The organism is Coriobacteriia bacterium, assembly GCA_013336165.1.
GTDB lineage: Bacteria > Actinomycetota > Coriobacteriia > Anaerosomatales > JAAXUF01 > JAAXUF01.
On sequence record JAAXUF010000014.1, the window covers coordinates 1 to 40,830 of the forward strand.

The window sequence follows — 40,830 nt, forward strand, 5'->3', positions numbered from 1 at the left end:
CCGAGTCCGAAATGACGGTTGCCGGGATGAACGGCCCGTTCGCGCCTCCGTTGGCAGCCGCTGCCGCCGATGCGGCTGCTGCTGAGGCGGCCGCAGCGGCTGCCTTTGCTGCCTCCTGCTGCCGCACCAGTGTGGCGATCTCGCTGTTGAGCGACTTCATGTACGCCTGCTGCTTCGCCATGGAGGTCTCGATCTGTACTCGGCCGGCATCCGCCTGGCGTTGCAGATCGCTCAACGTTTGAGCCTGTGCTTCCTGCTGCCCTTTGAGATAGGCGATCTCTGCGCGCGTCTTGCGCACGTCGGCAAGAACCAGGGTGTCACGTTCTTGCATGTCCACCAAGAAGGAGATCCTTGAGACCAGATCCGATATGGACTTACTCCCCAGGACGACTTCAAGCGTGCTGAGCCCACCGGACTTGTACATCTGAACGGCCCGCGAGCCCAGCTGTTCGAGACGCATCTGAGCCGAAGCGTCCAACTCGGCGAGCTTGTTGTTCGAGGCCACAATATCCTGACGGGCGGCATCCACCTGCGCATTGATCTTCGCCAGCTCCGCCAGCTGGTTGCCGAGATCCACGCGCATCGCTTCGAGCTGGACCTGGGCGTCGGCTGCCTGCGCCTGCTTCTCGGCGATACTCGAGGCCAGAGAGGCAGGCGCAGCCCAGACAAGTGACGGCATCAACGCAGAGGCAAGCAGAATCGCTGCCATGCAAAGAGCCGCTAGACGGTGTGAGTGCATGCGCCTGATATGAGACTCCTGCGTGCGTGGCGGGCGAGACCGTGCCCCACCATTCTACGCTACTGCGTTTCGTCAATCACTTGGAGACCGACACCGCCCCGGTTCTGGCGTCGACATCGTACTCGCCCACCGTTGACTCATCAATCGAATCCGGGTTGAAGATGACCTTCCACACCATCGGCGATATGGTCGAAGTGTCGTCCGCAGACAGGTACGACACAAACCCCATCACGTACGGGGTGTTCGCGTTGCCGGACTTGAACTGAGCCAGGGCGTTCTTGTACGCCGTGTCGCTGTTGATCTTCCACTCGCTGGTAGACGGTATAGCGGCCCACTCCGTCGCAGTCAGAGAAGCTTCACCATACTCGTACGAATACGGCTGACCATTCTCAACGAAGACGAGGTAGGTCATACCACTCGACGGAGAGCCGAATACATACGCCCACACGGGTGTCGACGTTGTGGTGACCACGTCCGCAGTCTGGACGACCAGCAGTTTGGCATCCGGCGCCATCGTAGAAAGCGTCGACTGAGCGATAGACAGAGAGCCCAACGCGGTCGACGTGTCCACCGTGGCCTTCTTGCTGCACCCTACGATCGCGGCGGCAAGAGCCAGCACGAACACCACCACTAGGGCTGACTTCATGAACCTGATCACTCGTGCCTCGGGCATACGTGCACCCCTTTCGTCGCGAAAACTACTGGCCCCCATGGTACGTCACCTTGCCGCCATGCGCGTACGCTCAAAGATGTATTTGGCGCTGCGCCACAGGACGTATGGCCGGCAACGCGGGGAGAGTATGCCCAACAAGCACCTCCCCCACCTACATTGTATAATTCCGTGCGCCTATTTCTCCGGCAAGAAGAGGAGCTCTTCAGATGGCTCGAACAAATCGTCTCTTCCGTGCGACCGTGGCCGCGCTCCTCATGGCCGCTTTCGCCCTCACGGGTTGTTCCGCGAACTCCACGACCACACAACCCGGGTCCGCCGTAACCCCCGCTGCCATCAAAATCGGCACGCTGGCAACGTCCGACTCCCTACCGCTCTGGGTAGCCGAGCAGAAGGGCTATTTCACGTCTCAGGGGCTCCCCAAGGTTGAAATCGTCGTCTTCCAGAGTGCTCAAGAGCGCGAGGCGGCATTCGCCTCCGGCGCGATCCAGGCGTCGATGACAGACATCATGAGCGCGGCCAATCTGCAGGCCGGCGGAATCCCTGTGAAGCTCCCGACCGTGATGCTCGGCGCCAATCCCAGCCAGGGGCGGTTCGCGGTTGTCGCGGCCCCAAACTCAGGCATCAAGTCGATGGCCGACCTCAAGGGCGTGGCTGTGGGCACCGCATCTTCCACGATCACGGAGTACGTCCTCGACGAGTTGATGTCTCAGGTCGGCATCTCGCAGAGCGACGTCAAGGCCGAGCAGGTCCCGAAAGTCCCCGTGCGCTTCCAACTCATGATGGCCGGCCAGCTCAAGGCGGCTGTGCTTCCTGAACCGTTCATCACACTCGCGCTCCAGCAGGGAGCAACAATCGTGTCGGGTGGCGACGACACCAAGTCCAAGACCAACCTGTCCGCAAGCGTCCTAGCCGTCAACGCCAAGTTCATCGGCACCCCGGAAGGCTCGGCTTCGGTTGATGCGCTTCTGAGAGCGTGGAACCTCGCCGTCGCCGACATCAACGCCAACCCGGACTCGTTCCGTCAGCTGTTGGTCGACAAGGCGCAGCTTCCGGCATCGCTTGCCACCAGCTACAAGGTGGACACGTACCCGATGGCTGCGCCCCCCTCGGCAGCCGACATCCAGGGCGTGCTGGACTGGATGAAAGCCAGGGGCTACCTGAAGGCCGACGTCAAGCCGCAGGATCTTCTCGGCAAGTAAGCGCTACGGAAGCAGCATGCTGAGGGCGAAGAGGACGCTGAAGATGAGCGCGATCTGGCCGGTGGAGGCTAGGGCGGCGTTGAGCGCCCTGCCCGGGCGCGTGTAGACGATGCGCGCCGTTCGGATCGCCAACGGCGCCGAGAACCACGTGGCGAGGGCGGCCAGCGGAAGCATCCGCACCGCGACGAGCGCGGCCACAAGCGCATAGGCGACCACAAGGCAGACTGCGTACTCGACCTTGGCCGCAGGCGCGCCGACGCGCACGGCGATCGTGCGTTTGTTGGCGACGCGGTCCTGTTCGATGTCGCGCAGGTTGTTCACGATGATGATGGCCGTGACGATCAGGCCCGGCGGCACCGCCATCAGCCACACCAGCGGCGTGGTGGAGCCGGTCTGAACCCAATAGGTGCCCACCACCGCGGCCAGGCCGAAGAACACAAAGACGAACACCTCGCCCAACCCGTGATAGCCCAGCGGATACGGGCCGCCCGTGTAGGCGATCGCCGAGACGATCGCGGCCAGGCCGATCACCAGCGTCACCCAGCCGCGCACGTACGTGAGGTAGAGCCCGGCCGCAAATGCGAGGACCAGTACGACCTTCATGCCGCGCTTGACCTGATCGCGCCGCAGGAGGCCCGCCTGCGTCACCCTCAGCGGGCCGAGGCGCTCGGCGGTGTCGGCGCCGCGCTCGTCGTCGTAGACGTCGTTAGCGAGGTTGCTGGCGATCTGCAGCAGCACCGCAACCACCAGCGCGGCAAGCGCGGGCCCGAGCGCGAAACCGCCGTCGCGCCACGCCAGTACCGTGCCCACGATAACGCCGGAAGCTGCTGCCGGCAGCGTCTTGGGCCTGATGGCGAGCCACCACGTGCGCAGCGGACCCGGCACCTCGGCTTCTGAGGAGGTGTCGGCACTTTCAGGCGGGGTCATGGCGCCTTCTTCGCGAGATCGAATGTGACGCCGAATACTGTAGCGCAGATGCACTGCAAACGCGCTCTACCTCGCCATCTCCCTCAACTTCGCTATGCGGACGGCCGGATCCGGATGAGTGTCGAACAACCGCGCAAGCCATCCGCGCGTATGCCCACTCTCGTCATGCAGCGGGTTGGCGATCCACAAGTGCGACGTCGCCTTGTTCACGCGACGCATCGGAATGGGATCGGCAGTGATCTTGGCAAGCGCGTCGGCAAGCCCATCGGGGTTGCGTGTGAGCAGGACGCCGCTCGCGTCGGCCAAGAGTTCGCGCCTCCGCGAAACCGCCAGCTGGATGAGCATGGCGAACAGCGGCGAGAGCAGCGCGAGCACAATGCCCACGAGCATCAGGATCGCCCCGGCCTGACCACCGCCCTGGTCGCCGCCCCGCCTGCGCCCGCCGCCAAACCAGAACGTGTAGCGCAGGAAGAAGTCCGCCAGCAGCACCACAAAACCCACCAGCACCACGACCACGCTTGAGAGCCGGATGTCGTAGTTCTCGACATGCGCCAGCTCGTGCGCGAGCACGCCTTCAAGTTCAGCCCTGTCCAGCTTGCCGAGCAACCCGGTCGTGACGGCCACCGCCGCATGCGCGGGATCCCGACCGGTGGCAAACGCATTGGGCGATGGGTCATCGATGATGTAGACACGGGGCGTAGGCAGTCCGCCGGTGATCGACAGGTTCTCGACGAGGAGGTAGAGCTCGGGCGCCGCGGCCTTGTCGACCTCACGCGCACCCGATACCGCCAGCGCGAGCTTGTCGCTCCACCAGTACGAGGCAAACGACTGGACGATCGCCACCAATATGGCAAGTGGCAGCAACCATGGGAGATCCAGCGCCACGCCAAACACGTAGCCGAGCGCGATGACCAGCGCGACGAAGATCGTCATGACCACGACAGTCCGCCGCTTGTTCGATGAGATCTCGGTATAGGTGGTCGCCATTGCTAGAAGTTGACCTGGACGTTCTGGGTCTCGGTCGGGGTGGCCTCGATGAACTCAAATGCAGAGAAGCCCAGAGGGGCCGCAAGCAGGTTGGTGGGAAACACCTGGATCGCCGTGTTGAAGTCCCGCACGTTGGAGTTGTAGAAGCGCTGCGCGGCCATGATCTTATCCTGTGTGTCGGTCAGCTCGACCTGCAGTGAGAGGAAGTTCTGGTTGGCCTTCAGGTCAGGGTAGGCTTCCGCGACGGCGAAGAGGGACTTCAGCGTCTCGGTGAGCTGGTTGCTTGCAGCGATCTTCTCTCCCGTGGTGCCGGTCATGAGGCCGGCGCGTTCGGCGGTGACCTTCTCAAAGAGCTCCCGCTCGTGTGTCGCGTAACCCTTCACGGTGTTGACGAGGTTGGGAATGAGGTCGTAGCGACGTTTGAGCTGGACGTCGATGTCGCTCAAGGCCTCGAACACGCGGTTCCTGCGGGTGATCAGCCCGTTATAGACCGCTACGAGCGCGATCACGATCACAACGACGATGGCCAGCACGATCCAGAGTCCGGTCATGACAGTTCCTCCTGATAACGAGTTGGCATGCAGAGTGGATATATTCCCCACCGCGAGACCGGCGGAACAACAGACCCGCGTGACGCACGCGCCGCAGTGTGCGCATACTTCTCCGCATGAACACCACGATCACGCCTTCAGGCGCAATCCACATCACCGGCGACACTTGGTATCTGCCCGGACTCACCAACGCTGGCCTGATCGGCGGCTTGGGTATCGACACGGCGGCCGATGAAGCGGCGTACGAGGGCATCGCACTCGACCGGCTCGTGATAACGCACGGCCACACCGACCATTTCGCTTGCGCGGCCGAGCTGCGTGCGCGCGGGGCCGCCGTCCACGTCGCGCGCGACGACGCCGCGCTCGTCGAGAACCCCGAGGTCAACATCCGCGGCATGTTCTCGTGGGCCAAACCGACCGACGCACTCGTGACACGTCTGTTCCGCGGTGATCCCTGCCCTGTGGACGGCTACATCGAGAGCCTCAGCGACGCGCGCGTAACCGCGATCCGGCTGCCTGGCCACACCCTCGGCCACACGGGATTCCTCACCGCCGACAACGTGCTCTTCACCGGCGACGCGCTCTACATCACGGAGTTGTGGGAGCGTCACCGCCTCCCGTACTGCATCGATCCCACGCTGGTTGCCGAGTCCCTCGAGCGCATCCGCGAAACGGACGCCGACTGGCTCCTACCTGCGCATGGCCGCCCGGTCGCGCACGAGGAGGCCGCATCGCACATCGACCATCATCTCGCCGAGCTAGCCGAGATCGAGGCGCTCTTGCTGGACCGGCTCGTGTGCGAGCAGACCACCGAGGAGGCGGTCGCGCTCGTCTCGGCTGCACGCGACCTAGGCGACAACTCGGCGCAGTACTGGCTCGCGGTCACCACCGTGAAGGGCTTCTTGGGAAGCCTACTCACGCAAGGGCAGATCGAGTTCTTCGTGCGCGATCACGCCGGCTGGTGGCGGACGGTCCGGTAGGCGCGAGCGCGGGCGCGGGGTCAGGCTTCTCGCGTCGACACGCACAAGCCACACAGGAGGCAGTCTGACGCCCGTTGGTGCCGATTTTGCAGTGTCAGAGACTGCGAGCGGTGCCAAGTGGAGTACTGTTGGGCAACGCACGACTGGGCGACGAGGGGCTCATGTACAGGATCAACGACAGGCTCGCCGAATGGCTTCTGCGCTTCCTGAATGAATTCAGGCGGTTCTACCACCGCGCGGAGATCAGATTCGCCGAGAGGCTGCCAGCCAGCGGCGGAGCTCTGATCGTCAGCAACCACGGGCGCATGGACGTCGAATACCTGCTGCTTGCCGGGATGGTCTGCCGGTCTTCGGGGCGCGTGGCACGCATCATGGTCCATCACATCTGGTACCGGTACCCGATCATCCCCCGCATTTTGGCGCTGGTCGGAGCGGTTCGCGGTACGCGGGAGAACGCGGTGCGTCACCTCAGCGCCGGCGAAATGGTGCTCACGTACCCGGGTGGGGTCACCGAGATCCTGAGCAGCCGACACGGCCATGAGCACATTGACTGGCAGAATCGAACCGGCTTTGCCCACGTCGCGATAGCGACCGGCGTGCCGGTGATCCCGATCGTTGGCGTGGGCGTCAACGACGGGCTTCACTTCCTGACCAGCGGCCGGCTGTTTGGAAAGTTCTGGTTCCAGAAGATACTGCGAATCGGACCCGCGCACGCCGAGCACAGAGACCCGTTGGCGATCGGCCTACTACCAATCCCCCTGCCGTTCTCAATCGCGATTCACTTCCCACTTCCAGTCAAAGTGCGCTACTTTGTTGGCGAGCCCATCTACCCCGTCAGCGCCGAGGGGACGCCGGAAGACGAGGACTCGTTTGCGCAGCATGTCGAGGATGCGATGCGGGCACTTATCGAGGAGTACGGTCGGCCTCAGACCGACGTCTCGCCCGCGTGCAGAATCGCCAACCTTACGCTTCCCGCCACTCAGCGGTAGCATGCAATCAACACAATCACTCAAGGAGGAACCATGACCGACGAAGACGCCACAACACCGGAGCCAAACGCTCCCGACCACCAATTCACGCTCTCCTCTTACGAACCCGTCACGATCACTCTGCCTGTGATCGACGTGCCTGACTCTGCCGTTGACGAACAGCTCCTGAAGATCGCGGAGGGGTACGCGTCATACGAGAAGATCGAGGATCGGGAAATTCGACCGACAGACGCGCTCTTGCTGGCCGTCTCGGCGACCGAGAACGGCGAGCCATTCCCGGGACTTACCACGGATGGCCGTGTGGTCCAGCTGGGACAGAACCTCATGCCCGACGAGTTCGAGCAGCAGGTTGCCTCCATGAGCGTCGGCGAAACCAAAACGTTCGACTTTGAGGGTCCCACGTACGAGACTGGCGAAGACGGAATGCCGATCATGAGCAAGGTCACCGCGACCGTAACCGTCCTTGAGATTCAGCAGCCAATTATCCCGGCCATCACCGACATCTGGGTCTCCGCGAATATCCCAGGGGCCAAGACCGTCCCCGAGTTTCGCGAGATGCTAAAGAAGCAAATGGCCTCACAGATGGCACCTAAGGTTGAGGAATACAAGTACTTCCAGTGCGCCTCTGCACTCGCACAGCGCCTTGAGGGGCGCATTCCCGACGACCTCTTCGAGAAGGGCATGGCCGCGGCCAATGCGAGTTTCGAGGCGGCATTGGCTCAGCAGAAGATGACCAAGCAGGAGTTCCTCGAGAAGCAGGGCATGGACCAGAACCAGTTCGATATTCAGCTGCTCATGCAGGCTCGGCAGATGATTGCTCAGCAGGAAGCACTAGGTGCGCTGGCGGATCACCTCAAAATCGAGGTAACTGACGAGGACATCAACGCCGTGTTCGGCGGCAAGACAGCCGAGCAGAACGCGGCCGCACGCAAAGCATGCGAAGAAGCCGGCCAGCTTGATGACGCACGCAAGGCTGCCCAAGGCGGCAAGGCGCTCAAGTGGCTGGTCGATACCGCCAAGATCGAGTACAAGTAGTCGCTCACCAAATAGATCCCCGAAATGTGCGAGGCCGGCTCCGTTTTCGGAACCGGCCTCGGTGTTTCCCCAGCGCAGGTCATAGCCACCCGAGGCCGTTCAGACTGCCAAGATGATAGCCGAGCACCATGGCGTAGATCGCGAGCGTGATAGGCGCGAGTACTAGAACCGCTCGGTACCGCCGGCCCCTCCAGATGCCGTAGGAGACGACGATCATGACGGCCACCTTGAACCAGGCCGCAAGCAGCGGACTGGCGCCGAGGATGCTTCCAAGAACCGGGTTGCCCTCCTTGGCGATGCCGAGCCACAGCGAAAACGCCGTGAGGAGCCCGTCAGCCAGCGACATGACATTGAGCAGCACGAGCAGGCCGACAAGCACCCACCGGCTGTCGCGCAGGGCGGCAAAGAGCGGATCCGACTTTCGGCGGTCGAAGCCACTGCGGCGGTTGAAGAACCGGTAATGCCGAGCAACGCGCCGGTCTTTTCCACTCCGGTGTTCCGGACGTATCTCCACAGCGTGCGCCTCTCAACAAAGGACAGGGTACGTGTGCGACGTGACTTCCGTAACGATACGCCATCGCGCGGTGGCCTGCTCTGAACACCCCGCCCGCCACCTTCGACAGAAATACTCTCGCCGACGTGAATCCTATTCGGCATACTTGAGCCGATGCCGCGATACACTCGCGGTGCCCATGGAAGAGGAACGTGCTGAATGCCCGATGAAGAACCCCTGCTGCTGGGGATTGACGCCGGCTCGACGACCATCAAGCTGGTTTTGCTCGATCCGCTCGGAAACGTCATCAGAACGAGCTACCAGAAGCACGCATTAAACATCAAAGAGACCGTCGCGCAGGCGGTCCACAACATGCTCTACATCGAGGGCGACAGACGAGTTTCGGTCGCCGTGACCGGATCTGCCGGCATGCTGCTCTCTGAGATACTGGGATTCCCTCACATCCAGGAAGTAGTCGCAACCAAACTCACGGTCGAGAAGATCTACCCGCAGGCTGACGTTGTCATCGAACTCGGCGGCGAGGACGCTATGATCGTCTACCTGACCGATGGCGTCGAGCAGCGCATGAATTCATCGTGTGCGGGCGGCACCGGCGGGTTTCTGGATCTGCTTTCAGGCACCATCGGCATCCGCCGCCGCGACTTCTCGGCCAAGACGTTGGGTTCGATAACGACCTACCCCATCGCGTCGCGTTGCGCGGTGTTTGCTCGCACGGACGTACGTGGCCTGCTCAATCAGGGAGCCCGCAAGCAAGACATCGTTCTCTCAATGTACAAGGCGATCGTCACCCAGACCATATCCGGCTTGGCGTGCGGCCGTCCCATCAAAGGCACCGTCGTGTACCTTGGTGGGCCGTTCTTCTACAACCCGCTGCTCGCCAAGTACTACGAAAAGGGCCTCGGGCTTACTCGGGAGCAAACCATCGTTCCCAAGGAACCCCACACGTTCGTCGCACGCGGCGTGGCGTGGCATTCCAGAGGCAAGAACACCTTCATGCTCTCGGAGATTGAGAACATGGTGAAGAGCACTCCGGTCGCGTTCGAGGAGAGCGCCGAGTACCTCTCACCGCTGCTGGACTACGGCATGACCAAGGACCGGTTCGTCTCGGAGCACAAGAACTGCCTGGCAAAACGCAGGCAGTTCCGCGAGCTGATGAAGGACATCAGCACCAAGTCCCGTGACCTGTATCTGGGAATCGATGCAGGATCGACCACCGTCAAGGTCGTACTGGTGGACGAGGACGGATACATCGTCGCCTCCGAGTACCAGCGCCATCGCGGCGAATTCATCGCCAAGACCATAGAGTTGCTGGGCAAGGTGTTCCACTCAATCCCAAATCCGAAGTACAGCAGCTGCGAGATGCACATCAGGCGCTGCGTGGTCACCGGGTACGGCGAGCACGCCCTGCTCGTCGCGATCGGCGCGGATGAGGGCGTCGTGGAAACCAGCGCGCATCTGCGCGCGAGCCAGGAGCTTGTCGGCGACGTCGACTCGATCCTGGACATCGGTGGGCAGGACATCAAGTACATCCGCATTGTCGACGGGGCGGTCGACGACATCGTCATCAACGAGGCCTGCTCATCCGGTTGTGGCGCGCTGATCGAGAGCTTTGCGAAGCAGTTCCAGCGCTCCCGCTACCTGTTCTCCGACGACGGCTTGGCAGCACGGCACCCCGTCGATCTGGGAACCCGCTGCACGGTGTTCATGACGTCGCGCGTTCGCCACGCCCAGAAGGAGGGTATCCCGCGTGAGGACATCTCGGCAGGGTTGGCGTACTCGGTCGTGCGCAATGCTCTGTACAAGGTCATCGGCTTCTCGAACCTCGACAAGCTCGGCGACCGCGTCATGGTCCAGGGTGGCTGCTTCACCTCCGATGCCGTCTTGGCCGCCTTCGAGCGAATCACCGGCAGGCAGGCGCTGCGCCCCGACATCTCCGGTCTGATGGGTGCATACGGTTGCGCGCTGATCGCGCGCGACTCCTACGTGCGCAATCCCGTTCCTTCGACGGTGATCTCGTCGAAGAGGCTGGGGAGTTTCGAGACCCGGCAGAAGACCGCGGTCTGTAAAGGCTGCACGAACCAGTGCCGCCTGACCATCTGCCACTTCAGCAACGGCGGCGACAGGCCGCGCCAGTTCATCACGGGTAACCGCTGCGAGAAGCCGATCAGCGGGCAGGCTGCGGCGGCCAAGCTGCCCAACACCTTCAAGCTCGAGCAGGACCTGCTCGCGGACTACCGCAAAGGCAGCGTCGCGCCGGCCCCGGCCAAGACCGTCGGCCTCACCTGCGCGCGCGAGCTCTTCGAGACGCTGCCGTTCTGGACGACCTTCATCGCCAGCCTCGGCTACAACGTGGTCGTCTCCGACTTCTCATCCACCGACCAGTTCCGCAAGGGCATCTCGGCAATCCCCGCCGAGGGCGCCTGCTACCCGTCAAAGCTCCTGTTCGGCCAGATCGCCGAGGTAATCGAGCGCGGCGCCGAGATGGTCTTCCTGCCGCAGATCGACGCCGGGTTCAAGTTGCGGACCGAGGCCGAGTTCTCCTGCCCGGTCGCGTCGCGCTACGGCGACGTCGTCCGCAACAACCCGGTCGACGAGACGACGCCGGTCATCTCGCCCGACCTGGTGGGCATGAACGTCGACCGTGACAGGCAGGCGATCTGCGACGCGCTCCTTGGGAGCCTGTGCGCCCTCGGAGACGAGGTCTCTGCCGAGAGCATCGGGCGCGCGTTCGACGCTGCCGTGGCCGAGCAGCGGGCCTTCGAGGGCAGACTGCACGCCGCTGCCGACGAGGCGCTGGGCTACATGGAGGACAACGACGCCAGCGGCGCACTGCTGGCCTGCCACTCCTACCATGTTGACCCTGGCTTGAGCCACGGCATCGACGAGCTGCTGTGCAGCCTCGGGTTCGTCGTCTTCTCGCCGCTCTCCCTGTCCCACAAGATCCCGCGGACCGTGCACGAGGACGCCTGCGCGCGCGGGTGGCACCAGCCGGCGTTCCTGTACGACATGTGCGACTACGTCGTCTCCAAGCCGCTCATGGAGCTCATACACCTGTACTCGTTCGGGTGTGGCGTCGACTCCCTCGCGATCGACACAGCGAGCGAGATCTTGCGTTCGAACGGCAAGCTCTACACCGGGCTGAAGCTCGACGAGATGGCCAACCTCGCGACGATCAGGATCCGCCTCCGCTCGCTTCGCGCTGCCATCGACCGCCGCCGGCAACGCAGCTGCCGCGTGATCCCCAAGGAGCTCGCCGAGCAGACCGCGGGGCCAGTCCGGGCGCTGAGCCGATACATCGTCCCCGGCACCGCCCCCGCCCACATGGCGAAGGCGGCCGCGGCCCTGAAGTCGTTCGGATACGACCTGACGCTACTGCCCGAGGTCACCGCGACGAGCGCCGACACGGGCCTGCGGTACTGCAACAACGACCTGTGCTACTCGACGGTCTCCCTCGTCGGCAATGTCATCGAGCACCTCGGCGAGATCGAAGACATCGAGAACACGGGCATCCTCGTCGCGCAGACCTGCTACTTGTGCCGCGGCATGGAAAACGAGATCGTCCTGCGCGACGGCCTCGCCAAGACCGAAGGCGCCACACTGCCTATCGTCGCGTTCCCCTCCACGCGCGCCGGCCTCGATCTGTCGCCTGAGGCGCTGAAGGCCGTGCGAGATGCGTTCGCCGAAGCCGACGTAGAGCTCAGGGAAGCGGTCAACCGACGCGCCGACGAGGCAGGCTGCCAGATCCCCATCGGCGTGCTGGGCAACTTCAACCTGCTCTACACCCCATCGCTCAACAACCACATCTTCGACGTGCTCATCTCGGAAGGTGCGCGCCCGGTGTTCCCGGACTCCAACGACGTCCTGCCGACAAACGCTCCCCTGCTTGCGCTGGTCGACCAACTGTACGAGCAGGGCGTGCGCGACATCATCTACCTGCAGGCGTTTGGCTGCCTGACCGGCAACATCTACGGGAGCGGCGCCGCGAAGGTCGTCAAGAAGAAGTACCCGGAGATGACGCTAACCTTCATCGACTACGATCCGGGCGTATCCGAGACCAACCAGATCAACCGCATCAAGCTCGCGCTCGCTATCGCACGCGAGCGCTATGGCCTGAGTTGAGGCCGGATGACGGCGATACCCTGTTCGGACACCATAAGGACGCCTGGTACTCGCCGGAGACAGCCGCCTATGCAACCCTCACGCGGATCCACTCGGACGGCGAAGCTTCGGCTCTGGCTCAGGCAAGTCCTGAGCGGTGAGTTGAACAAGCTGCGACAGCCAATCCCGATCATCGAGCCGATCAATGAGGAAGTAGTGCTTCGCGCCAGTGTAGGGAGGCGCCTCGACGGGTTCGCCTAGGAACGCGCGGCCGCCTGGTGTTGGCTTGACGAAGAGCTGATCGTCGCACACGAGGGCGACCACCTTGTCGTCACAGTAGATCGCGAACTCGCCAAACATTTTTCGGTAGCGGATCGCGCCGGCATCGCGCATCTGGTCACACACGTAATCGACGAAGCTCAATTCTGACGACAATGACTCCTCCAATCACCCGAGGCTGCGGACGCCTGAGTATCTAACTGCATGTACTTCGAAACACCGGAAATTACCCGTGACGCGCTCGCCGACCCGGAAGCTAGGCAAGCCGCAGAGAATCGGGTGCGAGCTGGATGCACCAAGGCTCAACCCACGCGCGCCAAGTACTGTGACGGCTCCAAATTGCACGCAACATCAAGAGCGCCACTGACCGCGAAGAGGCGGGGGTCTGTGCGAAAGTCGAAGACCCTGTAGAGCTGATAGTTGGACGACTTCTGTCTAGAGACATTCAACTCGTTGGGAGAGAGAAAGAAAGGTGTCAGCTTCCCGTAGCCGGTGGTCTTCACTTCGATGAGCAGCTCTGAGCCGCCGCTGTCAAACGAACGCACGTCGTAGCCTAGGCCGTCGCCCACGGTCAGTGAGACATGTTCGACTCTGTCAACAAAACGATCCGCACCGGCTCGCAGTAGTCTCGCCCTCTCGAAGTTCACAACGAACTCCTCGCCCGCAAGACCAAGTGAGCTGTTCCGTGCTTCTCTCTCCAAATAGTTCGTACCACGCCGAACGCGCCAGGCGACCGCATGCTCACGAACGACTGGGGCAGCCGGGGTAGAAGGCATGGGGGCATCAACAAGTCGAGCGAGTATGTCTGAAACTGAGGGAACCTGGGCCACGGCTGTCGTTGATGCCTGAACTGATGCCTCAAGTTCCCCGTCAGCGGACAGTCTCTCGACAACGGCATCTACCAGCGCCCGCTGATAGTTGTACAGCGGCTTGTATCCGCGCAGGTATGGATGATCCAACTCGACGAGCACGGCGCTGATGTTTGAGTGCTTCCGTTCAACTGAACCGTCCGTGCGCTGATCCAACATGGTTAGCAGGGCCCGGCGATGTACAGACTTGTTGAACGCTTCGCCTCGCAACTCCTTCTGGAGCATGGCGAAGTAGTCCGCTACCACCGCCTCGACTTCAACCTGTGACCAGTCTCTCGACACCAGCTTCATCCCCTCGAAGGTCAGACAACACTCCTGCAGTCTAGGGAAGCGGACGCCAGACTCCTCAGCAGTGTATCGCGTATCCCCAGGCCCGAGAATCCCGTAGACAATCGGTTGACACGGGCCCCGCAAACAAAACAGGCCCGATCGCTTTCGCGTCTCGGACCTGCATATTCTTTGGTCGCGGGGGCCGGATTTGAACCGACGACCTTCGGGTTATGAGCCCGACGAGCTACCAGACTGCTCCACCCCGCAATAATGCCGCGCCAAACGCGGACTGCCTTTATATCATACCCCGCTCGCACTCGTCCACAGATTCCGCAAAACTCAGGGCGCACCTCAGAGACTCCTTGAACTGGCCTCTGCATTTCGCGAAGCGACATCCGATCTAGTTCCACCAGCCCATTTGGTTCAGCCACTGGATCGCCTGAGTCCTGTCCATGAACTGACTGACGGGATTTCCCACCTGATCGACCACGTCGGACTGCAGGTAGAGCTCGGCGTTGTACGCGTTTTGCAGCTGGGCGTTGATCTGGGCTGCCTGCGCCGCCGTGAGCCGCTCCTTGCTCGCCGAGGCGAACAGTGCCTCCGCCGCCGATCGGGCGGTCGTACGGGCCTTCACGATGCGCGCGACATCGGCCGCGCCTCCGTAGGTAATCTGCCCCGTTCCAATCGGGATCGTCTGCGGCTGCGATATCAGCCTCATGCCGCCCGAATACTCCCCGGGTACGTCCGTGACGTATGCGGGCGATGTCGTCTCAAGGAAGAGGTAACCCAACGCGCCGTACGCCACGCCCGGCCCCTTCACGCCCACCGCCATATGCTTCTCCGTCGCAAAATCGAGCAGGGCGACCGCGTATCCCTCGTGGGCCAGAAGCGCAGCCAGGAGCACGGACTTGTCCGAACACACACCCTTGCCCTCAACGATCGTCTCAACAGGGAACAACGGTGCCGAGCCCCCCGCATCAGCCTTCGCGTTGTCATAAGGAATCGACTGGACGTACTTGGCGATCAACTCAAGATACTGGTCGCTGGAAAGCCCGGCCTTCGCCGAGATGGCACGCAACTGCTCGCATGCGGAGTCGATGACGGGTTGGCCTTCGGGATCCGTCGCGAAAAACCGATAGTAGGCATCCACCCACTGGACGTGAGTCTCGCCGGAAAGCAGGCTCATCGAGCGCTCTGCTTTCTTCGCCCCCCAGTAGATGGCTCCGTCGACATTCGGCGTCACGGAGTACTTGGCGCCGTTGAACATGAACGTCTGAGTCGGCACGGTGATCTGACTGCCGGACGTCGGAACGATTCGCGGGTAGGTTCCCAGCCGAACAGCTGAAGCCGTGGTGTTCTCGGCTGGCGATGCGGAACGTGTCAAGGTGCCGACAACGTCGACGATCTGCGTGGCCACCGACTTCGCATTGGATGCGACAGATTCGAGTTCCCTCAAGAACCCGCCGGAGAACACACCTACGGCAAGCGCGACCACGAGCAGCCCGGCGACCAGCACGCCGGCGGATTTCGCCGACAATCGGTCTGACCAGCGCTTACCGCTATCGCTCATGTGTTTGTCTGGGTCGAGCACTCTCCAACGCTCCGATCCACGTGTTTTCGAACATGCTTCGCGTGAAAGATATCAGCGAAAACCGCGCCGCCTTCGAAGGCCTAGCGGTACTGTGTCCCACCCGAGGCGATGCCGTCCGTGGTGACGCCCGGCACTGCATAGACCGTGACGTGCGGGTAGTATCCGCCCGCGGCGTTATTGACGAAGGGGAAGAACACGATGAACTGGCCAGTGCCGCCCGGTTTCGCGTTGGGCGCGACATCCTTGATGGCGGCTTGTGCTGCGGCGACGGCGGCTTCCTGGTTCTTTGAGGCCGCCGAAACTGCGGTATTGTATCCGTCGTTTGCGCTCTTCACATACATCGGACCGGTCTTACCGGTAAACGGAACCGCGACCCCGTTGAGCACCCAGACCTGATAGAACGAGCTCCCGTCGATCAGGTACACGCTGTAGCCCGCAAGGAACGGATCGCCCGCGGCGGACTCCGTACCGTTCGGGTTGCCTGCCGCCCATTTGCGGCCTTGCGGCGTCGCTGCCGAGACGAGAGCGTTCTTCTCGGCGGTGGTCTCGGCGGTCATCGCCTTGACGCTGCCGCCCTTCGCGGCATCAGCCGATCCGGAGGACGTATTTGCGGGTTGGGTAGCGCCGGACGTCTCAGACTTGGATGCGCAGCCGGCTGTCACCGTCGTCGCCAATGCGAGCGCAAGCAGAGCCACGATCTTCCTATTTGCCACTTGAAGCCCCTTCTCCCGTAGGTTGGCCCGATTGTAACTCTCAAGCTGGGGTTCCAGCCACCGCCGCCTCAACGGCGTCGAGCGCCTCGTCGAGCGTCTCTGTCGCAGACAGGCCGAAGTCTCCCATGATGCCGGCGCGCTCGAGCTTCTCGGCGACGGAGGCGTTCGCGCCACACAGGATCACGGTGACGCCGCGAGCATGAAACCTCTCGGCGGCCTCGCGCAACGCGACGATCGACGACAGGTCGACGAACGGCACGCGGGAGAGGTCAAGAACGATGGCATTCGGATCGGTCTTCGTGTGCGCCAACGCGCCCTCGAACTCCTCGACCGCACCAAAGAAGAAGGGGCCATCGATGCTGTAGACCAGCACGCCGTGCGGCACGCGGCGCGATCTTCCCTCGGCGAGTTCACCGCCCTCGAGAGTGCGAACCTCAACCGCCGAGATCATCCGGCGGAACAGGTTGAGCAGCGCCAGAACGACGCCGACCTCCACGGCCAGCGACAGGTCGGCGAATACCGCCAGCACGAAGGTGACGAGCATGACGCCCACATCGGATTTAGGGGCGCGGCGCACCGTGCGCACAAGGCGCCCGAGATCGCTCATGTTGTACGCGACGACCCACAGCACCGCCGCCAGCGTCGCAAGCGGCACGTAGGCGGCAAGCGGCGCAAGCGCCACCAGCACCAAAGCGAGCACGGCAGCGTGAGCGATGCCCGCGAGCGGGCTGTTGCCGCCGTGCCGCACGTTGGTTGCGGTGCGCGCGAGGGCCCCTGTCGCCGCAAACCCGCCGAAGAGCCCCGAGCCCATGTTGGCGAGCCCCTGGCCGATGAGCTCCTGGTTCGCATCGTGTTTCTGCCCCGTCATGCCATCGGCGACCGTCGCCGAGAGCAACGACTCGATGCCGCCGAGAAGCGCCACCGCGAACGCCGGCTGCAGCAGCTGCGTCACCGTGGAGAGCGTGGTATGCGGGATCGTCAGAGGAGGAAGGCCCCGCGGAATGCCGCCAAACGCAGAGCCGATCGTCGCCACGCCGTCCGGATGCACCAGCGCGACAAAACCGGTCCCCACCACGAGGGCAACCAGTGGTCCGGGTATCTCTCCCACCACCGGAATCTTCGGCCACAGGGCCACGATGACGACACCGGCAACCGCGAGCGCAGTCGTGGCCGGATGCAGCTGTGGCAGCACCGCGATGAGACGGGCGAGATGCTCAAGGAACGTTCCGTTCGCAACCTGTGGCAGACCGAAGAAGTTCTGCCACTGGCCGACCCACATCACGACGGCAATTCCGGCCGTGAATCCGAGGATGACCGACTCGGGGATTACGCGAATCACCCCGCCGAGACGTGCAAGGCCGAAGAGAAGCAGCATCGCGCCGGCGAGCATCGTCACGATCTGCAATCCGGAGTAGCCGTACTTCGCGGTGATACCGACGAGCAGAACCACGAAGGCACCTGTAGGCCCGGCAATCTGGACGCGGCTGCCGCCAAACAGGGTCACGATCACTCCGGCTATGAGCGCCGTGTAGAGGCCCTGCTCGGGTTTCGCGCCGGACGCGATCGCAAACCCCATAGCCAGCGGCATAGCGACAATGCCCACGATGACGCCGGCAAGCACGTTTTGCATGATATTGCCGCGTCGGAAGAGTCCGGCGCGCCACGCTTCAATGAACGAAGGCACGTTGTTCCAAGGATCGCTGCAGTGGGATGGCCTGCAATCGTACCAGAGTGCGAGGCCCGCTACGGCTGCGGTCGGTCACGGGTTGGTTACGAATGCGTCACCGACAACGGGTACTCGTCTACTTCAGCGAAGCGGCGAAGGTGCTTATACTCTCGCCCCTGCCAACCCATATCCGCTTGAGCTTGTAGGGCTCTATGCTCTTCGCGAAGCCGAACTGTATGCTCGTTGCCCCGAGGTACCCGGCGGCGCGCACAGCAGTCTCTACCCTGGTGTCAAACTTCCCATACGGATAACAGAAGAAGTTGACGGGCACGCCGAACATCTCCTGTAGCCGCCGCCGGGACTCGGCGACCTCGCGCGTGAGTTGCTCCGAAGAAACCTTGGTCAGATCGACATGATGGATTGTATGGGCGTCTATCTCCCATCCGGCCTCGACGAGCGCCCTGACCTGAGCCACGTCCATGCTCGTAGTCCCCGGGGTCTCCCCTGCAATGAGGGCGAGACACGCCGGCCAGCCCATGCTCTTCAGGAGCGGCGCTGCGATGGTGAAATCTGACTCGAACCCGTCGTCGATCGAGATCACGATGGGATTCTCCGGCAGAGTGCCCTGCCCGGACCAGCAGTCGTACACCTGCTGAAGCGTCACAGCATGATATCCGGCGGACTGCAGATAGCGGAGCTGCGCAACGAACTCCTCAGTGCGCACATAGATTTCCGGCGCCATCTCATTGGAGGGCGGCGTGCCAAACGCATGGTAATAAAGGATAGGCACGGCGATCGCAGCGGAAGGGCCGATGCTCGAGGATGGAGGAACCGCCTCGAAAGCCGCGACCGGAGCGGGCATTTCCGCAACGGGCAGAATTGGGGCGGAGGGCGGTTCGACAATGGCCGATGCTTCGGTGGAATTCAAAGGTTCATCGGCAGGCTCAAGCACGAGCGTCGCTGCTTCGGGCGCCTTGCGCGCAGGTATGCCGCTATCGGAAAACACCCCTTGGCATCCCGCCACCATCAGGACAACAACGACGCCCGCCAGCAACACCGCAAGCTCGATTTCGTGCCGAGAGATCCGTTTCACCGGCCCTCTTCTCGGTTCGCACCACCCACACAAGAACCTTGCTACTTCAGAGAGGCCGCAAACGCGCTTATGCTCTCTCCTCTGGTAACTCTTACCCTTTTCAGAGTATAAGGATCTGCGCTTTTCGCAAGGCCGGGTTGTGTCGTTGTCGCGCCGAGATACCCGGCGGCGCGCACTGCGGCAACCGTAGCGGCGTTGTACTTGCCTGCGGGATAGCAGAAGAAGTTGACCGGCACGCCGAACATCTCCTGAAGCCGTCGGCGTGACTCAGCGGTCTCGCGCGCAAGTTGTGCCGCGGAGACCGTGGTCAGATCGGGATGGCGAATCGTGTGCGAGTCGATCTCCCAGCCGGCGGCGATCATAGCCCGAACCTCGGCCAGGTCCATGCTCGTGGTACCCGTCGTTTCACCTGCGATGAGGTTGAGGACGCCGGGCCAGCCCATGCTCTTCATGAGAGGCGCGGCGATCGAGAAGTCCGACGCGAACCCGTCGTCAACCGAGATCACCACGGGCTTGGCCGGCAACATCCCACTCCCGTACCAGCAGTCGTAGACCTGTTGAAGCGTGACCGCCTGATAGCCGTTGGACTGAAGATAGCGAAGCTGCGCGACGAACTCGTCAGCGCGCACGTAGATGTCGGGATACGATTCATTCGCCGGGGGTGTGCCAAACCCGTGGTACATGAGAATGGGGACTGAGATCGCCGGCGAAGGGCCGATACTCAACACGGATGGCAAGTTCTCAAGCGAGGCAATGGGTGCGGGCATCGTCGCGATCGGAAGGGCGGGAGCAATCGGAGCGGGAGTCGGCTTGATCGCCGAGGACGTCTCGGATGAGTTGACCGGTTCCACAGCAGAAGACTCCGGTGTGGCTTGCGCGTTGCGTGCCACGTCCCTGTGGGAGAACGTTCCCAGACAACCAGCGGTAATGAGCGCTGCAAACACGACAAGCAGCAGCGCCGCGAATTGAACCTTTCGCCGAGTTGCCTGCCTGGCAGAGTTCTTCCTGTATGAAGCGCGCCTCGCCATCAATACGTTCCGATCACGCCGAGGTTTATCGAAGGGACGCCGCGAAAGTGGTCATGGTCATCCCGCCGGAAACATACACTCGCGTGAGTCTATATGGATCCGCGCTCTTCGCAATACCCTTGTTGCACGTTGTTGCCCCAAGGTATCCCGCAGCGCGCACGGCCGCGACCGTGGTCGCGTCGTACTTTCCTGAGGGATAGCAGAAGAAATTGACCGGCACGCCGAATTGCTCCTGGAGCAGGCGCCGCGACTCAGTCAGTTCATGAGTAAGTTGACTCGCAGAGATCTTGTTCAGGTCAGGGTGAGTCACAGAGTGCGAGTCGATCTCCCAGCCGTCAGCGATCAAAGCACGGATCTTGGAGGCCTCCATGCGGGTTGCACCCGGCTTGTCGCCGGTAATCATATTGAGCACAGCGGGCCAGCCCATGCTTTTCAAGAGCGGCGCAGCGAACATAAACGCGGAGTCGTTTCCGTCGTCTATCGAAATGACCACCGGCTTCGACGGGAGAGTCCCCTTCCCGTACCAGCAGTCGTAGACCTGCTGCAGCGTGACGGCGTGGTAGCCATTGGACTGAAGGTAGCGAAGCTGGGCGACGAAGTCGTTTTGGCGGGTGAACAGCTCAGAATCAGATGCTTTCTGAGGCGTACCGAACTCGTGGTACATGAGGATCGGCACACCGATCGATGCCGACGGACCGACACTCGATGTCAAAGGAACGCTTGAGAAGGCGGCAAACGGCGCGGGCATTACCGCAACCGGAGCGACAGGCGCCTCGGCGGGCGCCTCTTTCGACGATTTGTGAGAATCCATGCCTGAGCTTGATAGGGACTGGGGGTCTTCCGCCTTCTGCGAAGAAGAGCCGAGCACGCGCAGACAACCGGCTGTCACGAGGACGGCGCCGACTGCCAGCAGCAGGACAACAACCTGCATTCTTTTGCGACTCAACGACTTCATGAAACCCTTCTCTGCAAGAACCGTTCCGACATGTGGTCCATACGAAATTCGCCGAAACAACACACTTCCCGTGCAATCTATCATGATAGCGAAATTTGGCGTCACTCAACAGAAGCAAAGGACACGGCTCTCCATGCGAAAGGCATCCCCTTTGCTTGATGCAAAGAGCCCAGCCACTGCACCGCGGTCAATTCCGTTGTAGACTTGGCCAAAGGACGACTGAAGGAACCACTCTCGGAGGAATCATGAAGCTCTTCGAACCGCAGGTACTGATCATCATTCTCGTCATCGCCCTCCTCATCTTCGGCCCCAAGCAGCTTCCGGCGCTCGGCAAGATGTTCGGCAAGACAGCCAAGGAGTTCCGCGAAGGCGTCGCCGACATGACTGAGGACGTCAAAGCAACGCAAGAATCCGTCGAGAACGTGGCGAAACCCGCAGAGAGCGCAGTCTCTGCACCTGCAGAAGCCGCCGATGCGTCCACGGCAGCTGAACCCGAGGCTCCCGCGAAGGTGTAGTCCGGCAGTACCTCAGGCGCCGCTGTCGGAATCCTATCCGCGCTGGACGGCCAACGCCTCCCCGACTCCGTTCACAACATCACGCACGAACCACGCGGCCTCGACGATCAGCCGAGAATCCGCAAGATCGAGCGTGTCGCGCTCGGTGTGCGCATAGTTGGCCATGAAGCTTGCTATCTCACTCGACGCGAGCGCGATAGCCGGGCGCCCATACAGGCCGAGAATCGAGTGATCGCCCTGGAACCACTGCGGCCCCTCGGCGAAGTGAGGGCTACCCGCGATCAGACGGCGCACTGTCTCGGCGATGTCGGGCGGACAGCCGTAGAGCGACACATGGTTGAGCGAATCTCGCATGCCGAGATCGTCGACGTTGATCCCGAGGATGATGTCGTCGAACCGGCCGTCATTCTCCTCGACCCACAGGATCTCGCCGGGGTTGGCGTAGTTGTCCTCGCCATTGAACGGCATGATCTCGATCGTTGGCCCGGAGCGGTGACGGTCGGCCGCGAGCAACTCCGCAACGCCGAGCAACACCGCAACGCCACTTGCATTGTCCAGCGCACCGGGTGAGCCTTCACGGCTGTCGATGTGGGCAGAGACCACAATGCGGCCCGGCAAGTCTCCCGGCAGCGTTGCGACCACGTGCTCGGCGCTCGCCAGAATGCGGCCGGAGTCAAGACACAGCGATACGACGGAGGCGGATTCCGACACGCACGCCAGAAGGCGCCCACCTTCGGTATCTGTCATGTAGGCGTTCGGGACGTCGAGGTCGCCGTCTTCAAAGAGCGGGAACGGGTACTGGCCGCCCACCATCTGCGGGTCTCGGCCGGTCGCGGCGATCACGGCGGCGGGTGCGTACCGCTCAAGCGCACGGATAATGCGCTGGTGGCTCGCTGGGTTGTAGAACCGGAAGTTCTTGGGCATGACCTGACTTCGCGCGATCTCGCCGTGGAGAAGGACAATCGCTCCTCGGATCGCATCGGACTCGAGCCCCTCCACGCAGGTCACCGCCACCAGCGGAGCGGTTACGTCGCACGGAAGCGAGTACGGTCCAACGCGCACATCGAAACGCTCGTCACCCGCGGCCAATACCGCATCGTGGCGCTCCCACTCGATGCAGGCGAAGGTGCTGCGTCGAACCTCGAAGCCCAAGCGCGCGACCGTCTCGGCGAAGAACGCCGTCGCAGCCAAGTTACCGGGGCCGCCGACATGCCGGTCCGGATACGCCGTCAGTTCGCTAAGGTACCCGGCGATGTGCTCGGCCAGCGGTTCGCTCACGCTTCTTCGCCTTCCTCCTTGGGATTCGCCGCGCCCTTCCCATGCCTCGTCATCTGCCACAGGAATGCGGAAAGCGCCAGAACCACCGCAGCGATCGCCAGCCCGGGATGCAGGAGCTCGGCGGGATTCTCGGTCTTGATCACGATGCCGAGAAACAGCACTGCAAGCACCACGATCACAACGCCGACCAGCTTCTCCTTGAGGTCATCGAGATCGTGGATCTCAAGCCACTTGGGCAGGACCAGCCGATCGTCTATGAAGAGTTCGTAGAAGCCCATCGCAATGATGTAGAGCACGGTCGAGAGCAGGAACACGTCGGCCAGCGAGATAAACTCGAGTACGGCCTCTTTCTCGGCAAGTTCACCGCGAACAATCTCGATGATCACGCGCACGGTATCGACCGCGCCGACCGCTATGAGCGTGACGGCTCCCAAGAACAGCGCGACCACGGGCACGCCGATCAGATACCGCGACCAACCCAGCACCCTGCGCACCACTGATGTCTCCCGTTCCGCCATGTTCTCGCAGCCTTTCGCTCGTACCGCTTCGCGGCGCCATATAACGCTCATGATACCGTCATCACGCCGCGGCGGGGCGTTCATCGCCTCCCCGCTGCACATTCACACGGTATTCACCCCGCGAGGTCATCTTCTTGTTGTAGGCAAAACCAAACCTGATCTAGAAGGAGGCACACCATGAACAAGAAACGCATCTTCGCAGCGATTGCAGGAGTCGCCGTGGCCGGGCTCGTGTTCGGCACCGCCGTCTCAGGCTTCGCTGCACCGGCTCCCGCTGCGAACCAGCCCGTCGCCGGAGCAACGGCGGTCGCACCAAGCGCAAACCTGGCCATGCACATGGGCTCGGCAATGCGCGATGCAGGCGGACGGATTCTCGACATCGTCGCGAAGCTGACCGGTAAGAGCACGGACGCCATCGTCGCCGACCGCCAGGCCGGCAAGACAATGGCACAGATCGCCGAGGCAAACGGCGTTGACTCTTCGGTCGTCGTAGCCGAGGCGCTCAAGGTCCGCGAGCAGGCCGTCGCCGCGCAGCTTGCTGCCGGCACGATCACCCAGGCTCAGGCTGACGCGGCACTGGCCCAGATGCAGACTCGGCTTGCCGATCGCATCGAGACCGTGAACACCAGCTGCACCGGTCTTGGTACCGGTCTTGGTACCGGTCTTGGTGCCGGTAGCGGTGCCGGTAGCGGTGCCGGTAACGGCGCTGGCGGCATGGGTCGCGGACTGGGAACGGGAGTCTGCAAGTAACCCTGACGGGAGCAGCATCGCGGGACGAGCGCGCAAGCGCTCGTCCCGTTCGTATACGGTAAGCACCACGTAAGTGGGATACTAGAATGACGGTATCGACAACTCGGGAAGCGGCACCATGACAACCATACTTGTGGTCGATGACAATACGAAGATCGTCTCGGTGCTGGCCGAATACCTGCGAGCCGACCACTTCACCGCGATCACGGCGACCGATGGCCCATCGGCACTCGAAGCGGCAGCTTCCCACCGCCCCGACCTCGCGCTCGTCGACATCATGCTGCCGGGTATCGACGGACTCGAGCTCACCCGGCGCTTCCAGGCCGACGGCATCCCAGTGATTCTCGTCACTGCGCGAAGCGACGAGGTCGACCGGCTCGTGGGGCTCGAAATCGGCGCCGACGACTACATCACCAAGCCGTTCAGCCCGCGCGAAGTCGTTGCGCGGGTCAAGGCCGTGCTTCGCCGATGTGAGCGCTCGAATGCACCGGCTCCGGTCATCTCCGTGGGCGACCTCACAATCGATCGAGATCGCCGAGAAGTACGCGTGGGCGACCAGGTCGCAGATGTCACCCGCACCGAGTTCGACATCCTAGCGATGCTGGCGGCCCACCCGGGCCGGGTCTACAGCCGTCTGCAGCTGCTCGAAGCGGCGTCGGGCGATGCATATGAGGGCTATGAGCGTACCGTGGACGCCCACGTGAAGAACATCCGCAGGAAGCTTGGCGACGATCCGCGTCATCCCAGCTACATCCGCACCGTGATCGGCGTCGGCTATAAACTGGAGGCGTGATGAGCCGTCGATTCCCACGCATCAACCTTGGACTGCAGGTCTTCCTGTCGGTACTCTCAGTGGCACTCGGCTCCGTACTCGCCGTCGGGCTGATCACTCGCAGCACGCTCGCCGCGGCATTCGATGCCTATCTCGCGACCGCCGCTGCCGGAACCGGCACGGGCGCTGGTGCGGGCGCGGGCTCTGGTTCGGGATCGGGGTTGGGCGGCGGAGGCATGGGCAAGATGATGCTCGGCGCCGCCGAGAACACGTTCCTCTCGACCGTCGACACGAGCGTCATCATCGGGGCGCTTGCGGCAATCGTCGTCGCCGGTGTGGTCGCGGTGTTGCTCGCGCGGCACATGAGCCGTCCGCTCGGCAAGCTGCAAACCGCAGCCGAGGGCCTGTCGCGAGGCGAGCTAAACCATCGCGCGGAGGTGTCGGGGCCTTCGGAAGTCGCAGCGCTCGGAGCTGCGTTCAACCGGATGGCCGGCTCGCTCGAGGAAGCCGAGGGCCTGCGGCAGCGGCTCGTGGCCGACGTCTCCCATGAGTTGCGCAACCCCATCGCCGCCGCCCGCGCCCAAGCGGAAGGCATGGCCGACGGTGTCCTGGTTGCCGACCCTGCCAGACTGAACTCGCTCGTCGAGGACTTGCAGCACCTCTCGGCCCTCGTCGACGATCTGCAGGTGCTCGCGACCGCTGAAGCCGGGCGGCTGCGCTACACGATGCACACGATCGACCTCGCCGAGTTGGTCAGGCGCGAGACGGAACGCGCAGCGGCCGGGGCACCGGCGCGTACGCGCGTATCCTTTGCAGGGAAGAGTTCAGCCGTGTGGGTCACCGGCGACGAACTGCGCCTGTCCGAGGTGCTGCGCAACCTACTTTCCAACGCTGTGCGCCATACGACGGACGGCACCGTCGTAACGTCGATCGAAGCATTGCCCGACGGCCAAGCGGAGATACGGGTCACCGACACCGGCGAGGGTATCCCCGCCCGGGATCTGCCCTACGTGTTCGAGCGCCTCTACCGGGCCGACACGGCTAGGGCTGCACACACGGGCGGCGCCGGGCTTGGACTCGCGATCACTCGGCGCATCGTAGAAGACCACGGCGGCGAGGTCTTCGCCACAAGCCAGCCGGGTCGTCAGACTGTGGTCGGTTTCCGGCTGGCGCGATCCGCGCCCCCTGCGGCTGCGGCTCGGTTCTTGTAACGACCGCATGAGAGTCGCCGGGGGTCTACCGTCGTGTCCTAGACGCTGCTCGACTTGCCTGTTGGCGCTGACGTTGCTACCATCACGACACATTCGCGATATATCTTTATCTCCTAGAAGAGGCCTGCGATGTTCCGCGTCGGCGTTCGAACACAGCTGGTGGCCGCTGCATCCATGTGGCTTGTCGGCGCATCGGTTCTGCTCTCCCGTGGCACTCTATACGCACGCACTCCGCGCTGGGACGTTTGGGCACTTGCCGCAGGGCTCGTGCTCGGCGCGGTCAAGGCCCGACTGCTGCTCAAGCGCGTCGCCCGAAAGGCTGTGATCCGCATTCAGGAGCGCGGGCGCGGGACGTTCTTCGGCTTCTTCTCGGCGAAGTCTTGGCTGCTTATCGGCACCATGATCGGAAGTGGCATCGCGCTGCGGCACGTGTTCGTGAATCCGGGTCTGATCGAGGCCGGGATACTCGGAGCGATCTACATCGGTGTCGGCGCTGCTCTGTTGATCGCCGACAGAATCTTCTGGCGCGCCGTCTTCGCTCCGTCCAAGAAGGATACGCCCACTCGACGACCGACATGACCTGAGGCTCCCGGCCTGTCATCAAGCGTGGAGGCGCCCAACGGGTATGTAGATCTAGCCAGCGCCCGCCGAGAGGAGCCTCCATGAACGCACCCGCACGCATCACCCCGGTTTCTCTTTCGGACTACCTCGACGCCATGTCGCGAGCCGTGTTCAGTTCGGGGATCAGCTGGGCGGTCATCGAGGCAAAATGGGACGGCATCCGCGAAGCTTTCAACGATTTCGATCCCGAGAAAGTCGCCGCCTACCACCCGGACGACGTCGAACGCCTGATGTCGGATACGCACGTCGTGCGCAATAGGAAGAAGATCGAGGCCACGATCGCCAACGCAGGCGAGTTGATCGTGACGGATCGCGAGTTCGGCGGATTCAAGAACTACCTCGCATCGTTTGCAGACAACGACGCCCTGGTGCAAGATCTGCATGTGCGCTTCAGGTTCCTGGGAGAGTCGGTCGCCCACTTCTTCCTCTTCGCGATCGGCTTCAACATACCGGCTCAGGAGGCATGGGCTCACCAGCACTTCGCCGGTACGCACCACCACGGCTAGGAGCCGCACATGCAGTCTCTCAGCATCGAGGAGTTCGGGCTCGGAGATGTGCGCATACGGGAGTTCGCGCTGCTCCCCTGGCGCCTCTACCGAGGCGATCCTTACTGGACACCACCACTCAACGCAGATCTTCTCGGCAACCGGCTGCTGGGCACCAAGGGCCTGCTGACCGCCGCGCACCCCTATCACAAGCATGCCGAGGTCACGCACTTCCTGGCGCGACGCGGCGGCAAGGCCGTTGGCCGGATCTCCGCTGCGATCAACAGACGCTTCAACGACTATTACGGAGCGTATTCGGCGCTGGGCTCGTTCGGTTTCTTCGAGGTCGAGGACGACTACGAGGCCGCATCTGCGCTCCTTGATGCCGCGCGTGACTGGATCGCAGCCCGGGGAATGACAGCCATGCGCGGCCCCGGCGAGTATTCGAATGCGACCCATGAGCGCCAGGGTGTCCTCATCGACGGCTTCGACACGCCACCTACCGTCGACTGCACACACAACCCGCCATTCTATGGGGAGTTCCTCGAACGCTGGGGTCTTTCCAAGGTCAAGGACTACCATGCGTACATAGTTGACATGGCAACCGTGCCCGCCGAGCGCCTGGCGGCTGTCGCAGATGCCGTGCGCGAACGCAGTCACGTGCAGACGCGCACCGTTAACATGAAGGACTTCAATGCCGAGGTCGGGCGCATCATCGATGTCTATAACCGCGCATGGGCCAACAACTGGGGCTTCCTCCCGGTGACGCCAGAGGAGGCCGATACGGTCGCCGATACCCTCAGGCCCATCGTTGACCCGGGACTCATCCGCTTCGCCACAGTCGACGATGAGGTCGTTGCCAGTCTCGGCGCCTTCCCGGATCCCAATTGGGCGCTGCGGCCACGGTGGGGACTTCTCGGCGATTCTGACCCCGTGCGCTTGGCGCGATTGCTGGCGATGCGGCGGCACATCCCAAGGGTTCGGCTCATGTTCTTCGGAATCGCACCCGGCTACAGGATGGCCGGTATCGATGCGCTCCTCTTCGACGAGACGTATCGGTATGCGGTCACACGCGGCTACAAGACGATCGAAGCCTCTCTGCTCCTAGAGGACAACGACCTGATCCTGCGGCCGTCACAGTATGTCGGAGGACGGCGATACAAGACATGGCGCATCTACGAACGAAGCCTAGAGTCCTGAGCGGCCCGGAGACTCACGGTTCCATCTTCCGAGACCCCCGGTGGGTTGGCCGGGCGGCGGCCGGGTTGACATTCCTGGTGCTGTCTCTGCTCTTCTCGTTCTTGATGAGTGCTTTCATCGCCGGCCATTTCCCCGATCGCCCAACGCCTCGCGACCTGCTCTTCGAAACGCTGCCGTACTTCGACACGTGCCAGTACACCACGGATATCGCCCTGTTCAGCGCCATCGCCTTGGCGGCGTTCTATTCCTTGCGAACAGTCCCCGAGAAGTTCCCCAGCTTCCTCGCGATGTTCGGCACGATGTACACGCTGCGAGCACTCATCATGGTACTCACCCCACTTGCCAGTGCCCACGGGAACGGTGAACGTTTCGGGCTCGTCCCTCTCATCCAAAACGGCATGTTCCCTTCAGGGCACGCCGCCTGCGCACTGCTCTGCTTCCTGATCATCGATCCCAAGCTCGCGCCTAATCTGCGCCGCATCGTTCTGGCGTTAGCGTGCATCACTTGGTTGTCGCTGCTTCTCTCCCACTCACACTACTCAATCGACATCGTGGGAGGACCGCTTCTGTCGTACTTCGTGTGGCGGGAATGGACGGTCGGCACTCTGTTGAATCCGCTCAAACGCTTCTTCAGAATGCCTCTCTAGCCCACACGGCCTACAGCTTCAGTTCCCTGCTCAGATCGTCTGCCCCGCGGGCTCCGACTACTCTTGCCGTCATCTTACCGGCCTCGAACTTCGCGATCGTCGGAATGCTCATGACGTCGTATCGAACCGCAAGATCATGGTTTTCGTCGATGTTGAGTTTTACGAACTTGACCGCGCCCGCGCTGCGCTCGGCGAGCTTGTCGATCTCAGGCGCCACCATTCGGCACGGACCACACCACGCTGCCCAGAAGTCAACGACCACGGGAACCGCGGAATTCGTGACCTCGGCATCCCAAGTTGCGGCGGTAACGTCAATTGCACTGCTCATTTGTTGTGCCTCCCTGCGTTCAAGAAAGAACTCCTTGGTGAAGGATACCCTACGGGGTATATCGCACGCAAGAGGCCGGTCAACTTGGCGGCATCTCTTGGGCCGTCTTGGCCTGCTGATACTCATCGTAAGGCTCCAGGTGCACGATGGCGTCGGCGATCTGGTCGAACGACTCGACCAGCATGCGCTCGACCGTCTCGGCGATCTCGTGCCCCTCGGCCACCGTCTTGGACGAGTCGACCTGGATGTGCAGGTCCGCGTACACCTCTGCCTCGGAACCGCGAGTCCGGATGTGATGGCAGCCCAGAACCCCAGGAACCTTCATGACCGCAGCGCAGATCTCGGCAACCGGAATGCGCGCCGAGTCGGAGAGTGTGTTGCTGGCCTGCTTGAATACTCCCCATGCCGTGTAGACGATCGCGAGCGCCACCAGAAGCGCGACAATCGGGTCCGCCAGCGGCAGATGGAAGAACTTCACCAGCACCAGCGACACAATGACGCCGAGACTGACCAAGACATCGGAGCCGGTGTGGCTCGCATCGGCAACGAGTATCTGGCTGCCGAGCTTCTTGCCGACTCGCCGCTCCCATGTGGTGACGAAGATGTTCACGGCAAGCGTGCCGATCATCACGACGAAGGAACCGACATCGACCCGTGGGGACTCGCCACCCCCGACAATCTGCGCGACGGCGCTCGAGCCGATACGATAGGCCGCGAGCACGAGCATTCCGGCGATGAGAGCGGATGCATACGTCTCGTACTTGCTGTGGCCGTAGGGGTGATCCTCATCGGCCGGACGCGCCGCAAACGCCATTCCCACGAGTCCCACGACGTTGCTGGCCCCGTCGAAAAGCGAATGGAAACCATCGGCCTGCATGGCGTCCGAGTTGGTGAAGATGCCCCAGAACAACTTGGCCAGCGCCACCGCGATATTCAGAATCAGGATTACCCAGAGTACGCGCCGGATGTCCCTGACGCGCCGCGCGCCCTGGCCGGCACCAACAACACGCGAATACCCCACGCCTGCCCCCCGTAGAAAGGTCGTCATACGATCTCATTATGATGCACTAAATACCTATCGCACGGTAGCAGATCGCGAAGGAGGCCTACGTCGGTATCAGGGTGTTCGCGAAAACCAGCCAAGCGAGCAAGGACTTCGAGACCAGACTCAGTAGGACGTAGACGTACTCCCCGAAGATGTAGTCGCGCCACCGGCCGATCTTCTTGTACTGCAGGACCATGTTGATCGCAAAACTGTTGAAGAAGAGGAACATCGAAATGAAGATAGCGTAGACGAAGCCTGGCGCATGTACCGTGGAACCCGGGCTCCAGAGATACACGCCCAATGCAAGCCAAGGCACGATTCCGGCGATACACCCAAAGATAAACGGCATCCAATTGGGCCTGCCTGGTTCTTCGTAGTGCTCCATGAGCAGGCCGAAGAGGATCATCGATGCGTTGGCGCCGAACACCGCGATGATTGCCGCGATGTCGAAGACGCCCGGCAACAGACCGATGAGCACCATCATGAGCGACGAAGATACCGAGTACTCGATCCAGCGGGCGTAATTGCGATTGCGTTTCAGGTTCTTCACGTACCAGTCGAAGACCCCTGGTGAGACGATGATGAAATGCGCCAACGCCGACAGGAATATGAAAGCCGCGACCGCCAGCCCCAGCGGAACCTCGAAGAGGACCTTCGGCGCGCCCGGAGGCGTACCGGGAGGGCCTGCTAGGAAGCTGGCTGTTATCGGCAGTTTGAAGCTGTTGGAGAGCGCGACGATTGCAATACCCTGCCCGAGATGAAACAGGCCCATCACGAAGTTGTATGACCTCAGACGTCTGAACTGCCGCTCATTAGCCACTTGGTCCCCTTCCATCGGAATCCGTGTCGGAGAGTGACTACCCCAGCAGCCCTCTGCCTAACTGCGAAACGGACTCCGGACACACAAAAGCCCGCTTCTGCCAGAGCGGGCTTCCGTGTAATGCAAGAAGGAGAGGGAGAGAAGAACTGAGTTCATCATGCAACACCCTGATGGATGCCTCGTGTCTTGCGTGTGGGCTACCTATGCCTTGTGTGTGGAGGAATCGTGAGGACCCTTCTCCCTGTCGGGGAAAAGGGTCCTCACGCGATTCTGACTGAGACGCCCTCTAGCCTTCGATTATGCGCATAGCCTCATCGCGATAGGCGTCCATGACGTAGGGAACCCCTGAGACCTCGGAAGCATCCCGGGTCAGGGCCATGAGATCACTGCGACTGATAGTATCCAGTCTCATGTTGCGTGAACCGCTCATCAGCTGCTGGAGGCCGACCCTGATCTTGTCGGAATACGTGTAGACAGCGATCGCTCCCAGCGGGAACTTGTCGACTTCCGCACCGTACTTAGCCTTGAGGGTCTCGTACGTGACGAAGATCTCCTCCTTCGTGCCCCCAAATGCCGAGATGGACTTCGGAAGGTCCTGCTCCTTCATCCACACTTCGATGTTCTTGCCGACAAACCCCGGGATCATCAGCGCCCGGCCCATGCAGACCGCCTTGGTGTGCGGTGCCCCAAGCGCCAGGACCTTGAACACGTGATCTTCGGTGGAGAACCCGCCCGCGATGGCGATGTCGGGAACGTAGGCCCCCTGTTGCGCAAGCTTCTCGGCGAGCTGGTTGGCCATGCTCTGCAGATAGAATGTCGGAACGCCCCACTCCTCCATCATCCGCCACGGGCTCATGCCGGTGCCGCCGGGCGCGCCATCGATGGTGAGAAGGTCGATCTTGGCGTTGCTGGCCCACTTCATGGCCATGGCAAGTTCGCGCATCGGGTAAGCGCCCGTCTTGAGAGTCACCCGTTGGGCTCCCAGATCGCGCAGGCGCTGGACTTCGTTGTAGAACGACTCCTCGTCAACGAAACCAAGGCGGCTGTGACGCTCGAACTGACGAATCGCGCCGTCCTTGTATGCGGCCTGAATGGCCGGATCGGATGGGTCGGGCGTCACAAGGTATCCGCGTGCCTGCAGTTCAAGGGCGCGCTCGATGTTGTTGACTTTGATCTCGCCGCCGATGCACTTGGCACCCTGTCCCCACTTCAATTCCATCGTAGTCACGCCGAGTTTCTCGACGACGTACTCGGCAACGCCGAGACGGGTGTCCTCGACGTTCATCTGGACGAGAATGTCGCCGTAGCCGTCCTCCTGGTAGCGGCGGAACAACTCGACGCGGCGCTCCATGTCGGGAGCCTTGGTGACCTTGCCCTTGCTGCTAAGCTCGAGGCCAGGGTCGATGCCGCAAACGTTCTCGCCGCACACGATCGAGATTCCTGAGATCGCGGCGCCGATCGCGAAATTCTCCCAGTTCTTGCGAGCGATTTCTGTGGATCCGAGCGCGCCCGTGAAGATCGGCGTGCGCATTTTCACCTTGTTCGTGTAGCCGAACTCGGTTTCGGTGTCGACCATCGGGAACAGGGTGTTATCAGGATTGCCCTCCACTCCCTCGGCAAGACCTTTTGCTCCCAGGGCGTATCCCATGATGTTGAGGTGCGAGTAGTCGATCGGGTAATCCTTGTCCCCGCCGGCCGTCACTTCGCCGAACGGACCCGGGTAGATGACCTCTCTACCGCGAAAGGAAGCCTTGAATACCTCGCAGTTGCCGCGGCATCCGTCAAGGCAGCGGCTACAAAGACCCGAGCCCGGAACAACGTTCTTGGAGCGATTCGCCGTCTGTGTTGCATCATTGCCGCTTGGACATTGCAGATTCATGGAACTATGCCCTTCTCTCATTCCGGATTCGCACGGATTGCGTGTATCGCATTTATGCTGCATTTTGGTCAGGTACGCAATATCTCAGAAATATATTCGAAATAAGTCCGAAACATATGGAAGGATGCGAATCATGCCGCAGCAGCTTCGGTCAGATGCGATTGCGTCGATCAAGGGGAAGGACATCGAGTTCATTCACCTTTGGTTCACAGACGTTCTCGGCTTCCTGAAGACGTTCATCATCACTGCGGACGAACTCGAGACAGCCATCACTGAAGGTATGGGCTTCGATGGCTCGTCGATCCAAGGCTTCGCCCGTATCCAGGAGTCCGACATGATCGCGCTCCCCGATCCCACAACGCTTCAGATCCTGCCTTGGCGCCAGGACGGCCAGTTGGTGGCCACGATGTTTTGCGACATCGTGAGGCCCGATGGCACGCCGTACGAGGGTGATCCGCGCTACGTGCTTAAGCGCGTGCTGAAAAAGGCGGCCGAAAAGGGCTACACCTTCTACGTTGGCCCGGAGCTCGAGTACTACTACTTCAAAAATGACACGAGCACCGAACTGCTCGACCGGGGCGGCTATTTCGACATGACGACGCGCGATCTCGCGGTCGACCTGCGCAAGCAGACCGTGCGCTCTCTCAAAGATTTCGGCATTCGCGTTGAGTACAGCCATCACGAGGTCGGCCCCAGTCAACACGAGATCGACCTCCGCTATGACGAGGCCCTGCGAATGGCCGACGCCGTCATGACCTACAAGATCGTCGTCAAGGAAGTCGCACAACTCAATGGGCTGTACGCATCATTCATGCCCAAGCCGATGTTTGGCGAGGCGGGCAGCGGAATGCACGTACACCAGTCGCTTTTTGAGGGAGATCGCAACGCGTTTCACGATCCAGCAGACGAGTATCACCTCTCCGCGGCTGCAAAGCACTACATGGCGGGACTGCTTCATCATGCTCCTGCGTTCTCGGCAGTCACAAACCAGTGGGTCAACTCGTACAAGAGGCTGGTCTCGGGCTTCGAGGCACCCGTCTACATCTGCTGGGCACACAGGAACCGCTCGGCGCTCGTGCGCGTTCCGATGTACAAACCGGGCAAAGAGAAGGCGACCCGCATCGAGTTGCGTTCGCCCGATCCGGCGTGCAACCCGTACCTCGCCTTTGCCGTGATGCTGGCGGCCGGTCTTGATGGCATAGAACGCAAACTCGAATTGCCGGCTGGTGTCGTGGACGACGTCTATGAGATGACTGACAGCGAGCGTACGGCACACGGAATCGGGCAGCTCCCCGAGAACCTGCGCTCGGCCACTGACGCGCTCGAAAGCAGCGAACTCATGCGTGAGACGCTTGGCGCCCCGGTCATCGACTGGCTTGTTCGCAACCAGCGGATGGAGTGGCATCAGTACCGGACACGCGTCACGTCGTGGGAGCTGGAATCGTATCTGCCGTTGCTGTAGTAGTCGCAGCTCCACCGTTCCCGCGGAGGCGAATCTCAGAACTCCGGGGAACGGTGGGCGGCGACGCACGTGGGCTCGCCGAACGTGGGGACTACTTGGCCAGTTTCTCCTCGACCCAGAGTCGCACGTCTTCGGGTTCGAAAACGTATTTCGTCTTGATGTCCTTCATAGACTTGCCGAGGTCGGATGCCGGAACACCCCATCGATCCGTGAATGCTGCCGCGGGAATACCGGTGGCATCAATGATCTCCTGCATCGAGGTGGATCCCTTGATAAGAGAGGTGTCGAAGCTTGAGGTAACGCCGCTGGAAGGATCGGTGGAAGCGCCTCCTGACCCGCTGGTCGTCTGACTGGCGTTGATCGCCTCTGCAAGCGATGGCAAGCGCCAATCGAACTGCCCTGTCATTGTCGTTACCGCGATGAGAGCGGCTATGGCCAGAGTGACCATGCCTGTCATGAACAGTGGGGAGGCTTTGCGCCCTCTCGGCGCTTTGATGACGAGCGCGCCAGCCGCAGGACACGCATTGACGCACTCGTTGCACGAAATGCATTCGGACGACTTCACTGTGTCGGCCTCAGAGACGATGATGTTCATCGGGCACGCCTTGTCACAGCGCTTACAGCCGATGCACGTATCGGCGTCACGCTTGATGCCAAAGAGGCTGATCTTGGAGAACACGCCGAGCACCGCACCCATCGGGCACAGGTACTTGCAGAAGAAGCGGTCGTAGACAATGGACCCGACCAGAGAGACGCCGAGCACCGCAACGCCAACAGCCAGGTCCGTGAAGAGCTCCGCTGACGTGATGTGCGCCCAAGCCGCCCAAGGATCGTAGGGGCGCATGACGAGTTCGGCCGCCCTCCAAGTCCAGATCGCGAAGACGGCTAGCACTACGTACTTGAGCCAGCGCGCAATCCGATCCACTTTCGGTGGTATGTGGGGACGGTTTTTGAACACTCTTCTTCCCAGAGAGCCGAATGCTCCTTGTAGGGTGCCGAGCGGGCAAATCTGGCCGCAGAAGGAACGGCGGAAGACCAGAGCGATGGCGAGCGATCCAATGAGCAGGATCACCGAACTCACCGCGACACGCTGGATGACTCCCGCACCCGTCAACAGGGAAAAGAGCGTCTCAATTCCACCAAACGGGCAAAGAGCGTCGACTCCGGGAGGCTTGGCAAAGCCGCTCACGTACTGATGTGCCGTGACTATCGCGGTCAGGCCGACGAGTACGACACCCAACACGCCCCACCTCAGCCAGCGCGATCGTTTCTGTGCTGTGCGGTCACTACGCTCGTAGGTCATCGTCGGCCCTTTCGTTGCGTTCTTGGACACTGCGCTCCGAATCTTAGCCCTAACGATATGGGTGGCCTATGAACACTGTGTGAATGGCTGGCGCGCAAGCTGTGAACTGGCGACGAAGGCCGAAAGCGTCGAATTGCGCACCGACGCCCTCGAGTATTGACCCGCAGAACGCCGATGGCGTAGGCTCCGTGAGCCGCCCGCCGAGTGAGTCTGATGACTCCGCCGAAATGCCGAGAGGTTCAAAGCGTGACCTATATCTTCCTTGTGGCGCTCATCCTGATCATGATCGGTGAGTTGGCGGACAAATCCCAGCTCCTCGCCTTGATCCTAGCGACACGCTACAAGGCATGGCAGGTACTCATCGGCATCTTCATTGCGACCTTCGTGGTGCACTTCTTCACCACGCTCGCAGGCCAACTCGTCGGCTCGGCCATACCTGCGGGCGTGATTCCTTGGATAACGGGACTGATGTTCATCGGCTTCGGTGTGTGGACGCTACGCGGAGACAAAGTCGAGGACGCCGAGGCGGACAAGGGGGTTCGCTTCGGTCCGATCATCGCTACCACGATCGCGTTCTTCTTCGCCGAATTAGGCGACAAGACGCAGATCATGACGCTGGCAATCGCCGTTGACCCGGGATCGGCACTTCTGAACACCCTCAAAGACGCTGGGCCTGCCGTGCAGCAGTGGCTCTCGACCGTGGGCTCCCCCGACAACGTCAGCCAAGTTGGCCGCTTCTGGGCGGTAACGCTTGGTTCGACGACCGGCATGGTGATAGCGGATGCGATCGCCATCGCGATCGGCAGGCTTGTGGGCAAACACATGCCTGAACTGCTTATGCGGCGCATCTCCGGTGTGCTGTTCCTGCTGTTCGGCATCGCGAGTATCGCGTCGGCACTGCTCGGAACCTAGGTACGGCGCATCCGCGGACTGCGCCCGCCCATTCTTGGGTACACCAGACTCATCACCCAAGTCGTCCCTTTGGAGCAGAATTGAGTCCCGTGCACCGCATATGGAATCCCGCGGCTTTCCAGGGCACCGGGGTACGTCGCCGCTATTTTGAGGGCTGGTACTTCAAGAACGTGGACGCTGCGGAGCGCCACACCGTCGCAGTAATCCCGGGCATTTCCTACTCGGCCGACGGTGCTCTAAAACACGCTTTCGTTCAGATCATGCCCTCCAACGGCGAGACGCACTACTACGCCTATCCCGCCGAGCAGTTCAACTCGGACCCCAACTCGCCATTCGATATCCGTATCGGCGACAATGCCTTCACGAGCGAGGGTATGACGCTCAATCTCAAGGACGGGGTGCACGAGGTACATGGTGCGCTACGGTTCGAACCCTGGCGGCCGTGGCCGGTCACGACATTCTCGCCCGGAATCATGGGATGGTACCGTTTCGTGCCTGGTATGGAGACCTACCACGGCGTGCTGTCGATGGATCACGGAATCTCCGGCTCGCTTTCGATCGATGGCGAACAGATCGTCTTCGACGGTGGCCGCGGATATGTCGAGAAAGACTGGGGACGCAGCTTCCCGAGTTCGTGGGTCTGGGCACAGTCAAACAGCTTCGGGCGCCCGAGAGTCTCTCTCACCCTCTCGGTGGCCAAAGTGCCGTGGCTGACGGGGGCGTTTGTCGGCACCATTGCGGGCCTTCTTGTCGACGGCGAGCTGCACAGGTTCGCGACGTACACGGGCGCGCAACTCACCTGCATCGAGACAGCCGCTAACGAGGCGCGCATCACGCTCGCCGACAAGCGAGAGGAACTCGACGTCCACGTACGGGGTTGCGAGACTCTCATTCTCAAGTCCCCTGTACTGGGCTCAATGGAGGGCCGTGACGCGGAGTCGCTGGGCGGAAGCATCGAGGTGCGGCTGCGCGACCTGCGCGGCGGACGGCCGCGCATCGTGTTCGAGGGCGTCGGTCGGCAAGCCGGCGTCGAGGTGATGAACGATCGGGACGAGCTGGGTCACATCCCCTGCACGGGGACATCGGGTCAGTAGGCGACGGCCACACTCTCGTGCACGTGACTTCTCTTCTCCACCGCATCGAGCAGGAACTCGGCGAGATCCGCTCGCGAGATCCGCAGCCCGCCACGGACCACAGCGCCGACCGCGGTCCTGTAGCGTCCGCGTGGTCTTCCATTCGTCAGGATCGCCGGACGCACGACAGTCCAGTCGAGATTGACGCGCGCTCTCAACTCGGCCTCCATCCTCGCGATGTCCGGATATAGTCTCGCCACCACGGGGATTCGCAGCACGAGGCGGTATCCTGTGGCCAACTCCTTGGGGTCAACCCCGGCCCCCTCGGCGGAGACCACCACGATCCTGAGTACGCCGGCCCCCTCGGCCGCATCCGCAAGATTGCGCGTACCCTCGACATACACGCGTCCGCTCGTGCGCGGCCTAGGCGCGAGCACGGACACGACCGCGTCCTGTCCTTCAATCGCCGCCTTCAGCGTACTGGGTTCCAAGACGTCGCCGACAAGTATTCGCATTCGATCGCCCATTTGCGAGATACGCGAAGCATCGCGAACCAGCGCCGTGACATCGTGCCCGTGCACTATCGCGAGTTGCGTCAGCAGACACCCGGTCCGCCCGCTTGCACCTGCGATCAGCAGCCGCACGCTAGGACCCCTCACTTGGAAGCGAATCCCTCAGGAGCGATCCGGACGTCTGAGCCGTCGCCACCGGGGTTGTCTTCAGTCGCAGGCGCTCCAGATCGCGAGTGACCCGGTCTATCTGTATGTCCAACGCCGCCTTGAACTCTTCGCCAGCAAACTTCTCTTTGCTGATCAGAGCCATCTTCAATCGCCCCAAATCCGACGATCTGTCTCTGCCGGTCAGCTTGCCCATGCGGCGCAGAAGCAGCCGTTTCTGCACCCTGTTCACAACGTCGAGCTCCGGGGGATTCGGTACCTCATCAAAACCCATCTTCAAGAGCAGCCCCACGAGATCCGACCTTGCTGTAACGTATTTGGTGTCCGCGTAAAACGCATCTGCCATGTCGTCCGACATGGCCCGCATCCCCCGAAGGGCATCAAGCGAGATCGTCAACCGTCCTGCCAGACCTTGTCGGCTGAGTTGGGACATGCGCGCCAAGTGGCTTATCACATGCAGTTCGCTCACCTCGTCAACGCCTTTTCGGATGAGCGTCCGGCCCGACGCGTCCCTGATATCGTCGCTCGCGACCACCGGTGACGACACGAAGAACTCACCGTAGTGCCTCTCGAATCGCATCTTACGCAGGCTCACGTATGCCGATACCACCGCGACCAAGAGCGCTACGCCTGCAAACGAGAGGTAGATTTCCGGACCGAAACCGACAGAAGCCAGAACGGGCGTTATCACAGCGCCCGCCACCACCGACACAGAGAGAGCGCCTATTGCGTCGCCCTGCACCTCCGTAGACGGCTTCTGCAGAATCCGTTGGAGACGCCGGACCAGGCTCGCATCGCTGGCAGCCCGAGCATCCACCTCACCCTCGCCGAGGGTGGTGGAGGCGTATTCGAACGGGATCGCGCGAATCGGAGTACCTTTCAGCGTGAGGCGCTCGGAGTAGATGTACTTGCGGGCCAGAGGAAGCCAGTCCTCCCCCTCCCACCTGCGCATCGAAACCATAATGTCATCGTTTGTGAACACGCCGAACTTGCCGATCTCCGCGACGCGCCGCGCATAGTTGTGATCCTCGGCAAGCACCAAGGACTCGTCGAAGCCGCCCAATCGCTCATGAATGGAGCGCCACACGAGTATGCAGCACCCCGACGCGTGAGGGGCAATGTGCCGGGTGAGCCACTGGTAGAGGTTCCACAGACCGCAAGCAACCAAATAATGCGGCCGCCGGTCGCTCGGCTGTGGACGGGCAGTCGCCGCCGAGTAGCCACGCTCGATGAATTCCGCAACGACCGACGCGATGAACGCATCGGCAAGCTCGGTGTCGGCGTCGAGGAACATGATCAGATCGCCGCTCGTGGCCGCAGCCCCAGCATTCCTGCCGAGACCAGGGTGACCACCGGGGACTACGCAGATACCGCGGGCTTCCGCGATACGCAGCGTCCCGTCGGTGGAGCCTGCGTCTGCGATGACGATCTCATCGGGCCGACGCGTCTGCCTATCGAGCGAGTCCAGAAGCGTTGGGAGATGGCGCGCCTCATTCAGTGAGGGAATCACTACCGAAAGCCTGAGGGTCACTGCCTCCCCCTGATGTCGAAACCTGTCAGCGTCATAAGGTCACTCCCCCCGAGATGTCGCGTACCCAGAATTATGCGCGCCGCCAGATTCGCTTCTCTTGACCACGCTAAGGATCATTGTTCCCACACATAGTACAACGAACCAGAGCTTGAGCTGGATAGGGGGCACCAGATGGAAGGTTCGTCTCCGTCGGCAAACGCACCGACAACGTCTCCTCACTGCCTGTTTGCACGGTGCGCGGGGCTCGGACCATAGGAGCCGGACAATCCAGCTGAGGTCATCCTGCTTCCAGTACGTGCGCGAGAGCGGGTATACATGCCACATGTATTTGTGCACATCTGGAAGCTCGGAGGGCATCAATGAGCCAAGATGCAAGGGAACCTGTCCGCAAACCTCCAGAGCCCCCACATCAGTGGCGACGTGTACTCCTCGGCGCGGAGTCGCAGCGGTTCTGGTCGCACGCGCGGTCAATATCGCACAAGGATAGGGCCTTGAGCATCAACAGAAGAGGAGCCGGGGTTGTGAACTAGACCCCAAAAGCTGGACGGCTTAATAGGGGTCTCAAGCGGCGTCCACGGACTGGGTCCGGAATTGTTCCGGGCTCAGCCCTTTCAGTTTCGGCTGGTACCTCTTGGTGTTCCAGTAGC

At 61.9% G+C, this 40,830-nt stretch carries 40 protein-coding genes and 1 tRNA gene; 16 read left to right on the plus strand and 25 right to left on the minus strand.

Annotation, left to right across the window (positions count from 1 at the left end; genetic code table 11):
- A partial coding sequence (locus HGA39_08475; GenBank protein NTW29379.1) for a hypothetical protein occupies positions 1–709 on the minus strand: 709 nt, incomplete at its 3' end.
- Between the two features lie 106 nt (positions 710–815).
- Positions 816–1,412 (minus strand): hypothetical protein, encoded by a 597-nt coding sequence (locus HGA39_08480; GenBank protein NTW29380.1) that lies wholly within the window; start codon positions 1,410–1,412, stop codon positions 816–818.
- Positions 1,413–1,618: 206 nt separating this feature from the next.
- Here HGA39_08480 and HGA39_08485 point away from each other — a divergent pair, with 206 nt between their 5' ends.
- Positions 1,619–2,611, plus strand: coding sequence for an ABC transporter substrate-binding protein (locus HGA39_08485; GenBank protein NTW29381.1), 993 nt, complete (start codon positions 1,619–1,621; stop codon positions 2,609–2,611).
- A 3-nt stretch (positions 2,612–2,614) separates the two neighbouring features.
- Here the strand turns inward: HGA39_08485 and HGA39_08490 are convergent, their stop codons facing one another.
- From HGA39_08490 to HGA39_08500, 3 genes are all read right to left on the minus strand, one after another.
- Positions 2,615–3,538, minus strand: coding sequence for a 1,4-dihydroxy-2-naphthoate polyprenyltransferase (locus HGA39_08490; protein ID NTW29382.1), 924 nt, complete (start codon positions 3,536–3,538; stop codon positions 2,615–2,617).
- 66 nt (positions 3,539–3,604) lie between these two features.
- Positions 3,605–4,471, minus strand: coding sequence for a M48 family metallopeptidase (locus HGA39_08495; protein NTW29383.1), 867 nt, complete (start codon positions 4,469–4,471; stop codon positions 3,605–3,607).
- 56 nt (positions 4,472–4,527) lie between these two features.
- On the minus strand, positions 4,528–5,076 hold the full coding sequence (locus HGA39_08500; protein ID NTW29384.1) for a LemA family protein: 549 nt from the start codon (positions 5,074–5,076) through the stop codon (positions 4,528–4,530).
- Between the two features lie 98 nt (positions 5,077–5,174).
- Between HGA39_08500 and HGA39_08505 the strand changes: the two genes are divergently transcribed.
- From HGA39_08505 to HGA39_08515, 3 genes are all read left to right on the plus strand, one after another.
- A complete protein-coding gene (locus HGA39_08505; GenBank protein ID NTW29385.1) occupies positions 5,175–6,056 on the plus strand; it encodes an MBL fold metallo-hydrolase in 882 nt (293 codons plus the stop codon).
- 128 nt (positions 6,057–6,184) lie between these two features.
- The gene (locus HGA39_08510) at positions 6,185–7,045 is read left to right on the plus strand and encodes an acyltransferase family protein (GenBank protein NTW29386.1); all 861 of its coding nucleotides are present in this window, start codon (positions 6,185–6,187) and stop codon (positions 7,043–7,045) included.
- A 33-nt stretch (positions 7,046–7,078) separates the two neighbouring features.
- Positions 7,079–8,080 carry a hypothetical protein gene (locus HGA39_08515; protein ID NTW29387.1) on the plus strand — a complete coding sequence of 334 codons (1,002 nt, stop codon included), beginning with the start codon at positions 7,079–7,081 and terminating at the stop codon, positions 8,078–8,080.
- A gap of 79 nt (positions 8,081–8,159) precedes the next feature.
- Here the strand turns inward: HGA39_08515 and HGA39_08520 are convergent, their stop codons facing one another.
- Positions 8,160–8,594, minus strand: a complete 435-nt coding sequence (locus HGA39_08520; GenBank protein ID NTW29388.1) for a hypothetical protein — start codon at positions 8,592–8,594, stop codon at positions 8,160–8,162.
- Between the two features lie 198 nt (positions 8,595–8,792).
- Here HGA39_08520 and HGA39_08525 point away from each other — a divergent pair, with 198 nt between their 5' ends.
- Positions 8,793–12,713 carry a hypothetical protein gene (locus tag HGA39_08525; GenBank protein ID NTW29389.1) on the plus strand — a complete coding sequence of 1,307 codons (3,921 nt, stop codon included), beginning with the start codon at positions 8,793–8,795 and terminating at the stop codon, positions 12,711–12,713.
- A gap of 78 nt (positions 12,714–12,791) precedes the next feature.
- Here the strand turns inward: HGA39_08525 and HGA39_08530 are convergent, their stop codons facing one another.
- From HGA39_08530 to HGA39_08570, 9 genes are all read right to left on the minus strand, one after another.
- A complete protein-coding gene (locus HGA39_08530) occupies positions 12,792–13,127 on the minus strand; it encodes a TfoX/Sxy family protein (GenBank protein NTW29390.1) in 336 nt (111 codons plus the stop codon).
- A 146-nt stretch (positions 13,128–13,273) separates the two neighbouring features.
- Complete coding sequence (locus HGA39_08535; GenBank protein ID NTW29391.1) at positions 13,274–14,131, minus strand: DUF3883 domain-containing protein; 858 nt, start codon at positions 14,129–14,131, stop codon at positions 13,274–13,276.
- A gap of 169 nt (positions 14,132–14,300) precedes the next feature.
- A tRNA-Met gene (locus HGA39_08540) sits at positions 14,301–14,377 on the minus strand.
- A gap of 133 nt (positions 14,378–14,510) precedes the next feature.
- Complete coding sequence (locus HGA39_08545; GenBank protein NTW29392.1) at positions 14,511–15,701, minus strand: hypothetical protein; 1,191 nt, start codon at positions 15,699–15,701, stop codon at positions 14,511–14,513.
- An 80-nt stretch (positions 15,702–15,781) separates the two neighbouring features.
- The gene (locus HGA39_08550; protein ID NTW29393.1) at positions 15,782–16,414 is read right to left on the minus strand and encodes a hypothetical protein; all 633 of its coding nucleotides are present in this window, start codon (positions 16,412–16,414) and stop codon (positions 15,782–15,784) included.
- A 40-nt stretch (positions 16,415–16,454) separates the two neighbouring features.
- On the minus strand, positions 16,455–18,098 hold the full coding sequence (locus tag HGA39_08555) for an STAS domain-containing protein (protein ID NTW29394.1): 1,644 nt from the start codon (positions 18,096–18,098) through the stop codon (positions 16,455–16,457).
- Positions 18,099–18,216: 118 nt separating this feature from the next.
- Positions 18,217–19,173, minus strand: coding sequence for a polysaccharide deacetylase family protein (locus HGA39_08560; GenBank protein ID NTW29395.1), 957 nt, complete (start codon positions 19,171–19,173; stop codon positions 18,217–18,219).
- A gap of 41 nt (positions 19,174–19,214) precedes the next feature.
- Complete coding sequence (locus tag HGA39_08565; GenBank protein ID NTW29396.1) at positions 19,215–20,024, minus strand: polysaccharide deacetylase family protein; 810 nt, start codon at positions 20,022–20,024, stop codon at positions 19,215–19,217.
- 202 nt (positions 20,025–20,226) lie between these two features.
- Positions 20,227–21,156, minus strand: coding sequence for a polysaccharide deacetylase family protein (locus tag HGA39_08570; protein NTW29397.1), 930 nt, complete (start codon positions 21,154–21,156; stop codon positions 20,227–20,229).
- 245 nt (positions 21,157–21,401) lie between these two features.
- Between HGA39_08570 and tatA the strand changes: the two genes are divergently transcribed.
- Positions 21,402–21,671: a twin-arginine translocase TatA/TatE family subunit gene (gene tatA, locus HGA39_08575; protein NTW29398.1), complete on the plus strand. Its 270-nt coding sequence runs from the start codon at positions 21,402–21,404 to the stop codon at positions 21,669–21,671.
- A 33-nt stretch (positions 21,672–21,704) separates the two neighbouring features.
- Here tatA and HGA39_08580 read toward each other — a convergent pair whose 3' ends face one another.
- Positions 21,705–22,949 carry a M28 family peptidase gene (locus HGA39_08580; GenBank protein NTW29399.1) on the minus strand — a complete coding sequence of 415 codons (1,245 nt, stop codon included), beginning with the start codon at positions 22,947–22,949 and terminating at the stop codon, positions 21,705–21,707.
- Positions 22,946–23,443, minus strand: a complete 498-nt coding sequence (locus tag HGA39_08585) for a YqhA family protein (protein NTW29400.1) — start codon at positions 23,441–23,443, stop codon at positions 22,946–22,948. The genes HGA39_08580 and HGA39_08585 overlap by 4 nt, the downstream gene beginning before the upstream one ends.
- 201 nt (positions 23,444–23,644) lie before the next feature.
- On the opposite strand from HGA39_08585, the gene HGA39_08590 reads away from it, so the two are divergent.
- The 7 genes from HGA39_08590 (at position 23,645) to HGA39_08620 (ending at position 29,153) form a co-directional block, all read left to right on the plus strand.
- Positions 23,645–24,217: a hypothetical protein gene (locus tag HGA39_08590; protein NTW29401.1), complete on the plus strand. Its 573-nt coding sequence runs from the start codon at positions 23,645–23,647 to the stop codon at positions 24,215–24,217.
- A 118-nt stretch (positions 24,218–24,335) separates the two neighbouring features.
- The gene (locus HGA39_08595; protein NTW29402.1) at positions 24,336–25,010 is read left to right on the plus strand and encodes a response regulator transcription factor; all 675 of its coding nucleotides are present in this window, start codon (positions 24,336–24,338) and stop codon (positions 25,008–25,010) included.
- Positions 25,010–26,200, plus strand: coding sequence for a HAMP domain-containing histidine kinase (locus HGA39_08600; protein NTW29403.1), 1,191 nt, complete (start codon positions 25,010–25,012; stop codon positions 26,198–26,200). The genes HGA39_08595 and HGA39_08600 overlap by 1 nt, the downstream gene beginning before the upstream one ends.
- A gap of 129 nt (positions 26,201–26,329) precedes the next feature.
- Positions 26,330–26,779 (plus strand): hypothetical protein, encoded by a 450-nt coding sequence (locus HGA39_08605; GenBank protein NTW29404.1) that lies wholly within the window; start codon positions 26,330–26,332, stop codon positions 26,777–26,779.
- A gap of 83 nt (positions 26,780–26,862) precedes the next feature.
- Positions 26,863–27,327 (plus strand): hypothetical protein, encoded by a 465-nt coding sequence (locus tag HGA39_08610; protein NTW29405.1) that lies wholly within the window; start codon positions 26,863–26,865, stop codon positions 27,325–27,327.
- A gap of 9 nt (positions 27,328–27,336) precedes the next feature.
- Positions 27,337–28,506 (plus strand): N-acetyltransferase, encoded by a 1,170-nt coding sequence (locus HGA39_08615; GenBank protein ID NTW29406.1) that lies wholly within the window; start codon positions 27,337–27,339, stop codon positions 28,504–28,506.
- On the plus strand, positions 28,473–29,153 hold the full coding sequence (locus HGA39_08620) for a phosphatase PAP2 family protein (protein ID NTW29407.1): 681 nt from the start codon (positions 28,473–28,475) through the stop codon (positions 29,151–29,153). Before HGA39_08615 ends, HGA39_08620 begins: the two co-directional genes overlap by 34 nt.
- Positions 29,154–29,163: 10 nt before the next feature.
- Here HGA39_08620 and trxA read toward each other — a convergent pair whose 3' ends face one another.
- The 4 genes from trxA to HGA39_08640 all read right to left on the minus strand — a co-directional run bounded on the left by trxA (position 29,164) and on the right by HGA39_08640 (position 33,225).
- Positions 29,164–29,481 (minus strand): thioredoxin, encoded by a 318-nt coding sequence (trxA, locus tag HGA39_08625; GenBank protein ID NTW29408.1) that lies wholly within the window; start codon positions 29,479–29,481, stop codon positions 29,164–29,166.
- Positions 29,482–29,560: 79 nt separating this feature from the next.
- Positions 29,561–30,529, minus strand: coding sequence for a cation transporter (locus HGA39_08630; protein ID NTW29409.1), 969 nt, complete (start codon positions 30,527–30,529; stop codon positions 29,561–29,563).
- Between the two features lie 58 nt (positions 30,530–30,587).
- The gene (heR, locus tag HGA39_08635) at positions 30,588–31,361 is read right to left on the minus strand and encodes a heliorhodopsin HeR (protein NTW29410.1); all 774 of its coding nucleotides are present in this window, start codon (positions 31,359–31,361) and stop codon (positions 30,588–30,590) included.
- A 271-nt stretch (positions 31,362–31,632) separates the two neighbouring features.
- Entirely contained in the window at positions 31,633–33,225 is a 1,593-nt protein-coding gene (locus HGA39_08640) for an FMN-binding glutamate synthase family protein (GenBank protein NTW29411.1), read from the minus strand.
- 133 nt (positions 33,226–33,358) lie between these two features.
- Here HGA39_08640 and HGA39_08645 point away from each other — a divergent pair, with 133 nt between their 5' ends.
- On the plus strand, positions 33,359–34,687 hold the full coding sequence (locus tag HGA39_08645) for a glutamine synthetase (protein ID NTW29412.1): 1,329 nt from the start codon (positions 33,359–33,361) through the stop codon (positions 34,685–34,687).
- A 91-nt stretch (positions 34,688–34,778) separates the two neighbouring features.
- Here the strand turns inward: HGA39_08645 and HGA39_08650 are convergent, their stop codons facing one another.
- On the minus strand, positions 34,779–35,990 hold the full coding sequence (locus tag HGA39_08650) for a 4Fe-4S binding protein (protein NTW29413.1): 1,212 nt from the start codon (positions 35,988–35,990) through the stop codon (positions 34,779–34,781).
- Between the two features lie 213 nt (positions 35,991–36,203).
- On the opposite strand from HGA39_08650, the gene HGA39_08655 reads away from it, so the two are divergent.
- Together HGA39_08655 and HGA39_08660 are read left to right on the plus strand one after the other, a co-directional pair.
- Positions 36,204–36,902, plus strand: a complete 699-nt coding sequence (locus tag HGA39_08655) for a TMEM165/GDT1 family protein (GenBank protein NTW29414.1) — start codon at positions 36,204–36,206, stop codon at positions 36,900–36,902.
- Between the two features lie 80 nt (positions 36,903–36,982).
- Positions 36,983–37,996 (plus strand): hypothetical protein, encoded by a 1,014-nt coding sequence (locus tag HGA39_08660; protein ID NTW29415.1) that lies wholly within the window; start codon positions 36,983–36,985, stop codon positions 37,994–37,996.
- Here HGA39_08660 and HGA39_08665 read toward each other — a convergent pair.
- From HGA39_08665 to HGA39_08675, 3 genes are all read right to left on the minus strand, one after another.
- A complete protein-coding gene (locus HGA39_08665) occupies positions 37,990–38,619 on the minus strand; it encodes an NAD(P)H-binding protein (GenBank protein NTW29416.1) in 630 nt (209 codons plus the stop codon). The two genes, HGA39_08660 and HGA39_08665, sit on opposite strands and share 7 nt — an antisense overlap.
- Position 38,620: 1 nt before the next feature.
- Positions 38,621–40,183 (minus strand): glycosyltransferase, encoded by a 1,563-nt coding sequence (locus tag HGA39_08670; protein NTW29417.1) that lies wholly within the window; start codon positions 40,181–40,183, stop codon positions 38,621–38,623.
- 561 nt (positions 40,184–40,744) lie between these two features.
- A partial coding sequence (locus tag HGA39_08675; protein NTW29418.1) for an IS3 family transposase occupies positions 40,745–40,830 on the minus strand: 86 nt, incomplete at its 5' end.

What these genes read in the sequence shown, in the direction of transcription:
- HGA39_08480 (NTW29380.1), bottom strand. Translation starts at nt 1,412, where the DNA reads ATGCCCGAGGCACGAGTGATCAGGTTCATGAAGTCAGCCCTAGTGGTG.
- HGA39_08485 (NTW29381.1), top strand. Translation starts at nt 1,619, where the DNA reads ATGGCTCGAACAAATCGTCTCTTCCGTGCGACCGTGGCCGCGCTCCTC.
- HGA39_08490 (NTW29382.1), bottom strand. Translation starts at nt 3,538, where the DNA reads ATGACCCCGCCTGAAAGTGCCGACACCTCCTCAGAAGCCGAGGTGCCG.
- HGA39_08495 (NTW29383.1), bottom strand. Translation starts at nt 4,471, where the DNA reads ATGACGATCTTCGTCGCGCTGGTCATCGCGCTCGGCTACGTGTTTGGC.
- HGA39_08500 (NTW29384.1), bottom strand. Translation starts at nt 5,076, where the DNA reads ATGACCGGACTCTGGATCGTGCTGGCCATCGTCGTTGTGATCGTGATC.
- HGA39_08515 (NTW29387.1), top strand. Translation starts at nt 7,079, where the DNA reads ATGACCGACGAAGACGCCACAACACCGGAGCCAAACGCTCCCGACCAC.
- HGA39_08525 (NTW29389.1), top strand. Translation starts at nt 8,793, where the DNA reads ATGCCCGATGAAGAACCCCTGCTGCTGGGGATTGACGCCGGCTCGACG.
- HGA39_08535 (NTW29391.1), bottom strand. Translation starts at nt 14,131, where the DNA reads ATGAAGCTGGTGTCGAGAGACTGGTCACAGGTTGAAGTCGAGGCGGTG.
- HGA39_08570 (NTW29397.1), bottom strand. Translation starts at nt 21,156, where the DNA reads ATGAAGTCGTTGAGTCGCAAAAGAATGCAGGTTGTTGTCCTGCTGCTG.
- tatA (NTW29398.1), top strand. Translation starts at nt 21,402, where the DNA reads ATGAAGCTCTTCGAACCGCAGGTACTGATCATCATTCTCGTCATCGCC.
- HGA39_08590 (NTW29401.1), top strand. Translation starts at nt 23,645, where the DNA reads ATGAACAAGAAACGCATCTTCGCAGCGATTGCAGGAGTCGCCGTGGCC.
- HGA39_08595 (NTW29402.1), top strand. Translation starts at nt 24,336, where the DNA reads ATGACAACCATACTTGTGGTCGATGACAATACGAAGATCGTCTCGGTG.
- HGA39_08600 (NTW29403.1), top strand. Translation starts at nt 25,010, where the DNA reads ATGAGCCGTCGATTCCCACGCATCAACCTTGGACTGCAGGTCTTCCTG.
- HGA39_08605 (NTW29404.1), top strand. Translation starts at nt 26,330, where the DNA reads ATGTTCCGCGTCGGCGTTCGAACACAGCTGGTGGCCGCTGCATCCATG.
- HGA39_08610 (NTW29405.1), top strand. Translation starts at nt 26,863, where the DNA reads ATGAACGCACCCGCACGCATCACCCCGGTTTCTCTTTCGGACTACCTC.
- HGA39_08615 (NTW29406.1), top strand. Translation starts at nt 27,337, where the DNA reads ATGCAGTCTCTCAGCATCGAGGAGTTCGGGCTCGGAGATGTGCGCATA.
- HGA39_08620 (NTW29407.1), top strand. Translation starts at nt 28,473, where the DNA reads ATGGCGCATCTACGAACGAAGCCTAGAGTCCTGAGCGGCCCGGAGACT.
- trxA (NTW29408.1), bottom strand. Translation starts at nt 29,481, where the DNA reads ATGAGCAGTGCAATTGACGTTACCGCCGCAACTTGGGATGCCGAGGTC.
- HGA39_08630 (NTW29409.1), bottom strand. Translation starts at nt 30,529, where the DNA reads ATGACGACCTTTCTACGGGGGGCAGGCGTGGGGTATTCGCGTGTTGTT.
- heR (NTW29410.1), bottom strand. Translation starts at nt 31,361, where the DNA reads ATGGAAGGGGACCAAGTGGCTAATGAGCGGCAGTTCAGACGTCTGAGG.
- HGA39_08640 (NTW29411.1), bottom strand. Translation starts at nt 33,225, where the DNA reads ATGAATCTGCAATGTCCAAGCGGCAATGATGCAACACAGACGGCGAAT.
- HGA39_08645 (NTW29412.1), top strand. Translation starts at nt 33,359, where the DNA reads ATGCCGCAGCAGCTTCGGTCAGATGCGATTGCGTCGATCAAGGGGAAG.
- HGA39_08650 (NTW29413.1), bottom strand. Translation starts at nt 35,990, where the DNA reads ATGACCTACGAGCGTAGTGACCGCACAGCACAGAAACGATCGCGCTGG.
- HGA39_08655 (NTW29414.1), top strand. Translation starts at nt 36,204, where the DNA reads ATGACTCCGCCGAAATGCCGAGAGGTTCAAAGCGTGACCTATATCTTC.